Genomic DNA, 57671 nt, shown 5'->3' with positions numbered 1-57671 from the left:
GTAGGGTCCGCAGCAGATTCACCGCCACCGCTCACAAGCCGCTCAGGAGCCCGTCATGAAGAAGCTCTACATCCTCGCCGCATTGTTGATGGCCACCACCTCGGCGCATGCCGGCGGAATTACCTTTCAGATCAACGGCGAGCGCATTCGTGTTGAAGCGCCGCGCAACTGCAACGCCATTTCCTGCGTCAAGGTCACCGCGCCCGGCTATAACGGCACGCTCGGCAATGTCGATCTCAAGGGCATGGGCTCCAAGAGCAAGGGCGACGATGACGCCGTGACATCAGCGCCGCCGGCACCGCCTGCACCGGCTCCGGCCCAGGCCACCGCGCCGCAGCCCCCCGCTCCCGCTGCGACTGCGCCCGCGCCCGCTCAGACCGTTGCGGCCGTCACGCCGGCACGAACCGAAGCCGCACCGCCCGCTCCGCCTCCGCCCGCGCCGGTCGCCGCTGCGCCTGCGCCCGCGCCGCAACCGGCCCCGGTGGCCGCCGCCGCGTCCGATCCGAACTCGCCGATCGGCATCTGGTCGACGGAAGAGAACAAGGGCGACGTGCGCATCGAGGAATGCGGCGCCAATCTGTGCGGCTATTCCGTCAACACCGGTGCAAGGATCCTGATCAACATGAAGCCGCAGGGCAGCAAGTGGACCGGTCGCATTCATGATCCCGACAGCGGCCGCAATTACGACTCGACGATCGCGCTGAAGAGCACCAATACGCTCAAGGTCCAGGGCTGCGCCTTCGGCGGCATGTTCTGCGGCGGCCAGACCTGGAAGCGCGTGAGCTGATTTTTCTCCCGAGTTATTTCTATCCCGAGACCTGTTCTCCCCGAGATCTATTCTCCCCGAGACTTGGGCCCCGTGAAATTTCACGGGGCCTCTTTTCATGCGCGTCGTCAAATTGCGCCGAGCGGAGCCAGTCCCTCGATGCGACGCGCCGCATGCAGACCTCGTCCGATCATCCCCCGCCGTTCAGGACGCGCCGGTCGTCAACACGGCGAATGCCACGCGGCTTATTCGGCAGAAACGACCTGATGGCAGCCCATTCAAAGTCCGCCTTCAACCGGCAAAATAGGACAATCGGTATTTCCGAGATTACCTCGTAGCCGGACATATTCCGGACATGCCAAAATCGACGCGAGTGACCCAAAGCGACATCTGACGCCTTTAGAAAATCCACGCTTAGTCAACCGCGCAGACCACGCTCACGACCGATCTGGTTTAGGATTGCTGTAAGCTTCCGTTTGCGTCGCTTCATTGGATTTTACGCCCAGAGCCTCTTTGAGCTTCTCTAATTCCTTGTCGTTGTCGCACCTCTCAAATAGCTTCTCGAACTTATCCCGGGTTGCTTTGGAAAGCGCCCACCCGAGCGGCGGATTGATAGGCTTGCGCTTGTCATTAGTTGCAGCCTGGCACATGGCTAAATGAACGAACACGCGTTTCGTCGCTGCGGGAGCTGCTTTACCGCTCTCGATGCTAGCGGGGTGTGATGCCGCCGACGAATCTTCACAGCACAAATGGGCAAGGCTGGTGACGGCGGCGAAGCCGTGAGCTCCCCGCACCGACATGATCCCCTTCAGGGGAGCGCTCAGTTCGTTGACGAGCGACACGATTCTGCCTTCCTCGGGAGGCGCCGCGAGGAACTCGCCGTCTTCGCCGTTGCGCCTGCATCGCTGGCGGACCAGCGTGGACACTTCCATTGTTGGATCGCTGCTGATCTGCAGGATCACAGGTCTGATCTTGTCTTTGCCGATCGCCTCAATAGCCTTGCTGGCGAGCTCGAACGCCGTCTGCGCACCGTAGTTGTCGAAGTAACCGCCATCGATTACGAAACCGTGGGAGTTGCTGTTTGGCGTGAGCCAGTCATAAAGCTTGCGGGGGTAAGCGATTAGAGTGTCAACGAAAGACAGTTGCTTGCCGTCGGTAGGGTCTGGCTTGCCAGCGGGAGGGGTAGCAGGGATTAGATTGCCCGCGGGAGAAACGTAGGTAAAGCGAGCGCTGTTGTGGGCAGCCGTGCTGAGCCGCATGTCGGATCCGAGCAGGTTGAGAGCATCGTAGCTGTCGACAAAGGTGTCCCGATCAATCTTGAGATTGCTGGTAATGATGCGCCGCCCGGTCCCCTGATGGGTGGCATTGAACAGTACCGCTGGCCGCCATGTTACTTCTGCTTGCGGCGCCCCGAGTTTGGGGAAGAAGCTGAGAAAGGAACGAGACAACAGGCGGCCTGGATCATCCTTCCGAGTTCGCGCGCTTTCGAATCCGGTTTCGAGTGCATCACCGCGATCGATCTGTCCAAAGTCAGGCAGAAAGTTGGATGGAATGTCTATGAAGGCGAGGCTTGCGAGCCCTGGCGCCAGAAGATCAGCTTTGAGATATGAGGTCGGCTGGACCGGACGACTTTTATTCACAGCATGGTCGTCTACCTCTGCGATATACGCGGCCGATCCAACGCTACCACCGGAGACGCCGCTGATAGCGAACAAGAGATGCCGCATCAACCCATCGGCCGCAGCTTTGCCGGCATCGGGATACTGATGTTGGATGGCCTCAGGACCCAATTCTTTCTCAAGCGTCTCAAGAACGGTCGCCGTCCAATAGGCGGCCCGAATGCCGCCTCCCGCAGTCGCGATGATGAAAAGTGGAACGGGCTCTCCGGGTTTGATGGCATCGTAGACAGGTTTAGCCTGCCGGTACCACGCCAGAGCCGCCTCCGCTACCTTCGGCCGCTGATTGTGGTCAGTGGCGACGTTGCACTGCGGGACGCAGAGCCGAACACGATGATAGTTGCGAAACGACATCAATAGCCCGGGCAACACCAATAGCCCGAGGAAAGCACACCATACAGCCCGTCTGTGAACCGCCTTGAAGCCACGCCCCTTGCAATCCTGCGCCACGGCCTCTGCAATGAGATCCAACAGATTGGCCGCAACCAGGAATGAACCGAACGCGAAGAACGCAATGATCAGCGACCCAAAGAGTTGGCCAACTCCCACCGGCGTGAACCAGATAAAGACCGTGCCGGAGAACATGATTGCTGCGAGCGTCAAACCACATTTCCACGAGATCCTCGCTTCTGCCTGAGCATCAAGTCCGCGCGGCACCCTACGACGGAACCAGCTGATCAAAGTCAAAAAGACTATCGCTGAGATTGATATCGTCAATGTTCCGGGAAGGAGTCCCGTCGGAAGGGGTTCCGGCCACCATCGAAGGAAACTGAAGAACACAACTCCAAGGCCCACAACCACCCACATATTCCGACGGGCGCTCGCTCGCTGGGCGGCATGACTTCGGTTTCGGCGGGAAATCACCCCATGATCCAGGAACCATACAAACAGTATGGCGAGCAGAATGGCGCTTGGCGCAACCAATACAAGCAGAACATTCGGGACCGTATGGGTAAACTCACTATCTTTCAGCGCCGCGCAAGAGAGACTCCACGCAGCCAGAAAATGGGCAAGGACGCCGACAAGTCGGGGTCCCCAGAACAGGAGAACCTGATGCTTTTTGGGGTGCTCAAAAGTCCGACTGAGTCCAATCCTCGCTGACAACCATGCGCTCAGAGCCCAATAGAAAAGGACGAGACAGAGTGCACTGGTCCGGACCCGAGTGACCCAGGTGACTTCAGTGTCCATCAGACCGAGGCCAAGTTCCCGCCCCTGATCATTGACAAACAGAAGATAGGCCGCGAGAGCCATAACGGCGATTGGCAACCACATCGCAGCGACAGCCCGGCAAAAGTCTTTTAATTCTGCTGATTCTGCGATGCTGACAACGAACCTGAGGCCAAGAAGGGAAGCATAACCGGCGACCGCGAGAAGAGCGAGAGACTGAGCACAGCTCCAGTCGAGCCAGGTAAACTTAAACCAGACAAACAATGAGTCTAACCCGGCAAACAGCCCAAAAAAGGCGACTGCTATAAGCAACCGCGGCAGTAGCGCGCTATAATGCAAACCAAAGATGATCCAACCGTTCAGGCCTCCCTCCGACTTGCCACTCCAGCCGCCGATAAGAAGCCGCCAGATCTTCACCAACCGGTTCTGCGATGTGTTTTTGGGCCCCATCGCCGGGTCTTTGCTGCGCAACGTCAATGGAAAATCCTGTCTTCCACATGGATGCTCTCCGCTCTTGAGAGGGACCAGCTGTGTTTCACCACCAGGATATTTTGTTGTAAGAAACCCTTCCCCGACCTAGGCGGCCTTTGCTTACACTATCAATGGTTGCGTCCTGCCAATGTGAGCCAGCTCACAGCCCCGACGTCACTTCATGGCGATCGTTGGCTGGATCGAACGGCGGTCAGCCTCTTCAGCTTACGGTAGGACGGCTTCGCAGAGGTATAGAGCGGTGCAGACCATCGTTCGAACCAACGTTGCCAAGGAGGAAACTTGACGATCTGCCTTTGGACTACGCTCGCGAAGACAGCGGAGACTTGAGGTATTGATCTCCATGGCTCGCACCGCCTTCCGCTCAGCAAGCGACGCCGGACACGCAAGATGTGAATTTTTGCGCTCGCCACCTCGCCGAGGCTAGCTTGCCGCTCGAAACTGAACCTCACCGTTGTTCAGAAAACAGGTCTTGGTGAAAAGACTCAGATCCAGCGGATTGGGCAATCTGACATCTTCCAGATCGGGGCATGGTTTCTTCAGAGGATCGTACGAACGATCGATCTGGGAGATAAAGACGAAGATCAGCCCGCGATCGCGTGCGAACGACCGCAGCGTGCGAACCTGAACCATCAATTCCGGGTTCTCACGCTTCTGGTCGAGCAGTTGCAGATAGTCCACGACCACCAGGGTGCCGCGAGGCGCTGTGGCCAGCCGCTTGACGATGTAATCCGAACTTATTTCGTCGGAGCTGTCGAATTCAAACAGACCGGCAAAATCCTCCCGCTTCGCGCTGATGGCCTGGAAACGATCCCATGTCTTTTTCCGTATACTCCAGCGTGAAGAAAACGCCTCGACTGCCGGATTTCATGGCTTGCACGGCAAGTTCGAGACTCATCAGGGTTTTGCCCTGGCCCGGGCGCGCGCCCACCAGCACCAGGTCGCCGGGCGCCAGCCGCGCAAACAGTTTTTCAGCCGGCGCGGTGGCGGTCGCTTTGGCCGCGAGCAAACTCCAGGCGCCAAAACCCTCTTGCCTGGCAATGCGGTCGAGCGCCTCGTGCAGCGGGATATTTTCTGCACGGGATAGAAGTTTGGCCTTGCGCTTCAAGTGATAAAGGGGCGCAGACAGCTTCATCGAAGAACCTCCTATTGCGAGCAATGATCGCAACCCCTCCTTATGCTTGGTGCTCGAACAGTTGGTTCGATGATCGCAATGGCCCCGCATGAATGATGCTTTCCCGACGGAGGGGGGAGGCATGGGCCGCGCCAGAATCAGATTATAGCCGATCCCTGCTGAAGAGACATTGCCGACTTTGGGCGGCGACGTGGAAAAGCAGTGGAAACGGCCCGGTATCCGGCAGCCATGCGGGGGGACCGCGCTCCCGCGACGAAACAAATCTCCCTGCGACGAAACACCTTTGCGCTTGCGTGGCGCTTGCTCGTTTCGGCCTCCGGTGACAACGTGGTGTTCATCCCGCATTCAGGCTGACGGCGCTGAAATCAGGGCCCTGCCGTCTGCCCTCCCCGTGAACGGAAATCCCCGATGTCGCGCCAACTGTCCTTCGCGCTACTGCTGTTGGCCTGCAGCGCGACGATCGGCACGACGGAAGTTTTCGCAGGAGCCTCCGGGCTGACGCAACTGGCGCAGGCGCAGGCCGATCCCTCACAGCCCGCCGCACCGGCGGCGGCGCCCGATCCCGCCACGCCTGACGCGACCACCGCGGACGCGCCCGAGGAGCCGATCGGCAACGTCGCGACCGTGACCGGCAGCGCCAGCGTGATCCGAAACGACAAGACCACGCCGCTCAAGGTCAAGGACGACATCTATCTCAACGACGTGGTGCAGACGGCTGCGAATTCCACACTCGGCATCACGTTCATCGACGCCACCACGTTTAATCTCAAGGCGAGCACCAAGATCACCATCGACAATTACGTCTATGAGGACGGCGGCAAGAGCAACGCGGCGATCTTCGACGTCGCCAAGGGCACCGCCGCTTTCGTCGCCGCCGCGGTGGCCAAAACCGGCGACATGAAGATCACGACGCCGACGGCGACGCTCGGCATTCGCGGCACCACCGGCCTCGTCGAAGTGCCGGAGGGTGCCGCCGCCAACAATCCGAACAACGTCGCGGTCAAGCTCTATCCGGACGCGGACGGAAGGGTCGGCCGGATCGAGGTCAACGACCGCGCCGGCGCGCGGCTCGGCTTTCTCACGCAAGGCGCGAGCGGCTTCACCATCCGGCCAGGCAGCGGCGGCGCGCGCTTCGCCGCGGTGCCGCTGGTGATCCCGCAAGCGGTGATGCTGCGCGATCAGGGCTTTGTGCGCCAGCTTCACTCGACGCAGAATGTCGGCCGGCAGGTCGTGTCCCAGCAGCGCGAATTCCGCCGCGCCAATCCCGGCTTCGTCAATCCGAACCGTCCGATCCGGCAATTGCAGCCCGGCCAGCAACGGCCAAACGGTCTGCCTGGCCAGCGGCGGCCAAATGGTCTGCCCGGACAACCCGGTCAGCCGCCGCTGCCGAGCGTGCCGAATCGTCCCGGACAGCAGCAGCCCGGTCAGCTCAATCGTCCTGGACAGCAACAGCCCGGTCAGTTGAACCGGCCCGGTCAACAGCAACAACCGGCTGCGCCGAACCGCCAGGGTCAGCAGCAGCCGGCTTCGCCATCACGACCAGGCACGCCGCGCGCGGGGCAACCGCCGCAGCCCGGCGCACCGCTGGCACGGCCGGGACTGCCGAACAGGTACGGCGTTCCCGGGCCGCAGCGCGTGCCCGGACTGCAGCGCGCGCCCGGCGTTCAGGGAGCGCCTGCCGCGCAGCGTCCGGGATTGCCCGCCGCGCCGAGGCGGCCTGTGCCCGTGCCGCAACGCGGCAAGCCGCCGAAGGAGCAGCGGTAGAGCGTTTTCGAGCGAAGTGGGTACCGGTTCGCATGAAGAAAACGCGTCAAAACAAGAATCTAGAGCTTCGGTTCTGATTCAATCAGAACCGATAATGCTCTAGCCGGAAGATGGAGTCAGGTATCGCGCCGCAGCCAGTTGCGCAGCTTCTCGATGAAGCTTCGCGGCTGCTGCCGCGTTCGATTCACCGCCGTATCGACGGCCACCGGCTCTATCTCCAGCGCAAATGACGGCGGGCCGGCCGGCTGCGCTTCATCAACGGCTTGATCAACGGATGGGACGGCAGTCGCATCGATCACGACAGTCACATCGTCGTGCTGCGCAATCTCCGGCGAGGGTTGATCAGGCAGGGACGGAGCAGGCGTGGGAGTGACCGCAGGCGGCGCTGTCACGTCCGGCCGCCGTGTCCAGCGCTTCTCCGGCGGCTGCTTGGCGCGCGCTCTCCGGGTGGTCGCGGCATGCGCGGCGGCGGAGAGCGCGATCGGGCCGACATTTTCGAGAAACGCGCGCTCATAATCGCGCGAGAGCCGGTCGACGGCGTCCGCAAGCGGCAGCCAGTCTACGGCCTTCACGTCACGCATCAGTTCATGAACCGCGCCACCGCGGGCTTCCATGCGCCAGTAGTGCACGACCTTGGAACCGCCGCGGGACTCATAGACCAGCGTGCCCAGAAATTCATGCACGGCAACATCATGGCCGGTTTCTTCCACCACCTCGCGTTCGGCGGCGGCGCGCGGCGTCTCGCCGTCGTCGAGCTTGCCCTTGGGCAAAACCCATTCGTTGCGCTTGCGCAGGCGCACGACCGCGACCAGCGGCGTTTGCCCCTGCCGCAATACAATGCCTCCCGCCGCCAGAACGGGCGATCGCGCCATCTCTCTCTTCCCGCGTTATCGCAACTCACGAATCCAGTGCGAGCGCGAGCATATAGAGGGATGGGCGCGGAGAATCGAGCCTAAAGCTGCGGTTTCCGCAACAACGGCTCGCCGGCGCGAATGCGTGCGCCGTCGGCGACACCGTCAGCGAATTCGAAACTCTCCGGCGCCAGCACGATGATGGTCGAGCCGTGCTCGAACCAGCCGAGTTCGTCGCCTTTCTTGACCCGCGCAAAGCAGGCGAAGTCCACCGGCCCCCTGCTCTGCGCGTTGAGTGTGACATCGAGGAAATGCAGGCGGATGCTGGCAACAAGAATGGCGGCGACCGGCACCAGCGTCAGCGCCTCGCCGGTCGAAAGCCGCGTGCGCAGCACCGCGCGCTCGTTCTTGCAGAACAAGCGCTCCACTCGCTTCAGCGCGATCGGATTGACGTTCCAGACATCGCCATGGATGAACGTCACCCTCTTGATCGTGGCGTCATAGGGCGCGTGGAAACGATGATACATGCTCGACGTCAGCCGCAGCGTGAGGAAGCGGCCGTTGCGGTGCTGCTCCACCAGCGCGGGATCTCCGAGCAAATCCAGCAGCGAATAAGGCGCGCCCTTGATCTGGAACAGCTCGGTATCCGCGATTCTGCCGAAGGCGCCGATGATGCCGTCGGAGGGACTGACCACGACGGCGGGATCGGGATCGGCGGGGCGCAGCCCCGGGCGGAGTTCGCGCGTAAAACAGTCGTGCAGGCTTTTGAATTCGGTCTTTTTGGCTTCCGACAGATCGAGATCGGAAAACAGCCGCCAGCAGGCGATCGAGGCATCGCGCACCAACGGGTTCTCGATCTTGCTGAACCAGCCCATGAAGCGGGTCAGCGCCGCCCGCGGGATGCGGTTGGTCAACAGGAAGTTGAGGTCTTCCTGCTGGGTAAAGCGGGCGATCAGGCCCCGGATTGTCATCAATCTGTCAGCAGGATTGGCTAGCGCTTCAGGCATGGATTCGTCCCTTCCGATTCTTTCCCTGTCCGCCGCTGCGGTCGCTAGCGCCGCGGCAGTGTTCCCCAAATTGCAGGCGCGGCTGGCGCTGTCGCGCGCCAAGCACCGCTCGCTGACCGGACATTCCAAAATGTCCAAAATGGTCGCGCGGCTGCTGCCGCATTACGAATTCGATATCGACGGCTTCTTCTGCTCCGACGGCGCGCCCGGCAACGTCGCCATGCAGCGCCAGGACGCCTTCTTCCGCCTCGCCTGCCTCTATGAGGAGCGCTACGCCAAGGGCCGGAAGATGACGGCCGAGGCGGCTGCGCACATCTCCGACCTGCAGTTCACCGAAAGCTACCGGGTGCCGTTCCAGTACAGCCGGCTGGTGCGGGAAAATCTGGGCACCGGCGCCTTCATGCAGTCCTCCGCCGGCGTCACCGTGACCGACGTCGACGGCAACGTGTTCTACGACCTGACCGGCTCCTACGGAGTCAACATCTTTGGCAACGACTTCTACAAGGAGTGCATCACGGAAGCCGAAAAGCGCGCCCACGCGCTCGGCCCCGTGCTCGGCCCCTATCATCCCGTCATCACCGAGAACGTGCAGCGGCTGTGCACGATTTCGGGGCTCGACGAAGTCTCGTTCCACATGTCCGGCACCGAAGCGGTCATGCAGGCGGTGCGGCTGGCGCGCTACCACACCAGGCGCACGCATCTGGTTCGTTTCGCCGGCGCCTATCACGGCTGGTGGGGCGACGTGCAGCCCGGCGTCGGCAATCCCGTGTCGCCGCACGAAACCTATACGCTGGCCGACATGTCGGAGCGGACGCTGCATGTGCTGCGCACGCGCAAGGACATCGCCTGCGTGCTGATCAATCCGCTGCAGGCGCTGCACCCGAACGCCAACGCACCCGGTGATTCCGCGCTGGTGGACAGCTCGCGAAAAGGTGCCTTCGATCGCGCGGCCTACACCGAATGGCTGAAGAAACTGCGCGAGGTCTGCACCGAACGCGGCATCGTGCTGATCTTCGACGAAATCTTCGTCGGCTTTCGGCTGGCCGCCGGCGGTGCGCAGGAATATTTCGGCGTCCACGCCGACATGGTGACCTACGGCAAGAGCCTTGCCGGCGGCCTCCCCGTCGGTGTGGTCTGCGGTCGCAAGGATCTGATGCGCCGCTTCCGCGACGATCGTCCTGCCGACGTCTGCTTCGCCCGCGGCACTTTCAATTCGCATCCCTACGTCATGACGGCGATGGATGAATTCCTGTCGCGGCTCGCTAGCCCGAACTTCAACGGCGTCTACCAGGGGCTTGACGAGACCTGGAACGGCCGCGCCGAGACGCTGAACGCGCGGCTGGCGGCAAAGGATTTGCCCGTCCGCGTCAGCAATCTCTCCTCGATCTGGATGGTGCAATATACCGAACCGTCCCGCTACAACTGGATGCTTCAATATTATCTCCGCGCCGAAGGGCTGGCGCTGAGCTGGGTCGGCACGGGCCGGCTGATCTTCAGCCTCAACTACACGGACGCGGACTTCACCGAAGTTGCCGACCGCTTTGTCGCAGCGGCCGAGAAGATGAAGCGCGACGGCTGGTGGTGGCACGATGCTTCGATGACCAACAAGAACATCAAGCGGCAGATCCTGAAAGAGATGCTTGCCAAGCGGCTTGGACGCTGACGGCGAGTTCGAACCTATCCCCGCCATCCCCGGGATGATACGCAATCGCGTTCACCCGAGGGAGCGCGAAGCGCGTCTCGAAGGGCGACGGCCACCGGTGGGGCCGTGCATCCTTCGAGGCTCGCTCCACTCGCACCTCAGGATGACGGTTCACCATAGTGTGACGATTCAATTCAAAGCCATCTTGCTGCCAAGATGTGAATGGCCGGGACAAGCCCGGCCATGACGCCTTCTCTTTCAACCGCAACACTTACGCGTGCTTGACGTGCTTCTCGAGACCCGGATCGATCAGCTCGCCCTTCATCAGATACAGCGGCGCCTTGTAGTACAGCTTGAGATCGCTGAAGGGGTCGGTGAGGATCTTGGTCATCCAGACCAGACCGGTCTCGACGTCGCGGATGAAGAACAGGTGGACGGTGCGGAACAACAACCCGCCGGCTCCGACCACGAGCCAGATCTTGGCCACCTGGCGCATGAAGTCCGCCGGCGACGTCCAGGGCGTAAACAGACCGAACAGGGTCGGGTCGAAATACAGCACCAGCGGCGACAGCGCCCAGATCGCCATCAGCACGACCTTGCGCTGCAGGTTGTAGCCGACCTTGATTTCTTCCTTGTGCTCATGGGTGGCGTGGTTGACGTGGTCATATCCCCTCGGCTCGAAGAAGAAGTGACCGGCCTGCCGCGAGGTCATGGAGACCAGCCAGCCGACGAGCGCCGATACCATCGGATCGATGAACAGCATCGCGTAAGCGAACAGGAAGCTCGCGGCGCTGACGAAGTGCAGCGACTGGTTGATGCGGCTGTGGTGATAATAGCGATGGTCGTCCCAGCGCTGGGTTCGCAGTTCCTGCAGGAAATTCTTGATCATTCTCTACCCCCAAATTCTTTCGGGTTAACGTTTACTGAGATTCGATGTCCGGCATGTGACATCATCATGTTGACATGTGACGGCTTGCAGCGGCGCGATGACGCGGGCGGCAACGCCTGCGCGTCAGGCCGCCGCGGCGACGTCGCTTTTACGAAAACGCACCAGGGAGAAGTGCCCGAGCGGCGGCACCAGGCGGCGCTCGGCCAGTTCCATGCCGCGTGCGCCGGCCAGCCATTGCGCATAGCGCGACCAGGCGAACTCGGCGGTGCGGAAGCCGAGCGGACGCACCACCGGTTGCAGGCGCTGTTCGATGAAGCGGCGCATGCCGGCATCGGCGCTGACGCGGGTCAGGATGATAAGCTCGCCGCCCGGCCGCAGCACGCGGGCGAATTCGTCGAGCGCCTTTTCAGGGTTAGGCACCGCGGTGACGACATACTGCGCCATCACGACGTCGAAGGAATCGTCGGGGAATTCGAGATTTTCGGCATCTATCACCGCAAGGCCCTCGACGTTCTTCAGGCCGAGTTCGTCGACGCGCTTCTTCGCCTTCTCCAGCATCAACTCCGAAATGTCGGTGCCGAAGATGCGCAGATGCGGCGCGTATAGCGGCAGCGAAATGCCGGTGCCGACGCCGACTTCGAGCACGCGGCCGCCGATCTTGTTGGTCGCCTGGATCGCCGCCTTGCGCCCCTTGCTGAACACGCCTCCGAACACGAGGTCGTAAACCGGCGCCCAGCGATCATAGGCCTGCTCGACCGTTTCGCGGTCAAAATCCAGAGTCCTCGTACCGTCAAGCTTGATGATGTCTGCCATGGTTGCTTCTGCCTTCTCGTCTTACGCGTATGACTGGCTTGATGCTGTTAACTCTGGACGGCGCTCGCGGCGGGCGCCCGGCGCACCGGCCGCAGCGCGCGGCTCGGCTGCAGCGCCGTCAGATTGCCGATGAACTGCCGCGCGCTGTTTTCCCAGGAGCGCGAAAGCGCAAAATTCCGGCAGGCTTCGCGCGACATCGTCAGCGCGCGCAAGGACGCGCTGCGCAGATCGGTGTCGATCGCGCCGATCGGATGATCGGCAATGACATCCTTCGGCCCGGTGACCGGAAACGCCGCGACCGGCGTACCGCAGGCCAATGCCTCGAGCTGCACGACGCCGAAGGTGTCGGTGAGGCTCGGAAACACGAAGACGTCGGCGGCGGCGAGATGCGCGGTCAGGTCCGCCCCCTTCTTCTCGCCGAGGAAGATCGCACCAGGAAATTGCTTTGCGAGTTGCGCCTTCTGCGGGCCGTCGCCGACGACCACTTTGGAGCCCGGCAGGTCGAGCGACAGAAACGCTTCAAGATTCTTTTCCACCGCGACGCGGCCCATCGTCATGAAGATCGGCCGCGGCAGGTCGAGCACGGCCGGCGCATGCGGGTTGAACAGTTCGGTGTCGACGCCGCGCGTCCAGAAACCAAGCTTGCGGAATCCCCGCGCGGAAAGTTCCTGTCGCAGCGAATCGGTCGCGACCATGGTCGTGGAGGACGCGGCATGAAAGTGCCGCATCACCGCATAGCCGACGCCGAGCGGGAGCCCGGTGCGGACGGCGACATATTCGGGAAAGCGTGTCGTATAGGACGTGGTAAACGCGAGCTTACGGCGGCGGCAATAGGCGCGCACGGCCCAGCCGATCGGCCCCTCGGTCGCGATATGGAGGGCATCGGGGGCGGCCTTTTCGATCCGCCGCGCGATCTCGCGCCGGTTCGGCAGCGCGATGCGCAAGCCAGGATAGGTCGGCAAGGGCATCGACGGAAACCCGTCCGGGGTGAGGAAGCTGATATCGGCGCCCAGCGTTGAGGCGCTGCGCGCCAGCGACGTCAGTGTGCGGACCACGCCGTTCACCTGCGGATGCCACGCGTCGGTCGCGATCAATATCTTCATGTCCCGGACCCGAGATTAATGATTCTCAAATCCGACGTTGGGACATGGATATTTCAAGCGTATGACGTCATCGTTCTGTAAGGTTGTTTTTTAAGCCCCTCTCCATGCATTTTCGTGTAACGTGACAGAACGATGTCAGACTCGAACGACAATAATGCGCGATCCCGACGGCGGCGACAGCGGAGGAGCTATGCGCTCCTGATCCTCGCCGCCGGCATGCTCGCATTCGGCGTCGCCGCCGGCACGCTGTATTACGCGCTGCGGCCGACCACGCTGCGGATCGCGGTCGGACCTGCCGGCAGCGAAGATCAGAAACTGATCCAGCTCATGGCCCAGACGTTTGCGCGCGAAAACAGCGCGGTGCGGCTGTCGCTGGTCACGACGGAAGGGGCGGCGGAAAGCATCGCGTTGTTCACCGCCGGCAAGGCCGACCTCGCCGTGGCGCGGGGCGATCTGAACCTGCCTGAAAACGCCGAGTCGGTTGCCATCCTGCGCAAGAATGTCGTCGTGCTGTGGGCGCCGTCCGGCCTTCCCGCCAAAGGCTCGAAGAAGCAGCCCAGCCCCAAGATCAAGAGTCTCGATGAACTCGCCGGCCACCGCGTCGGCGTGATCGGGCGGACGCAGGCCAATGTCACGCTGCTGCGCGTGATCCTCAAAGAGTCCGGCATCAATCCCGACAAGGTCACGATTACCCAGTTCGGCACCAACCAGCTCGGCGAGATGGCGCGCGATCCGTCGATCGACGCCTTCATGGCGGTCGGCCCGCTCAAGAGCAAGATCACCGTGGACGCGATCGCAGCGACGGCAACCGCCCGCGGCGAGCCGAAATTCCTGCCGGTCGACGTTGCGGACGCGATCGCGAAGAAGAACCCGATCTACGAATCCGAGGAAATTCCCGCCAGCATCTTCGGCTCCTCGCCGCAGCGGCCGGAGGACAAGATCGATACGGTTGCCATCAATCACCTGATCATCGCGCCGAAATCGTTGTCGGACACGGCGGTCGCCGCCCTCGCCCGCCAGCTTTTCACCAACCGCCAGCAGCTGGCGCGCGAATTGCCGACCGCCTCACAGATCGAAAAGCCTGACACCGACAAAGACGCCGCGCTGCCGGCGCATGCGGGCGCGGCCGCCTATATCGACGGCAACGAACGAACCTTCCTGGAAAAATACACCGACTTCATCTGGTTCGCGGTCCTGATCGTCTCGGGCCTGGGATCGGCCGGCGCCTGGCTGAAGCACTACTGGAACAAGGACGAGCGCGAGCAGTACATTGCCCATCGCGATCATTTGCTCGAGCTGATTGCGAGGGTGAGGAAGGCGGAAACGCCGGAAGAACTCGCGGAAATGCAGGGCGCCGCCGACGTCATGCTGCGCGAGGCACTCGACTGCTATGATGACGGCACCATCGAGGAAGGTGACCTCTCGGTGATCGGGCTCGCGCTCGAACAGTTCCATCACGCTGTCGCCGACCGCCGGGTGGTGCTCGCCGCGCCGGCAGGTGCAGCCGACGCGCCGCGGATACGCGTCGGTTAGGCCTGATTGGTCTGGCCGATTTTTTCCTTGTACGACGGATTGACGTTCCCTTCTCCCCTTGTGGGAGAAGGCACCATTTATGACGCAACTCAGGACGTTCTTTCGCAGCGGTATTTCAAATCGCAGCTTCATGCCGAGCTGTTGCGCTTTTGCCACCTCATTCCGCGCACGCTGTGCCTATAACGAACTTGGAGGTGATCGGCATGTTCGACGTATACGTTCGAGGAAAGAGCCAGCTTCTGGTGATCCGACGGGGAGTGCCACTGCCTGCGGGAATAGTAGGCGGTTGGCGAAAAAAGCGAGCGGCTCGCACTGTTAGTGACGAGATAAGCAGCGCGGTTATGCGGGAAGGCTTCTACACACGCTCACAGATGCCGCTGATCGATAGTCCCGCGGATGTGCTGGCAAGTTAGGAACGTCCCGTTCCGACCTAACATTTGTCAGTTCGGTCTGCCTGTTCTCCGTGCCACCGTCATGGAAAATTAAGACAGGCAGGGGACGATCAAGGATTATCAAGCCCATCTGGAGAAGCTGCGTAAAGACGCGGCCGAATGTGCGCTCGTCCGGGACTTGGCTACCGACAAAGCGAAGCGCGAAATGTTCGATCGGCTGGCACGGCATCTGGATCAACTAGCCGACGAGGTTGAGCGGGCCATGAATGTTCGAAAGACCGGCTAAAGGTAGCGGTGCGAGTACGCGGGCAAAAGCGCTACTCGTTCTGCTGGGTGTCACGGCGTTAGGCGCTTACTATGTGGGCCGCCAGAGCATCAGCAATGCGCCAGTCGCGGCGTTCGCGCAGCCGCAGCAACCCGTAGCCAAACCCGTGGCCTTCGCAGCCTCTGTATCACCTCCCATTGCAGCGGCCGCGACCTCAAGCGTTAATAACAATCCGGCCCCCACCATCAGGGCCCAACCCGCAACCGTCCACGCCCCGAAAAACCTGCGCCGTCAGAGGTTCCCGCTGGGGGAGAGGGGAAGTAAGCGCGCCAGCCTCTCCCCGGCAACGAAACCTTAACGAAACAATTCCCTAACGCGACGAAACCATTTTGGCGATTTCGTGCAAATGTCCTGAAACGGTTCACCTGTAGATCTTTCCCCAACGACGCGCCGAATAACGGCGCGACTGGGCGTAGAACAGGGGACGACCAATGTTTAATTCATTGAAACTGAACACCCGTATTGCTGCCACAGCTTTTGGTGCGCTGGCGATCGGCGCGACCGCATTTTCCGCACCCGCCGCCGCAGCCCCGCTGCCGCTGTTTCCGTTTTTCCTGCCGCAGATCGAAGCCGCCCCGCCGCCGGTGCAGGCTGTGCCCCAGGATGAAGAAGACCGTTCGGTCGAGTTGCCGGCGCGCCTGCGCCGCCAGGTCGTGAGCTACCCGACCCGCGAGGCGCCGGGCACGATCATCATCGATACCCCGAACACCTATCTCTATCTCGTGCTCGGCAACGGCCAGGCGATGCGCTACGGCATCGGCATCGGCCGCGACGGCTTCACCTGGTCCGGCACGCAGACCATCACCCGCAAGGCCGAATGGCCGGCCTGGACCCCGCCCCCGGAAATGATCGCCCGCCAGCCCTATCTGCCGCGCCACATGGCCGGCGGCCCCGGCAACCCGCTGGGCGCCCGCGCGATGTATCTCGGCGGCACCATCTATCGCATCCACGGCACCAACGCGCCGGAGACAATCGGCACCCGCGTTTCCTCCGGCTGCCTCCGCCTCACCAACGAGGACGTCAGCGATCTCTATTCGCGGGTCAGCGTCGGAACCAAGGTGATCGTGCGGCCAATGACGGATCGCCGCGCCGACCTCGGCCGGACCATCCGCTGAACCATTAGCGTTTCTTGATGCGAATAGCGGCCCCGGCCTTCGCCGGGGTCGTTTTGTATTGATCTAAAACGTGTACTCATAAATTGCGTTTGTTCGACAATCGCTGGCGGATGTCCGCTTTACCCCCGAAAGCGGCCAAATAGCAGACATCTCGATCTGTCCGCTTAGTGCCAGGACCGGAAGTCGTCGCAGCGAGGCGGCGCGTCGTGCTCATTCCGGCATTCCGGCGAGGCGATAGGCTTCCTGTAACTTCGCAAGGTCTTGATCCCTCCTGAACGGAGCCCCCTTTCGCATCTTGGACACGCGATCAGATGGAGAGAGCAGAGCAGTTTGCTCCCAGAGCCGTCGGGCAGCTTCTATGTTGCCCGACAGTGCATGACAGGCCATTGTTATGCGAAGAGCTATCACATAGTCGGGATGATGACGCAACGCATCGGCTGCGCACTTGAGCCCCTGCTCATAGTTCCCAAGAAAGAAGTTGGCGAAAGCAAGCCCGCCATGTGCAAAGAAAATGCTGGGAGCCAGCGGGCTTAGCCTCAATGCGCGTTGAAAGTAGTCAATCGCTGCTCGGTGGTCGCCCAGGTACAATTTCGCCGATCCACCCCCCACCCATCCGAGCACTCCGTTTGGATTAAGGCGAATTGCTTCCTCCAAAAGACTGTCGGCCAATTCGACTTCATAGCCGATAGCGGCCAGAACTATCGCAGATTGCGCCAATACCCACGGGTCTTGTCTCCCTAGGCGTAAAGCGCTTTTCGCGCAGGCTATTGCTCGAGATGCGTCCGCTGCTGGATCGGTGCTCCACCGCCAAATTGTGCGCTGTTGGAAAGTCGCCGCCAATCCTGCGTAAGCCGGTGCAAACTGCGGGTCCAGCGCGATAGCCTGCTCGAAGAGACCAATTGCCTGCTCCGTGGCGTCCCTTGTACGTTCCCAATGTGCCGCCAGCGCGCGCAGATGATAATCGTACGCATCGAGACTGCTGGTAGGTTTCCGCTTGGCACGTTCGATTTCGGCTTGGGTCACGCTGGGAGCGATTGCGCCAACCACGCTGGCAGCTACCCGATCCTGCAGCTCAAACACGTCCTCGAGTGCTCCGTCATATCGGTCTGCCCACAGATGAGCGCCGGAAGCTGCATCGATCAACTGGCCCGCGATCCGGATGCGATTGCCGGATTTCCGGACGCTCCCCTCGAGAACATACCGGACCCCCAAATCTTGAGCCACTTGCTTGATATCGACAGCTCTGCCCTTGAACGTGAAACTGGAGTTGAGAGCGATTACGAAAAGCTGTTTGTTTCGAGAAAGGGCGGTAGTGATTTCTTCGACCATTCCATCGGCGAAGTATTCCTGCTCAGGATCACCGCTCATGTTCTGGAATGGCAGCACCGCGATGGAAGGTTTGTCGGGGAGCGCGAGGGCAAGTTTTTCCGGTTCTGTCTCGGGGGCTTCGGAGCTTTTGCCTCCTTCTTCCCGCACTGGCCCTATGAAACGGAAACCCTTCCGCGGCAACGTCTTGATGAAGCGCTGCTCCTCGCCGGTATCGCCGATCACGTTCCGGGCGGCATTCAGGCGGGTCGTCAGCGCGGCATCGGATACGATACGTCCGTTCCAGATGGCGTTAATAAGGTCGTCTTTGCTAACGACGTGCTCCCTGTTGCGGATCAGGTATTCGAGAAGGTCGAACGCCTGTGGCGCGACGGAAACGACGTCCGCTCCGCGATACAACTCGCGCCGGTCAGTGTCGAATGCGTACTCCTCGAAGAGATAGCGCAAGCTGCCAATTCCTCAGGCGGCCTCCGATCATCGGGGCTCCAGCACCAGTTGCAACGCAAAGAATAAGCCGCCGGTGAGGAAAATGTAAGCCGCCTGTGAAGCCGGCACGCTGGTGCATTGGCACTCTCCTCGGACTGGAAACGAGGAGATACCGTCATGTACACGGCTCTTGGTGCAGCAGAACTGAAGCAGGCGACCAGATCGACGCAGCGCGTATCAAACTTTCTTGGGAGTTGCTGGGGGGCATTTCAGGAATGGCGCAAACGCGAGAGATTACGCGCCGAATTGTACGGCCTGAATAACAGGGAGCTGATGGATATCGGTATCACGCGCGGCGAGATCGAGTACTTCGCCTCGAACGGGGGTATCGACCCGCGGGGCATCCGAACCGCCGAATGATCGTTCGATATCTGCCAAGTAAGGATGGACGGCCGGAATTGGGGACATGACTAGGCGCATCATTGCCCAGAGGCCGACTTCCGTTGTGGGTCATTCGCGTCGGTTTGGCCGGACCACGGTGAGTCCCGGTTTACCCCGGTGAACGGACATTCTCAGGATAGGCGGGCATGTCTCAAAGGTGCCACAAGCAGACATCAGCTCGATTTTGACGGTGAGGACTCTAGGACGTTGTAAGCCAGACTGAGGCGGCTGTGCCGGACGCCATTTAGTTCGTGCGGTGCGGAGGCTTCTTCTTTCGATGCTGTGTCGGCTGCGTTGCCTTTGGAGGCTGCGGAGGTTGCGGCCAGTAGGCACAGCCGAAGCTACAGCCACAGCCGGCACCGCATCCGGCGGCCAGCCTTAGTTTTTGGAAGAGCGGTGGTGGTCCAGCATTTTCCTTGTCGAAGACATAGAACGTCGCCAAACTAACGTCGGAGATTTCCTCCTCACCAAGAAAGATTTCGTGCTTCTGCGAGGGCGGTGATGTATTCGCCGACGCTTCGCTAGTTGAGGCGCACGCACCGCTTGCCATCGAGAGAGACATGCCTGCAAACCCTAAGACGGGTAAGGCTTTGCTCCGACGCTTGCCTATGGAAGAGCGCTTCGGCATGGCACAATTCCCCCACGTGCTTGGGCATACTAAACTAAACTGGCGGATGAAATCCGACCGAGCTAGTTCCAGTAAAGACCAATGATGGCAGTGGAGGTTATGCCGACCCCGGCGGCGGTCAAGCCTTTGGCCAAGCGGGAAGCCGACCCAAGTCCGGTTTGCCTTTGGGGGCCGACATGGCGGCTGCAGGCCCGGATGTCGGCTCGGGCCAGAAGCGAAATCGACAGCGTCCATCAGAGACAACAACTCCTCTCGCATCCGCGGCGTGCTCCATGATCCCGCCAATTTGATCGGTCGTGAAGCCGCTACACCTTGGGATCGTAGCCGCTTGTATGCACATGAACGGGGCTCGTTCGATAGGATTGACGAGGATGCGTTCCGCTTTGGCCTTCGGCCTGTTGATCACCCTGTGTGCTTCTGCCAACGCCGAAACGGTTCATCACTTCCGCACGAGCCACCATGTCACCATTCAGCCCAGCCAAGGTATGTGCGTCCCTCCGAGCTGCTACAAGTTTCCAGGCTATCCGCCCTTACCTCCGGAGGCGATTAGAACTCATGACCCGTCCACCTTCGGAGGCGGTTGACCTGACTCACCCTCATCTGCCCATGGACCACTCCTAGTACCGGCGAAAAGCTGTCCCTCTAACCAGCAAAGGTAGTAGAGGTTGATCCATGTCAGACCTTGGACAAACTCGACGTTCCACGCTTCTCGACGCTGCCTGGCGGACAGCATACCGCGTCGGCTTCCCACTTGCCCGCATCTGGTGGCGACTGCGTCACCAAGAGCATGAAGGGGCACTTGTGGCTGTCTACGTCGGTCAGGCGCTGCTGCTGGTGCGCTCGTCGTATAGGATCGAGTGGAACTTCCCCGGCGGCACTGTCCGGCAGGATGAGACGCCTGAAGTAGCGGCTCGCCGCGAACTGGCAGAAGAGATCGGCCTCGCCGGAGTATTCCCGCTGGTTGCCGTGGGCGACGCCCAGGGCCTCTGGGAAGGGCGAAAAGATAAAGTGCATTTCTTTGAATTACGACTGGATCGGCTGCCCGAGTTGCAGCTCGACAACCGCGAGATCATCGGCGCACGGCTGATATCGCCGAGCGAGTTGCGCGGCATGGCGCTGACCGGGCCGGTCGCCGTCTATCTTGGCAGGACGATTGCGCCGGGCTGCCATTCAGAGTGACCGCGCAACGCTGCTGCAATGTTCACGATACTTGAAGGCTGAAAGCTTCCGACCGACGCGAGCGGATGGCGACCGATGGTGCGAATGTCAATGGCACGGCTTGGGAGCGACAACCATACCCTACCACATCATTTGCATGAGGGGCTGTGTTGTGCGTCACAGCAAAGATTGGCCGCCCATGTCTGAATCGGGTCATTCGCGTCGGTTTGACCGGATCACGGCGACTTCCGGTCTACCCCGGTGAACGGACATTCTCAGGATAGGCGGGCATGTCTCAAAGGTGCCAAACTCAGAACGAAAGGGTTGGGAGACGGGCGCGAATTTTGCGGTCTGCGGCTACTACTCGCACAGCCGCGACTGCGCCGTAGTGCTATTTTTCAGAACTGGCCCGGTTGAGCAGGTGGACTGGGCCAATCCGATCGCAGGTTGTTCGGGTTATTCCGATCGAATAAGTCCTGCCTAATAAGGCCGCTCGTGCGAGCATCAATTGAAGGTGGGGTTCTGCGAGGCTCATGGCTTGGTGCGACTACGACTCCGCGCCGTACGACGCAATTGACAGGATAGCCAGCGTATTGGCAGTAAACTACGGCACTCCCCGTTCCAGTGCTTCCAGCTAAGAAACCAATTATTAGCGACGCCCACAACGCGATTGATCGCTTCATTTTAGCCTCCCGGGGCAAACCACTCTCGTAGCCATTCCACGATACAGCATGATCGCAAAAGCAGTGTCGGGCTATGCAAAACAGTCAAGATCACTGCAGTTTTCTTCGGCTTTGCGCGTCGCGGTCCCCGTCATTTCGACGGCCTCCGCTCGACTGTCGAGGGTTGCTACGAACCGTTGCCGCAATCGCGGATCAGCCGCAGACTCGCACTCGGCGGACCCGCCAGCCATGGCCGTCCCAGAAACGCTGTGTCACCCATTCGCAACTGCCAAAATCGTCGTATGGCCCGCGACCTGCTCCGTAAGGGGCGGGCTCATAATAGCGGCCCGGAGCGGCGACGCCGCGCTGTGCGCTTGCGGGCGTCGCGGCGAGCGAACCGGCAATCGTTGCGACCGCGACAAAAGCAGCAAATGTCTTCTTCATTCCAGGCCCTCCTGTGCGTGCATGACGTGCGGCCACGCGGCCGCCGCACCATCAACGACGCCAAGAAAATTCCCGCCGTTGCATGTCCCCCCAGCGGCCATTGTATCAGGTCAACTGAACGCATTGATAGGGGCTGGCTTCGAGTTGCTTGCTGCAAAGTCCTGATGTCCGTTGTAGATCCAAAAGCGGAAATACTCACACTGAGCAGATGTTGTCGCTTTACCCTTAAAAGCTGACATCCGATCTGCGCATTTATGAGTACACGCCCTGATGCAGCCTTATTGCGCAGTGGCGTGGCCCTCGCCGCCGCTGTAGAACGTTGTGGGGCGATTCATTGGGATCCGGGGGGACGATGCGTCTGCCGATGCATCTGAAGACAGTTTCGATTGCACTCGCGGTCGTCATTGTCTCGTTTGTAGCCAGCCTGAAGGTCATGGACTTCGTCGCGCCGCGCGTCACGAACCGACCACCCGCGCTCGCCGAATTGCCGCCGCTGCCGCCGGCGCCACGCGCATCCACCGTGATGGCGCCGATTGCGGTGACGCTGTCGGCGATCCGCGACGCCGCCGATCGCGGCGCGCCGCGATCCTTCACGGGCAAGGCCGACAATCCGATCTCGCAGATCCTGCAGAACGCCGATATCGGCTGGACCGCTTCGCGTGGGCCGATCGTTGCTACCGGCGCGCAGGACATGCTGTCGTTGACGACACCGCTGACCGGCACATTGAACGTCACCGGCTCGCTGTCGGCAAAGGCGACGGGTGCGGTCGGCGAGGCCCTCGGCGGCCTGCTCGGCGGCAACGTCGCCAAGCAGATCGGCAGCGTGAACATCAAGAACCTCAACGCCAGCGCCGAGATCAAGGGCAACGTCATGATATCGGCGCGGCCGAGGATCGCGGAGAACTGGCGCATCGAGCCGAATTTGACCGCACAGGTCAATCTCGGCGACTCGAGCCTCAGCGTGGCCGGCGCGCGCGTCAGCGTACCCGCGCAGGTGAAGCCATTGATCGACAAGAACGTCGCCGAGCAGATCGCGCTGGTGCAGGCGCGCATGCGCAACGATCCGACCTTCGAACAGAACGCGCGGGTGCAGTGGGCCAAGGCCTGCCGCTCGATCCCGCTGCAGGGCACGACGGCCGGCTCGACGATGCCGACGCTGTGGCTGGAATTGCGGCCCATACGCGCAATTGCCGCGCAGCCGCGCATCGACGCTTCGAACCTTACGCTGACGCTCGGCATCGAGGCGGAGACCCGCATCACGCCGGCCGAGACCAAGCCCTCCTGCCCGTTCCCCGCCACGATCGACATCGTGCCGCCAACGCCGGGACGGGTCGCGATCGGCGTGCCCATCGACATGCCCTTCACCGAGATCAACAGAATCGTGGAAGCGCAGTTCGCCGGAAAGACTTTTCCGGAAGATGGCTCCGGCTCGGTCGACGTCACTGTCAAACGCGCCAGCGTCGCGGCGTCGGGCAACCGCCTCTTGATTTCGCTGCTGGTCAGCGCCAAGGAAAAAAAGAGTTTTCTCGGCCTCGGCGGCGAGGCCAATGTGCATATCTGGGGAAGGCCGGTGCTCGATCAGGCCGAGCAGACGCTGCGGCTGACCGATATCGAGCTCGCCGTCGAATCGGAGGCCGCCTTTGGACTGCTGGGCGCCGCGGCCCGCGCGGCCATCCCGCATTTGCAGAAGACGCTGGCGGAAAAGGCCACCGTTGACCTCAAGCCGTTCGCCGCCAACGCCCAGAAGAAGATTGCGGCCGTGATCGCCGATTTCCAGAAGAACGAGGAAGGCCTGCGGGTTTCGGCCGAGATCAGCAAGCTGCGGCTCGCCGGCATCGCCTTCGATTCCAAAACGCTACGCGTGATCGCGGAAGCCGAAGGCGCGATCAACGTCTATGTCAGCGCGCTGCCGGCGCTGTGACGCCGAGCAGCGCGCCAATCTCCCGCCATTGCGAGCGCAGCGGCGTAATCCGTAGGGTGGGTGGCCAAAGCGAAGCGTGCCCACCATTCGCGTTGCGATCCGTTGATGGAATGGTGGGCACGAGGAGCCTGTCATCGGGCGCGCATTCGCGCGACCCGTTGGCTTTGCCCACCCCACACATGCCTCGCTTACGATCCCTCGAACTTGAACGAGACGTTCACCTTGGCGCGGTAGGCTTCGACCTTGCCACTGGCGTCCAGTTGCAGATCCAGCTTCACGACCTCGGCGACGCGCAGATCGCGCAGCGAAGCTCCAGCGCGACTCACCGCCGCGGCAGCCGCTTTTTCCCAGGATTCTGTGCTGGTGCCGATCAGCTCGATGACCTTGTAGACGCTATCAGCCATGTCGTCCTCCCGTTGGTGCAAGGGTCTGCACAAGGCAGGACGCAGGTGCTCCTGCCGTCACACAGCCTAACATCGAGACATGCGACCCGATAGGATGCGCTGCACCATTGCAGCGAACGGGTGTTGCAAAAAGCAAATGGCCGGGCGGCATCATGCCGTCCGGCCATTTGGGGGAAGCTGGTTGTTGAGACCGCTGCCTTATTCAGTCGAATACTTGAACTCCGGCATCGCCTTCAACTGGTCCTTGGTCGCGCTGAACACGGCGTGATCCGGGTACCAGGGATTCTTCTTCACCGCGGCAGGCGCGGTCGTCGCAGCACCCGTCGTCGTGGTGTTCGTTGAAGGCCTTGCGCCACCGGTCGTGGGCGCGCTCGAGGCGCCGGTATAAGCAATCGGATCATCGACGAACTTCACCTTGTCGAGGGGCACCGCGACCAGATGCTCGCCGACGCCGAGGAAGCCGCCGACGCCGATCACGACGCCTTTGATGTCGCCGCTCTTGTCGGTCAGCAGATCGTTGATCGATCCAAGGCTCTCGTTGGAGTCGTTGTACACATTCAGGCCGACGAGCTTGGAAGCGCGCCAGTTGCCCTTGAACGACGTAGTGTCGGACGCCGTTGCGGGCGCGGCCTTGGTGGCGCTATCGGTGTTTGCACTGTTTGTGCTCGGACTTTGCGCGAACGCGACACTGGCCAGTAACGCGGAACCCGCGACGCCGGCGATGGCATATCTGGTTAACATATCGGTTCTCCCTCAGTTCAGAAATCGATGCTGGGAAAACCCGACACTCCAACAAGTGTTCCGCACATTTCGCACGGAACCGTGGAGAGGCGACACTTGAACGCAGGAACAATCTGCTGACATCACGCACGATCAGAAGCCGCCCCAGTACGGCGGCATGCCGTAATAGCGATGCAGCTCTGCTTCCTTGTCCCGATCGCCCCAGTCGAAATCCTTGTCGGCACGGAACGACGGCGCGCGCTTCAGCTCTTCATCGTCGATGTCGAGTTCGTAGGCTTCGAACCTGGTGTTGTAGCGAAGCCGTCCCCACGGCAACGGAATCAGGTTGGCGCCGATGCCCAGAAACCCGCCGAAACTCAGGATTGCATAGGATACTTTACCGGTGACCTTGTCGATCATCAGCCGCTCGATGTGGCCGATCATGTCTCCGTTCGGCCGGCGCACCGCGGTCCCCTCGACACGGTCGCTCGCGATCAACTGATGCGGCTTGGTCATGACGTCGCTTGCCATTGCACCCTCCACACGTGAATGGGAACCAACGTTGCACTGCGTGACAGGTTCCGTCTCCGGAAAACAAGACAACCATCCTTTCCTATCTGGAAAGGATGGTTGCAAGGCGCAGCTTTGGGGAAGCGGCCTCGGGAAAATGTCAGCTTTGGTAGTCGATCAACAGCGCCGAGAACGAGGCGCTGCTGCTGCTCGAAGTCGTGCCGGTCGCGCCGTAGGACGTCGACGACGAGGCCGACAGCGACTCCTGCAATGATTCCAGGAACTGCTTCAGGATGTCGTCGATCGATGTCGAGGACGAGGAAGACGAGGAGGTGTCGTCGCCGGAGGACGCATCGCCTGAAGGCGGCGGGCCTCCCGGAGGCGGGCCGCCGGCTCCACCAAGACCGCCCGGGCCACCCGGACCGCCAGCCCCGCCGGGTCCGTTGGCAAAGGCGGCCTTGAAGACGCCCTGCAGTTCGGTGGCCTGGTCGCTGGTCAGCTTGCCGCTGGAAACTTCGCCGGCGATCAGGTCGTCGATCTTCGATTTGAGCTGGTCGGGCGACGGCCGCGTTCCGGCGGCCTGGTTGCTGGCGCGGCTCGCCTGCATCGCGGAATCGATATCGGTCAAGGCCGACGACAATGCGTCCTTGTCCGATGAACTGATGGCGCCGGAATTGACTTCGGAGAGCAACTCGTCCTGCAACTTCTGCAGTGGCGATTGGTAGGTGTTGGTGGAGGCCGCCGAGATCGAGGTCATGATAGCTCCAAGGGGATGGTCAAGGGGTGGTCAGGTGATTCGTCGAGGTACCCGGTACTCGTGGACGCATCGACCGTAGGGCTGCGGGTCTTAACGAGGTCTTTTCGGCCGCCTCCGGGGCTGTTGCCCGGTGTTGCCCGGAGTCATCCAGAAACATCTGGAAACAAAAATCCTTCGCGCGTGCGCCCGAATCACCGACAAAAGGTCAGCATGGCCCAGGCAATACCCAACATCCTTGTCGTTGAGGACGACCGCGAGACGCGGTCGCTGATCGCAAAATACCTGCGCAACAACGCCTGCAACGTGGCGACCGCGGCCGACGGCCGCGAGATGGTCCGCGCCATGACCGACCGCCGCGTCGATCTCCTGATCCTCGACGTCATGCTGCCCGGCGAGGACGGCCTCACGCTGTGCCGCAAGGTGCGCGCGCAATCGCAGACCCCGATCATCATGCTGACCGCGCGCGGCGAGGACATCGATCGCATCCTCGGCCTGGAGATGGGCGCCGACGATTATCTCGCCAAGCCGTTCAACCCGCGCGAATTGCTGGCGCGGATCAACGCCGTGCTGCGCCGGCAGGCCGCCGCCTACACCGCCAGCGCCGTCGAAGGCGCAACCGTGCTGGCGTTTGCCGGCTGGCGGATCGATGTCCGGCTGCGCGAGTTGCGCAATCCCGAGGGCGCGCACGTGGCGATGACCAGCGCCGAGTTCGACCTGCTGCGAACCTTCTGCGAGCGGCCCGGCCGCGTGCTGTCGCGCGACAGCCTGCTCGACCTCACGCAAGGGCGCAACGCCGGCTCGTTCGAGCGCTCGATCGACGTGCTGGTCAGCCGCATCCGCCGCAAGATCGAACCCGATCCGCAAGCCGCCACCCTGATCAAGACGGTGCGCTCCGGCGGCTACATGTTCACCCCGCGAGTTGAACCAGTCAGCGTCGAGGCGGTGACCGCCGCCGGCCACTGATCATGAAGGGCCTCCTGAACCTGCGCGGCATCAGCGGCCAGATCGCAGCCCTCGTCGTCGTCTCGATCGCAGCGCTCCATCTGATCATCACCGCGAGTTTCCTGCTGCACCGGCCCGACCAGGCGGAGCCGTCGTCCGACCGCGGCCACGGCCAGCTTGCAGCAGTCGTGCAGTTGCTCGGCGCAGCGCCCGCCTCGGAACGGCCGCGGCTGAGCGCCGACATCGCGCGCGCCTTTCCGCAGCTCGGCATCGAAATCTTGCCGTCCGGGCAAATGCCTGCGGCTGATGATGCCGACAGGTTCAACCCGCACGGCCTGCAGCGGCGCCTCGGCCATGACTATCGCATCTTCCCGCTCGCGAGCGACGGCGGCACCCGCAAGGTCGGCATCGGCTTGCCTGATGGCATGATGATTTCGGCCAACGTCCTGCCGGACCGGCCGCGGCCGCCGTTTCTCGGCGGACCGTGGATGATGACGCTGCTGTTTGCCGTCATCAGCGTCACCTTGCTGGGCCTGTGGGCGGCCCGCGCGTTGACCGCGCCCTTGTCGTCCTTCGCCAAGGCCGCCGAGAGTTTCAGCCTGAACGGCGCCGCGGCGCCGCTGCCGGAACGCGGGCCGGCGGAAATCCGCTCGGTCGCGCGCGCGCTCAATCGGATGCGCGAGCGCATCACCGGCCTGATCGACGACCGCACCAAAATGCTCGCCGCGATCAGTCATGATCTGCGCACGCCGATTACAAGAATGCGTCTTCGCTCCGAATTCATCGAGGACGAAACCTATCGCAGCCGCATGCTCGACGATCTCGACCAGATGCGCGCGATGCTGGAATCGGTGCTGTCGTTCCTGCGCAACGGCCGCAGGCCCGAGGCCATGACGCTGGCCGACATCGCAAGCACCCTGCAGCTCATCACCGACCAGTTCGCCGACATGGGACACAAGGTCGCCTATGACGGCCCCGCGCATGCCATGGCCACGGTGCGGCCGGACGATCTGCATCGCGCCGTCACCAACCTGGTGGAGAATGCCGTGCGGTTCGGCGCCGAAGCGGTGATCCGCCTTCACGTCTCACCGGATCAGCTCACCATCGACGTCGAGGACGACGGCCCCGGCATTTCGGATGCGCTGAAGCAGAACATGCTGGAGCCGTTCGTGCGCGGCGACGAGGCCCGCAACATGGATGAAGCGGCGGGCTTCGGCCTTGGTCTTTCGATCACGAATGCGATCGTACTCGCGCACGGCGGCGCGCTGTCGCTGCACGACCGGCGGCCGCATGGACTCGTGGTTCGGATGCGATTGCCGGTTCGCCAGCAGAGCGAGCGCTCCGCGGCCTAGATGATGGCGTCAGGCAGCCAGTGCGTCAGGCAGCGAGTGCGTCCGGATCCGCCTCTTCATAGATCGCGATCGCTTCAAAGCGATAATCGCAGGCGCGGCAGAACCAGAGGAACGACGTGCGGCCTGGACTGCTCTCGACCCAATCCGGTCTCGCGATCGGCTTGCCGCACTGGGCACAGGGATTTCCGCGGGGCAAATAGCTGGAATCGGCTCGAGCCATGGCGCATCTCCCTCAACTTCGGACGTCATAATGACGCCTCGCTTTTTTAAAAATGTCGTTGAATGCGACAGGTTTGCTGTCGAAAAGAATGGGTTTTATCGCGCGTCTTCTTTACACCTTGACTGCGACTTTTGCACGACATTCTTGCGCGTCCGCATGACGCAGATTCGCGTCGACAGAAGCGATGCATCGCACACATAACGTTAGGATCGCGCTGGCTGCATATGTTGACACATGCATGAGCCGCAGACAACTCGCCGCGATCTCGTCCGTTTTTCGCCACATCTTGGCCCGCTGATGGAACTAACCGGAGGAACCATTCGTTCCTGCGTCCATCCGCCGAGATCGTTTTTATGAAAAGTTTTCCGAAATTCGTCTGGCTCGCCGCTACCGCCGCGCTATTCGTTTCATCAGGTGCAAGCGCGCAGAGTCGCGCGCAATATGAAAGCATGGTCGCAACCCACGCCGCCGCCAACAACGTGCCGGAAGCGCTGGTGCACCGCGTGATCGTGCGCGAGAGCAAATATCACGCAAACCTCGTCGGTCGCGGCGGCACCATCGGGCTGATGCAGATCAAGCTGCCGACCGCGCGCGGCCTCGGCTACACCGGCGACGCCGCGGGCCTGCGCGATCCCGATACCAATCTCGCCTGGGGCATCAAATATCTGGCGGGCGCCTACCGCGCCGCCAACGGCGATCACAACCGAGCCGTGCGTTATTATGCGGGCGGCTATTACCACGCTGCAAAGCGCCAGCGACCCATGCAGATCGCGCCCGTGCTCGCGAGTGGCGGGCCGCCGAAAATCATCGCCAGGCCGGTCGAAACAGCGAAAACGCCCTCCGAGGCGAACGCAATGCAGACCGCCAAATAGCCTGATCTCGTGCCCCGGGGCAGCGCGCTGCGCTGCGTCACGGCATCCCAGCGGTGCAGTTCCCGCAAAGTCGCGTTGACACGTCAGCCCAACTGCCTACATTAGCCCTGTTCCGAGGGGTGCTCCGATGAGGAGCTGAGATACCGCAAGCTTGGGCCGAAAGGCGCTGGACCGCGGTGACCCTTTGAACCTGATCCGGGTCATGCCGGCGAAGGGACAGGGATGTACCAGAAGTCAGATCCGCGGGGGGATTCCCCCGTTTCCATCATCGGCGCGGGCATTGCCGGCGCATGGCAGGCGCTGCTGTTCGCACAGGCCGGCCATGCCGTTACCCTGTATGAGCGCAGTGACGCCGATATGACGCTCTCCACCAGCCACTGGGCCGGCGGCATGCTGGCGCCCTGGTGCGAGGCCGAGACCTCCGAACCCCTGATCGGCCGGCTCGGCATCCGCTCGCTCGACCTGTGGCGCGCGCATTTTCCCAAAACCCCGTTCAACGGATCGCTGGTGGTGGCGCATGCGCGCGACCGCGCCGATTTCGAACGTTTTGCGAAACTGACCACCGGCCATACCAGGCTCGACGCGCGGGGATTGAGCGAGCTCGAACCATCGCTGGATGGCCGTTTCCGCGATGGCCTGTTCTATGCCAACGAGGGCCATGTCGAGCCGCGCCGCGTGCTCCCCGAACTGCATGCCCGCATCGAAGCCGCCGGCGGCACCATCAAGTTCGACTGCGATGCTGATGGCGAGGACCTCGACGGTATCGTGATCGACTGCCGTGGACTGTCCGCGCGCGACAAGCAGCCGGAGCTGCGTGGCGTCAAGGGCGAGATGATCATCGTCGAGACATCGGAGGTCGAGCTGTCGCGCCCGGTGCGGCTGATCCATCCGCGCTGGCCGCTCTACGTGATCCCGCGCGGCGACAACAAATTCATGCTGGGCGCGACCTCGATCGAGGCCGAGGACACCGGCGTCAGCGTGCGCTCGGCACTGGAGCTGCTCGGCGCCGCCTATGCCGTGCATCCGGCCTTTGCCGAAGCGCGCATCGTCGAGTTCGGCTCGGGCCTCCGTCCCGCCTACCCGGATAATCTGCCGCGCATCACGGTCGACAAGAAGATCGCGGTGAACGGCCTTTACCGCCACGGTTTTCTGCTGGCCCCCGCGCTGGCCGAGCTGACGCTTGGCTACGTGCAACGCGGCGCGATCGACAATGAGGTGATGCGATGCGTGTGACCGTCAACGGGGAGCAGCGGGAGATCACCTCTTCCCGCGTCGACGCGCTGCTCAGCGAGCTCGAATACGAAGGCACGCATTTCGCGATTGCGCTGAATTACGACGTGCTGCCGAAAAGCCGCTGGGCGGAGACCGCGCTGAAGAGCGGCGACGAGATCGAGATCATCACGCCACGGCAGGGAGGGTGATGTGATGAACACGCGCACTCTCCCCACGTCGTCCCTGCGAACGCAGGGACCCATAACCACCGGCGTCCGTGATGACGAAAGGTCTCTGCCACCGTGCCCACAACTGAGATCACGCGGTATGGGTCCCTGCGTTCGCAGGGACGACAAAGTTGGTTGCGAGCGCTCACAACAAACTCCGCTGTCATCGCCCGGCTTGACCGGGCGACCCAGTACGCCGCGGCTTTTCGGTTCGATCGCTGGCTTCCCGGCGTACTGGATCCCCGCCTTCGCGGGGATGACGAGCGGTAGATGCGAGAACGAGTTGCGGGACAGGACCCTGACACCATGCTGAACTTCTACGGCAAAACCTTCTCCTCCCGCCTCCTGATCGGCAGCGCGCTCTACCCCTCGCCGGCGATCATGCAGGACGCGATCCGCGCGTCGGGGGCCAACATCGTCACGGTGTCGCTGCGGCGCGAGGCCGCCGGCGGCAAGACGGGCGATGCGTTCTGGTCGCTGATCCGCGAGCTTGACGTGACGGTGCTGCCGAACACCGCCGGCTGCCGCAGCGTGCGCGAGGCGGTGACGACGGCAAAGCTGGCGCGTGAATTGTTCGGCACGCCCTGGATCAAGCTGGAGGTGATCGCCGACAACGACACGCTGCAGCCCGACGTGGTCGGCCTGGTCGAAGCCGCCGCCATCCTGATCAAGGACGGGTTTGAGGTGTTCCCCTATTGCACCGAAGACCTTTCGGTCGCGATGCGGCTGGTCGATACAGGGTGCAAGGTCGTGATGCCATGGGCCGCGCCGATCGGCAGCGCCAAGGGGATCACCAACCGTGACGCGCTGAAATTGATGCGCGAGCGCCTGCCCGATATCACGCTCGTGGTCGACGCCGGCTTAGGGGCGCCCTCGCATGCGGCGCACGCCCTCGAACTCGGCTACGACGCCGTGCTGCTCAACACGGCGATCGCAAAGGCCGCCGATCCTGTCGTGATGGCCAATGCGTTTCGATCAGGCGTCGAAGCCGGCCGCACCGCCTACGAGGCCGGGCTGATGGAAGCCCGCGACTTCGCCTCGCCTTCAACCCCTGTGATCGGGACACCGTTCTGGCATGCCGTATCCTGATAAATTCTATCCTGTCGTTCACAACGTCGCCTGGGTGACGCGGCTGGCGCTGCTCGGCGCCGGCACCATCCAGTTGCGCGCCAAGGACCTCAATGAATCAGAGGCGCTGCAGATCGTGACCGACGCGCTGGAGGCCATCAAGGGCACTGACGCAAAACTCGTGGTCAACGATTACTGGCGCGCCGCGATCGTCGCCGGCGCAAAACACCTGCATCTCGGCCAGGAAGACCTTGTCGACGCCGACCTCGGCGAAATCCGCAAAGCGGGATTGACGCTCGGTATCTCCACCCATGACGACGAGGAACTGGCGACCGCGCTGGCAGCGAAGCCGGACTATATCGCGCTCGGCCCGATCTTTCCGACCACGCTGAAATCCATGCGCTTCGCGCCGCAAGGCATTGCAAAGATCACCGAGTGGAAGAAGCGCGCAGGCCCCATCCCGCTGGTCGCGATCGGCGGCATCAAGTTCGAACAGTCGGCCGAGATTTTTGCAGCCGGTGCGGACTCCATCGCTGTCGTCAGCGACGTCACCCAGAACGCCGACCCGGATGCACGGGTGCGGCAATGGCTGGGCCAGAGCGCGGAGGCCGCGTGAGATGAGAACACCAGTTATCCGTCACCCCCGCGCAACGGCTTTGCCGTTGTCGCTGGAGGTGGCCGCTTCTTCAGCGGCCCTCGAAGGGCGACGGCCCAGCTCCATCCTTCGAGGCTCGCAAGCGCTCGCACCTCAGGATGACGAACAACACGCGATGACGCGATAACAAATTCAACGGAGGATAACCTAATGAACATCCGCTCCAATCCCGACACCACCCTTCCCGCCGTCACCACCGGCCCCCTTCCCTCGTCCCGCAAGATCTTCGCCACCCCCGAAGCCGCGCCCGACCTGCGCGTGCCCTTGCGCGAGATCATCCTCTCCGAAGGCGCCGGCGAGCCGAACCTTCCCGTTTACGACACCTCGGGCCCCTACACCGACCCGACCGTGACCATCGACGTCAACGCCGGCCTGTCGCGCAACCGTCTCGCCTGGGTCAAGGAACGCGGCGGCGTCGAGGAGTATCAGGGCCGCGAGATCAAGCCGGAGGACAACGGCAATGTCGGCGCCTCGCACGCCGCAAAGGCCTTCACCGCGCACCACAAGCCGTTGCGCGGCACAGGCGACCACAAGATCACGCAGCTCGAATTTGCCCGCGCCGGCATCATCACGAAAGAGATGATCTACGTCGCCGAACGCGAAAACCTCGGCCGCAAGCAGCAGCTCGAACGCGCAGAAGCAGCGCTGGCCGATGGCGAGAGCTTCGGCGCCGAGGTGCCCGCCTTCATCACGCCGGAATTCGTCCGCTCCGAGATCGCGCGTGGACGCGCCATCATCCCCTGCAACATCAACCATGCCGAACTCGAGCCGATGATCATCGGCCGCAATTTCCTGACCAAGATCAACGCCAATATCGGCAACTCCGCCGTGACGTCATCGGTGGAGGAAGAGGTCGACAAGATGGTGTGGGCGATCCGCTGGGGCGCCGACACCGTGATGGACCTCTCGACGGGCCGCAACATCCACACCACGCGCGAATGGATTCTTCGAAATGCGCCGATCCCGATCGGCACCGTTCCGATCTATCAGGCGCTGGAGAAGTGCGAAGGCGATCCGGTCAAACTGACCTGGGAGCTCTACAAGGACACGCTGATCGAGCAGTGCGAACAGGGCGTCGACTATTTTACGATCCACGCCGGCGTGCGCCTGCCCTACATCCACCTGACCGCCAACCGCGTCACCGGCATCGTGTCGCGCGGCGGCTCGATCATGGCGAAGTGGTGCCTGGCGCATCACAAGGAAAGCTTCCTCTATACGCATTTCGACGAGATCTGCGACCTCATGCGCAAGTACGACGTCTCGTTCTCGCTCGGCGACGGCCTGCGCCCCGGCTCGATTGCGGATGCCAACGACCGCGCGCAGTTCGCCGAACTGGAGACGCTTGGCGAGCTGACAAAGATCGCGTGGGAAAAGGGCTGCCAGGTGATGATCGAAGGCCCCGGCCACGTGCCGATGCACAAGATCAAGATCAACATGGACAAGCAGCTCAAGGAATGCGGCGAAGCCCCGTTCTACACGCTTGGGCCGCTGACGACGGACATCGCGCCGGGCTACGACCACATCACCTCAGGCATCGGCGCCGCCATGATCGGCTGGTTCGGCTGCGCCATGCTCTGCTACGTCACGCCGAAGGAGCATCTGGGTCTCCCCGACCGCAACGACGTCAAGGTCGGCGTCATCACCTACAAGATCGCCGCCCACGCCTCAGATCTCGCCAAGGGCCACCCCGCCGCGCAACTCCGCGACGACGCCCTCTCGCGTGCGAGGTTCGACTTCCGCTGGACCGACCAGTTCAACCTCGGCCTCGATCCGGACACCGCAAAGAGCTTCCACGACGAAACCCTGCCGAAGGAAGCCCACAAGGTCGCCCACTTCTGCTCGATGTGCGGCCCGAAATTCTGCTCGATGAAGATTACGCAGGATGTGCGGGACTACGCGGCGACGCTGAACGATCCGGCGAGTGTGGGGATGTCGGTGACCGGGACCATCGAGGATGGCATGGCGGCGATGAGCCAGAAGTTCAAGGAGATGGGAAGCAGCGTGTATCTCGATGCGGAGAAGGTGAAGGAGAGTAATCGGGTGTTGTGAGGAGACTACCCATCCTAGCGAGCTACAGGAGGATGACGGGGTCCACTAGCTTCAAAGCGGAATTCCGTCGTCCTCTGCCAAATTCGGCTCTTCCTCAGCAATCAGCTTGACCAGTTTAGAGGCGACACCAGCCTGTATCTTGTCGCCGTAGTTATCGAGGAGCGATTTGTAAAAATTTCGCAAGTCATCGTCGCCCACAATCCAACCGACCTGATGGTTGGATTGTGGGATTTCGGCTAACTGCTCGACCTGCGTCGGCGAGAACTCTGACTGCTTGGACAATCTCCCAATTAGAAGATGCGTATTTGCAAATGAACCGCTAACCGACAATTTCTGGATGAGCAGATCCCGTTCTAGTTCACTAGCTATCTTAATGTCGGGAAAATCGTCTTTGAAATAGTCTGAAATCTTCGAGTAAAAGAACAGCTCCGATTTTTTCTTTTCTGCCCATTCAGTATCAAGGTACTCGTTGGCCTCGTTGTGGGATATCCAGTCCGAAAACTACCGGTGCCCCCATCCACCACGTCCCATTGGCATCAAAGCCAGCCGCTCTCTTTCCCACCCGCGCCGGCGACTTCTCTTCGTCTCCGGCGTCCCAGCTTCGAAGCCAACGGCGCGCTCCCCGACGGCTTCGAGGTGCAGCAAGCGTGGTCCGGATCGCAGCGACATCCGGGGTTCAGGGCGTCGTGTATATCGCTACGCTCATGCGAACTACGAATGGCTGAGATGGTCACGAGCCAGTTGTCGGTAACCAGCACGTAGCGCGGATAGCGAAGCGTAATCCGCCATCTTCGCAACGAGAGCAAGCGGTTCTGGCACGAACAGCGATGGGTTTCGCTGCGCTCTACCCATCCTGCGCTGCTGACATGTCTATCTGCCTGCCGTTGAACATATACGCCAGGGTGTAGCAAAGCGACGTCAAAACCTCTCCGTGCTTCTTAACCTTTCATTAACCAAACGCGCCCACTCTCCCTCTACGGCTAGGGGGCCGTTGATTCCTGATGTTTCTGCTCCGCGTTTCGGAGCAAGCGTTGTTCGGGAGGTGTTGATGCCCCAGGAGTATCTTGGTGACGTGTACCTTGGCGCGGACTGTGTGCCCGTGCCCGAGATTCCGCTGTCGGATTCTCAGACCCTTTCACCCCATCAAATCGTGCCGATGCTGATCGGCTCCACAATCGAGGCGATCGAGCGTGAACTCGTGCTGCAGACGCTGGCGCGCTGCCACGGCAATCGCACCCACGCCGCCCGCGTGCTCGGCCTTTCGGTGCGCACGATGCGGAACAAGATCCGGCAGTATGCGACTGACGGCATCGACATTCCCGCGCACAGCTAGGTCGGGCAGGTTTCGCCGTCATTGCGGTGCGCGCTCGCGCGGGCCCCATCGGCTTTGCTTGCTCTGGCGAGGGCTCAACCAAGCCAGCTCACGCGCGAGGTTTTCGCGGCCTGCCGGTCGTATGGCACGGCAAAGCTGCCATCAGGAAAGATGACCGCCCGGGCGGCAAACTGGCTGCGCACCCTGGCACGATAGCAAGCGTAGCCCGGGTGAACGCTGCGACATCCGGGACTATATCGAGAAATCTCCTATAGCTATCCTGCAAATTCCAGCGCTTGAGCAAAGCGCGTTTCCGCGTCTATTCTCTCTGGCGTTGCTGCAGGCGCAAATGAGGTTCGAGATGGCGGACACCTTCATCTTTCGGGCGGCGCTCCAGGGCAGCGCGGCGGTCTATCGGGACATAGAGCTCGACCCTGCAAAGTCGTTGTACGTGCTGGCCGAAGCCGTTGTCTCCTCGTTCAATTTCGATTTCGATCACGCCTTCGGCTTCTATACCGGGCTCACTCCCGCCAAGATCTACAAGACATTCCCAAAATACGAGCTGTTCGCGGATATGGGCGATGCCGATCCACGGGTGCTCGGCGTCAAGAAGACCAGAATGTCGCAGGCTTTTCCCGAAGTTGGGCACACAATGCTATTTCTGTTCGACTATGGCGACGACTGGCTCTTCCGGATCACCCTGCGCGCAGAGGGAAAGAAGAGCGCCAAGACCCGGTATCCGCGCATCGTCGCAACGCGTGGCGAGGCTCCTGTGCAATACGCCGAGGATGATGAGGACGCTGACGACCGACCGGGCTTTGGAATCAATCCCCTCACCGGCGAAAAAATAGAGTTTGATAAATAGCAGAAATCGTAGAGTGAGTTATCGACCCGTCCACCGTGGCTCGAAGCGCGAAGGCGCAAACGTAACTTACCGCTTCGCGATCGGAAAGACGGTGGGTTTCGCTGCGCTCTACCATCCTACGCCGCGCTGCCCTACTCCTCGAACATCTCCTCAAACAGCTTCTTCGCCCGCTCCAGCCCCTCGTCGGTGAAAACCACCGACTTCACCTTGCCGACGGGATCGTCGATCATTCCCTTTTCGTGCAGGCGGCCGAGCACGCTCCAAGCAAAGCCTTTCCATGCCCTGTAATCGTCATGCAGGGTCAGATAGAGCAGCGCCAGCGCCGTATCGTCGATCTTGTCCTTGTTGATGGCCATTGCGGGGACTCCCATCACCCATGTTCGCGTTATCCTATTCCGGAATGCGCGAGGCGCAATGATGATGGCGCCCGTCATTGGCTCAAGCAGGCGTGAGCCGACGGTCGCGCGTGTAGGGTGGGCAAAACGAACTTGTCTCACTGTCGCTCGAAGAGCGAAGGCGGAAGCGTGCCCACCACCATGAGCGCGGCGTGAGCTGGTGGGTACGGCGCTTCCGCGCCTTTGCCCACCCTACGGCTGCGGGGTGATTTGCCTTATCGTGCAAGCAAAATCTGCTCGCGCGTGTGCGGCATTTCAACACGACGGGCAAATCACCCAAAACCTGTCCAGCCCTTCGGGCAAAAATATTCCGCTTTCGTTCTCACCCAAATCAACCGCATAACTCCGCCCGTCTCACCCGATGAGAGGGCGCTCGCGAACGTCACGAACGCGCGGTGGGATGCGGTGGACGCGAGAGCTGCGACTGACGTGTGTGGCTCGAGCGTACGGCGAAGTCGTGTGGTCCTGATGTCGCGGTGCTGGCATTAAGTCCGAGAGAAGCGAAGCTTCTCGGAGGCGACGGTGGCAAAAGAGCCGTTCGCCGGGGAGAGCACGAAGTAAGCCGTAAAGCCACTGCGCAGGGAAGGCCGGGATGCTCCGCCTGTACCTGTATGCTCGTGTGCGCATCTTCTGTGCGCAATTGCACACGAGACCGCGGGTGCAGCGTGCACCCGGTCTTCCCTGCGCCCTCATCTCTTCGAGGGCGGCAAGCGACGCAAAGCCCGGACGCCATCTGCGCCGCGGGAATGCGGGCGCGCATCCTCGCCGCTATCTGACACTTGAATCGGAAATCTACGACCCATGACCACGAAGGCCGATTGGGAGACGAAGCCGGGGCCGCTATCCCACCAGCAACTAAAAGTTGTGGATATGGGTTCCTGCTTTCGCAAGGACAATTTGGCAAGCACGCGTGGCCCGGCTGAGCGGAAACGATACCGGGATCGTCCCGGACGAACAGGCCATCCGAGGAGCGGATTGCCCGCCTGGCAACGCCAAAAGCGACGGCAACGGCGTGCTCAATCGGGCATCACAATGACTTTATTCAAAATGCAAATCGTCGGGCGAGGGCCGATTATTTTTTTGTTTACGCGCTGTGATTGAAAATGCGGATGACTTAATTTCGACGTATGAAAAGCCAAGAAAAAAGCAAAGCGAAGACCAGAGTGAAGAGCCGGCATCGCAGGGTCGCCAACCAGATAAAAAACATGGCAGGGGAAGGAAAAGCGTGGGTGAACTTCTGGGGTCGATAGCATTTTCCCTGATCGTCATCGCCGCGATCGCCAGCGCGTGGGCCTGGATTTCGACGCTGTTCAGGAAGGGCATCATGGCGCTGCTCGGCTTCGAGCGGGTCTGCGTGCAGCAGTTTGAAACCGTGCTGCTCTACCGGAACGGCCGTTTTGAAAGGGCGCTGCCCCCCGGCCGGCATCGGATCAGCGCCGGCAGCCGCCAACTGGCGCGGATCGACAGGCGCCCCGAGGTGTTTCGGTGCACACAAGGCGCCGTTTCCGCCGACCGCTTTGCAATCAACCTCGTCTATGTCGCACGGACTCAGATCGTCGATCCCAGGGCCTCCTTCGAAAGCACCCAGAACTACCGGGACGAGGTCTTCATCCGGCTGCAGTCGGTCGTGAAGGCGGTATGCAGCCGCAAGCCTCGCCTCGAAATTCAGATGGATCACCAGAACTTCAACAACAGCGTACACAAAGCCGCCAACCAGGTGCTGCGCGCCATCGGTTGCGAATGCCTGACCTTCGAACTGCTGCAGGTGGATTCCGCAGGGCCGATTGTGGAATTTGACCACAGGCGAATGGGATATGCGGCGGAATAGCTTGTGGCGCATCGACAGGCGCGGCGGTGAATAAAAAGGCATTCGCGGCAATGTGATCGCGTCGAGCCTGATCGGCAGCCCGATCGGCCGCAACGCCTGTCGGCGGCAACCCGATCGTTGCGCTGACGGTGCCGTTCGGCCGCCGGGGCGCCGGCCGGGAGACCGCTTTTGCCACGCGGCGCCTGATTTCGAATGAATCATCCTGCGTCCACACGCCTGCGCCATGGCTCGAACCCGCCCACACGGCCGGGATCCGGCGCAGCTACTCTGCGCAAGCCGAATGGCTCGGGGATTGCGCAATTGGCCCCAATGCCCAACTGTTCCCTATCATCATCCAGTGCGGACATCCCTGACATGAGCCAGACCAAACTATTCGAGCCCTTCAAGCTTGGCCCGATCACGCTTCCGAACCGCCTCGTGATGGCGCCGCTGACCCGCAACCGCGCGGTGCCGCCCGGCATGGTGCCGAGCCCGCTGGCGATCGACTATTATGGGCAGCGCGCCTCCGCAGGCCTCCTGATCACCGAGGCGAGCCAGGTCTCGCAGCAGGGCCAGGGCTATCAGGATACGCCCGGCATCTATTCGAAGGAGCAGGTCGAAGGCTGGCGCAAGGTCACCGACCGCGTGCACGAAAAAGGCGGGCGCATCTTCATCCAGATCTGGCATGTCGGCCGCGTCTCGCACGACTCACTGCAACCGGGCGGCGGCAAGCCGGTGGCGCCATCGGCGATCCGCGCCAAGGGCAAGACCTTTGTCAACGGCACCTTCACCGAGATCTCCGAGCCCCGCGCGCTGGAGCTCTCGGAGATTCCAGGGATCATCGAGGATTTCAAGCGCGGCACTGAAAACGCACTGGCCGCCGGTTTCGACGGCGTCGAGATCCACGGCGCCAACGGCTACCTGCTCGACCAGTTCGCCAGGGACGGCACCAACAAGCGCACCGATGCTTACGGTGGATCGATCGAGAACCGCGCCAGGCTGATGCTGGAAGTATCGAAGGCGGTGGCTGCGGTCGCCGGCGCCGAACGCACCGGGATCCGCATTTCACCGGTGACGCCGGCCAACGACGCATCCGACAGCAATCCGCAGCCGCTGTTCGATCACATCGTCGACGGGCTCAACGCGCTGAAGCTGACCTATATCCACGTCATCGAAGGCGCGACCGGCGGCCCGCGTGACATCGCGCCGTTCGATTATGCGTCCTTGCGCAAGCGCTTCAAGCAGGCTTATGTCGCCAACAACGGCTATGATTTCGACCTTGCGAACAAGGTGCTCGAAGCCAGCGCGGCCGATTTGATCGCATTCGGAAAACCCTTCATCTCGAACCCCGACCTGGTCGAACGCCTGAAGAAGGGCGCGCCGCTGAACGAGTGGGACAAGAATACGTTCTACGGCGGCGGCGCCAAGGGCTACACGGATTACCCGGCGCTCGGCGCGGCGCAGGCGGCGGAGTAAGGGCCCTCGCGTCATTTCCGGGAAGAAAAAAGGCCGGGATTGCTCTCGGCCTTTGGTTTTCTCCGCTCGTCACGCCCCGCGAAGAAGCGAGGCATCCGGTAACTGCGGCCGTCAGAAGCGAAAGACCGGACCGTCCGGATCAAGCCGGACGATGACGCCGGGGGATCACTTCGCCTCGGCGCGCTTGGGCGGGGTGGCCGGCCACGACTTCACCAAAGTGTCGTAGTCGACGGTTTCACCTTTCGGCTTTTCGTTCGCCAGCTTGCGCTGCGGAGCGATGTTGCCGTCCTTCGCCGACTTGGCGAACCAGAACTCGGCCGTCTCCTTCTTGTTCAGCTTCGGCCCGCAGGCGCCCTGCACGCCGGACTTCTCGAGGCGTTCGAGCACCGAGTCCTGGGCTGCTGCCAGCGAATCCATCGCCGCCTGCGGGGTCTTCGCACCGGACGACGCATCGCCGATGTTCTGCCACCACAATTGAGCAAGCTTCGGATAGTCAGGCACGTTGTTACCGGTCGGGGTCCACTGCACGCGTGCGGGCGAGCGGTAGAACTCGATCAGGCCGCCGAGTTTCGGCGCACGTTCAGTAAAGGACTTGTCCCAGATGTCGGATTCACGAATGAAGGTGAGACCGACATGGCTCTTCTTCAGGCTCACCGACTTGGAGACGATGAACTGCAGATAGAGCCAGGCCGCCTTGCGGCGATCCGGCGGAGTCGACTTCAGGAGCGTCGCGGAACCGGCGTCCTGGTAGCCGAGCTTCATGCCTTCCTTCCAGTACGAGCCGTGCGGCGACGGGGCCATGCGCCATTTCGGTGTGCCATCGGCATTCATCACCGGGATGCCCGGTTTCACCATGTCGGCGGTGAAGGCCGTGTACCAGAAGATCTGCTGCGCGATCGCACCTTGTGCCGGCACCGGCCCCGATTCGGAGAAGGTCATGCCCTGCGCCTGCGGCGGAGCATACTTCTTCATCCAGTCGAGGTATTTGACGATCGAATAGACCGCCGCCGGACCGTTGGTGTCGCCGCCGCGCTCGACGCTTGAGCCCACCGGACGGCAGCCTTCCATGCGGATGCCCCATTCGTCGACCGGCAGGCCGTTCGGGATGCCCTTGTCGCCGTTGCCGGCCATCGACAGCCAGGCGTCGGTGAACCGCCAGCCGAGCGAGGGATCCTTCTTGCCGTAGTCCATGTGGCCATAGACTCGGACGCCGTTGATCTCCTTGATGTCGTTGGTGAAGAACTCGGCGATGTCTTCATAGGCCGACCAGTTCACGGGAACGCCGAGATCGTAGCCGTACTTGGCCTTGAACTTGGCTTTGTACTCCGGATTGGAGAACCAGTCGTAGCGGAACCAATAGAGGTTCGCGAACTGCTGATCGGGAAGCTGATAAAGCTTCTTGTCCGGACCCGTGGTGAAGGACTTGCCGATGAAGTCGTTGACGTCGAGCTGCGGATTGGTGACGTCCTTGCCTTCGCCGGTCATGTAATCCGACAGGATCACGGTCTGATTGTAGCGGAAGTGCGTGCCGATCAGATCGCTATCGTTGATCCAGCCGTCATAGACGTTCTTGCCGGACTGCATCTGGGTCTGCAGCTTCTCAACCACGTCACCTTCCTGGATGATGTCGTGCTTGACCTTGATGCCAGTGATCTCGGTGAAGGCTTTCGCCAGCGTCCGCGATTCATACTCATGCGTCGGGATGGTTTCCGAGACGACGCTGATTTCCATGCCCTTGAACGGCTGGGCGGCCTTTTCGAACCACTGCAGCTCCTTCAACTGATCGGCCTTCGACAGCGTCGAGGGCTGGAATTCGCTGTCAATCCATCGTTGATTGACCGCGTCGTCCGCACGAGCGGGTGCGGCAATCGTAACGGAAGCTGCGATCAGCGCAGCCGCGCTGGTCATCGTCAGAAAGTTCTCCTTGGTCAAGGGACCGTTTCTTCCTCTCAAGCGTCGCATGTTGGATCCTCCGGTTGCAGCGACAAAATAAACTCAGGCCCGGGTTGATCCCGGATCTGCTCTTTTTCGCTTCCTAGACGGTGCGGAAAATCGCAACGGCCGATAGAAGCGAAATCACGGTTGCGAGCCACAGGCTCGAAATCTCAACGCCCTCCCCGATCGGCAGAGTGGCGATCGGATCGGTGCCGAAAAAGGCGATCCACAGCAGATGGATGACGGCGGCGAGCACCAGCGAAATGAACAGCCGGTCGCCGCGCGTGGTCGGAATGCGCAGCACGCCGACCCGCTCGGCTTCGGGATAAGCGACCGCAAGCCAGGTCATCGCCCCCAATGTCAGCGCCAGCATCACGAAGAAAATCGCGGTCGGGAGCGTCCAGGCCATCCATGCGATGTGTTCCATATGCGCCTCCTACACCCGACCGAGCGCGAAGCCGCGCGCGATGTAGTTGCGGACGAACCAGATCACTAAGGCACCGGGAATGATGGTGAGCACGCCGGCCGCAGCCAGCAGCCCCCAATCCATGCCGGAGGCGGACACCGTGCGGGTCATGATCGCCGAGATTGGCTTGGCGTTGACCGACGTCAGCGTGCGCGCCAGCAGCAACTCGACCCAGGAGAACATGAAGCAGAAGAACGCGGCGACGCCGATGCCGCTCGCGATCAGCGGCACCAGGATCTTGATGAAGAAGCGCGGGAACGAATAGCCGTCGAGGAACGCGGTCTCGTCGATCTCGCGCGGCACGCCGGAGACGAAACCTTCGAGAATCCAGACCGCCAGCGGCACATTGAAGATGCAATGCGCGAGCGCGACCGCCCATGGCGTATCGAACAGATTGATCGCCGAATAGAGATTGAAGAACGGCAGCGCATAGACCGCCGCCGGCGCCATCCGGTTCGACAGCAGCCAGAAGAACAAATGCTTGTCGCCGAGGAAGCGGTAGCGCGAGAAGCCGTAAGCCGCCGGCAGCGCCACCGCAATCGATATCACGGTATTGATCAGCACATAGGTCAGCGAGTTGATGTAGCCGGAATACCAGCTCTCGTCGGTGAAGATGCGCTTGTAGTTTTCCAGCGTGGGCTGGTGCGGCCACAGCGTCATGGTGGTGACGATCTCGGTATTGTTCTTGAAGCTCATGTTGACGAGCCAGTAGATCGGCAACAACAGGAAGATCAGGAACACCACCATGATGATGCGGCGGCCGGGAATCGTGTTCATCACGCGACTCCCTGCTTTTCGGGGCGCTCGGCCCCGGCGTTGGTCATCACGGTGTAGAAGATCCAGCACACGATCAGGATGATCAGATTATAGACCAGCGAAAGTGCCGCGGCCTTGCCGAGGTCGAACTGCCCGAGCGCGATCTTGACCAGTTCGATCGAAACGAAGGTGGTCGAGTTGCCCGGCCCGCCGCCGGTCACCACGAACGGCTCGGTGTAGATCATGAAACTGTCCATGAAGCGCAGCAGCACCGCGATCAGGAGCACGCGATTCATCTTCGGCAATTGGATCGCCTTGAACACCGCCCAGCGCGAGGCGCCGTCGATCTGCGCCGCCTGGTAATAGGCGTCGGGGATCGACTTCAGGCCGGCGTAGCACAACAGCGCGACGAGGCTGGTCCAGTGCCAGACGTCCATCACGATGACGGTGGCCCATGCATCGAACTCGTTGGAGACGTAATTGTAGTCGATGCCGAGGCTGTTGAGCGTATAGCCAAGCAGGCCGATGTCGGGTCGACCGAAAATCTGCCAGATCGTTCCGACCACGTTCCAAGGAATCAGCAGCGGCAGCGCCAGGATCACGAGGCATACGGCAACGGTCCAGCCCTCGCGCGGCATCGACAGCGCCACCACGATGCCGAGCGGCACCTCGATCGCAAGGATGATGGCGGAGAACAGCAGGTTGCGGCCGAGCGAGGCCAGGAAACGCCCGCCGAGATCGGTCGAGGGATCGAGCAGTTCCTTGAACCAGCCGACGCCGTTCCAGAAGAACTGGTTGTTGCCGAACGTGTCCTGCATCGAATAGTTCACGACCGTCATCAGCGGCAGCACCGCGGAGAACGCGACCACCAGGAATACCGGCAGCACCAGGAACCAGGCTTTCTGGTTGATGGTCTTGTCCATCAGGCAACCCCCTCGACCAGATGGCTATCGGCATAGACGTGAACATGGGCGGGATCGAACACGAGCCCGACCGAGTTGTCGGGCACGGAAAATCCCGGCGGTACGCGGGCGGCGAATTTTGCATCGCCGATGCGCACGCGGGCGAAGCGGACGCGGCCGAGATCGTCGATGCGCTCGACCGTGGCCGACAGCAGGCCGGACGCGGGAGCGGCGACGTTGACGAATTCCGGCCGTACGCCGATTTCGATTCTGGCGCCCGCCGGCAGCACGCCGTAATTGCGATGCAGGCCGATGACGTGACCGTCGATGCGCGCCTCGTGCCCGCTCACGTCAGCCGGGACGATGTTCATGCCGGGCGAGCCGATGAAGTAGCCGACAAAAGTGTGCTCGGGCTTGTCGAACAGCTCCGCCGGCGTACCGCTCTGCACCACGCGGCCGTCATGCATGACGACGACGGTGTCCGCGAAGGTCAGCGCCTCGGTCTGGTCATGGGTCACGTAGATCATCGTGAGGTCGAGCTCGCGATGCAGCGCCTTGAGTTTTGAGCGCAGCTGCCATTTCAGCTCGGGATCGATCACCGTAAGCGGCTCGTCGAACAGCACCGCGGCGACATCGGAACGGACGAGGCCGCGGCCGAGCGAGATCTTCTGCTTGGCGTCGGCAGTCAGGCGCGTTGCCTTACGATCGAGATAGAACGTGAGGTCGAGCAGGTCGGCGATCTGCCTCACCCGCGCCTCGACCTCGGCCTTCGGCACGCCGCGGTTCTGCAGCGGGAATGCGAGGTTCTGCCCAACCGTCATGGTGTCGTAGATCACCGGAAACTGGAACACCTGCGCGATGTTGCGCTTCTGGGTTGACAGCGGTGTGATGTCGGCGCCGTCGAACAGGATTTTTCCGCGCGACGGCGTGACGATGCCGGAGATCAGGTTGAGCAGCGTGGTCTTGCCGCAGCCGGACGGGCCGAGCAGCGCATAGGCGCCGCCCTGACGCCAGGTCATCGTCACCGGCTTCAGCGCAAACGATTCCACCGGCGCGTCATTGCCGCCGTAGGAATGCGCGAGATCGACGAGGTCAATGCGGGCCATGCTGCATCTTCCTCATGCTTTGCCCGGTGCCGCGACCAGGCGGTCGGCGCCGTCGAACACGAAGACATTGTCGGGATCGAGCACGGCATCGAGCACATGGCCGGGCTCGTATTCATGTACGCCCGGCAGCACCGCAACCCAGTTGGACGCACCACGGTTGAGATGCACGAAACTTTCCGAACCGGTGATCTCGGTCACGGTGACGGTGGCGTGGAACGCGTGGCGGCCAGCGACGCCGTTCGCCACCTCGAGCTGATGGGCGCGGAAGCCGACGCGATAGGGTCCGTCGGAAAGCTGCGCATAGAGGCCGGAGGCCGGCGCCTGGATGCCACCGGCATATTGCACCGAACCGTTCTTCTTTTCGATACCGACGATGTTGAGCGGCGGATCGGAGAACACCTGCGCCACCCGCAGCGTATCGGGCTGGCGATAGACTTTTGAGGTGTCGCCGGCCTGCAGGACCTGGCCTTCCCACATGCAGACGGTGTTGCCGCCGAGCAGGAGCGCTTCCGAAGGCTCGGTCGTCGCATAGACGAAGATCGCGCCCGACGCTTCGAAAATGCGCGGCAGTTCGGTGCGCAACTCCTCACGCAGCTTGTAATCGAGGTTGGCGAGCGGTTCGTCCAGGAGCACGAGGTCGGCGCCCTTGACCAGCGCCCGCGCGATCGCGGTGCGCTGCTGCTGGCCGCCGGAAAGCTGCAGGGGGGTGCGCTTCAGATAGGGCTCGAGCCGCAGCAGCCTTGCGGCTTCCTGAACGCGCCGATCGATCTCCTCGCGCGGCCTGCCCTGCACCCGCAACGGCGAGGCAATGTTCTCATAGACCGTCAGCGAGGGATAATTGATGAATTGCTGATAGACCATCGCGACCGAGCGCTGCCGCACGTCGGCGCCGGTGACGTCCTTGCCGTCGACCAGCACGCGGCCGGTCGCAGGTTTGTCGAGACCGGCGAGGAGGCGCATGATCGAGGTCTTGCCGGACAGCGTCGGTCCAAGCAGCACGCTCAGCGTGCCGCGCTCAAGCGTCAGCGAGACATCGCGAATGGTCGGGATGCCGTCCACAGATCGCGTGACGTGTTCGAGCGTGACGCTCACGGTCGCCCTCCCGCTTCGCGCAAGGGACGTTCGCCGGGGGCGCGGTGGGCTTTGATCCACTCATCGAGCGCGGCAATTTCATCTGGCGACAGCCGCAAACCGAGCTTGGATCTTCGCCACACCACATCATCGGCGGTGCAGGCCCATTCGTTCGACATCAGGTACCTGACTTCGCTCTCCGTCAAGGTGGCGCCGAACGACTGGCCAAGATCGGCGAATGATTTGGCGTTGCCGAGCAATTTTGTCGCGCGCGTGCCATAGGCATGGGCGAGCCGGTTGGCATGCGCCGGGGTGAGGAACGGATATTTCCGCGTCAGTTCCGCCGTCAGCGCGGCGACCGCCGAAACATCCATGTCACCGCCGGGCAGCGGCGACTTGCCGGTCCAACCTTCCTTCGCTTTGGCGCTACGCAAGTATGGTTCGAGCCGTTCCAGCGCTTCTTCCGCCAGGCGCCGATAGGTCGTGATCTTGCCGCCATAGATCGACAGCAATGGCGCGCCACCGGGCGTATCGAGTTCGAACACGTAATCGCGGGTCGCGGCTTTTGCTTCGCTGGCGCCGTCGTCATAGAGCGGCCGCACGCCGGAATAGGTCCAGACGACATCCGCAGGCAGCACCGGCCTTTTCAGGTATTCGCTGGCGGAGGCGCAGAGATATTGAATTTCCTCAGGGCTGGCTTTCACCTTGGCCGGGTCGCCGTCGTAGTCGCGATCAGTGGTGCCGATCAGCGTAAAATCGTCCTGATAGGGAATGACGAAGATGATGCGGCCGTCGGCGTTCTGGAACATGTAGGCGCGATCGTGGTCATAGAGCTTGCGCACCACGATGTGCGAGCCCTGCACCAGCCGCACCTTTGCACGCGCGTTGACGCCTGAGCCCGACGAAAGCACTTGCTCGACCCACGGGCCGCCGGCATTGACCAGCGCGCGGGCCTGAACGGTGGTGCGCGTACCGGTGATCGTGTTTTCGACAGTGACGTGCCAGATGCCATCGACCTGACTGATCTCGACCGCGCGCGAGCGGGTATGAATTTCGGCGCCGCGATCGGCCGCGTCCCGCGCGGTCAGCACGACAAGGCGCGCGTCATCGACGAAGCAGTCGGAATATTCGAAACCGCGCTTGTAACGGTTGGCGATCAAGGGCTTGCCCACCTCGTCATGGACGAGATCGACCGAGCGCGTCGGCGGCAGCAGATGCCGGCCGCCGATATGGTCGTACAGGAACAATCCGAGCATGAGCAGCCAGGCCGGACGCAGTCCTGCGTGGTGCGGCAAAACGAAACGCAACGGCCGGATGATGTGGGGCGCGATCTGCCAAAGGATTTCGCGCTCGATCAGCGCTTCGCGGACCAGGCGGAACTCATAATATTCAAGATAACGCAGCCCGCCGTGCACCAATTTGGTCGACCAGGACGACGTCCCACTCGCCAAGTCATTCATTTCACACAGGAATACGGAATTACCCCGGCCCACCGCATCGCGCGCAATGCCGCAGCCGTTGATGCCGCCTCCGATGATGGCGAGATCGAATACCCTGTCCAACGAAACGCTTCCCCGGCGATCGCCTCTTCACTTCGGCGATTTTGCTTTCGGATGGGAGTTAATCACAAAGAAAAACGAAAGCAAGATGAAAGCGCGGAACTTGAGGGAGAAGTCTACAAATTGATCGGCGCGGTCAGCTTCGCCGTCTCGGCAGCGGACCTCCGCTCACGACGTAAACGCCGGCGGAAATGCTGGCGATCGCCATCCAGTCGATCGCCGCGGGCCACTCACCCAGAATCGGGATTGCCATGACGGCTGTCATCGCGGGCGACAGTGCGGCGAACGCGGCACCGCTCGAGGCGCCGAGGATGCTGACTGCGCGCCCGTAGAAGACGAGGGACGCAATCGCGGTCAGAAGCCCCTGCACGAACGCCTGAAGCGCCAGATCGCTCCATGGGGCTTTCGCGAAGCTCAGGCCTTCCACGAACAAATAGACGGGCATGTAAAGAAACAAGGCGCCGACGGCAGCAATACCCGCGGCATGTAACCCATCCAGCCTTGCGCGGCGCATCGCGATCGTGTAGCAGGCCCACGCCAGGGCGGAGCCCAGGAACAATGCGTGCCCGATGGTCTGTCCGAAACCGATCGCGCCGCCGGCACCCCAAACGACCCCCAGGACGCCGAGCAGGATCAGCACAAAGCCGATCTTTTTCGCATCGGTGAACGGTTGGTGCAGGATGACCGTTGCAAGCAGAGCGACCGCTAGCGGCATCACTCCGGGAAACAGCGCGCCCGCATGCGCTGCAGGCGCGAACAGCAGACCTGTATTCGCGAGCAGGACGGGAGCGCCGCCGCCGAGCACAATCGCTGCCAGCCCGAGCCAGCCGAGGCGTTCGAGAGCAAGGCCCTTACTCACGACGTACGGCAACAAGAGCAAACCGGCCACGCCGAAACGAAGCGCAGCGATGTCCCATGGCGTGAGGCTGGTCTTGAGGCCCAGGCGAGCTACCACGATCCATCCGGACCAGATGCTGACGGCGGCGAGGCCATAGAGTGCGCCGCGGATATATTCTGCAGTGGTACGTCCAGCGACGGCAAAATCCGTCATCATCGACTCCCGACAAAGAATGGACGGCTCATAACCCTTTTGATATATTTTACAGGTTATGATGGGAGCATGACGTGAGGCAAGCAGAACGCGCCAATCCGTTCGAATGGAGCGGCGGGCACCCGGCTCTGGACCTCGTGAACACGCTCGATGAGCGGCCCTCGCCCACGCCGATCGAGAACCTGGCAACGTATCAAGACCTGACACGCTTCGCGGCGCTGGCCGGACTGATCGATCGTCGAACCGCCGCACGTCTGCAACGGCCCGATAGCCGCTCCGGCTCGCATGTCGTGAAACGCGCGCGCAAGCTTCGCGAACACCTTCATGATGTGCTGGCTGCTGCAAATTCAGGGCGGCCCGCGCGGCAGCCCGATCTCGATGCGCTATCCGCCGCGATCCAGGCGGCACATGCGGCCCAGACCCTGGTCTCCTCGCCCTCGACCGGATTGGCCAATCGCCGCTGGTCTCCTGCGTTGACGCGCGAAATTCCCCTGCATGCCTGTTCGCTTGCTATCGAATGTCTGCTCGTGGACGAGGATCGCAAAAGAATTCGTAAATGCAGCGCCACAGACTGCGATGTCTATTACCTCGACACCAGCAAGGGCCGGCGCCGGCAATGGTGCAGCATGAAAGGCTGCGGAAATCGCGAAAAACAAAGGCGATGGCGTTCCGCGACGCGATAGGGCCGAAGCGCTACCGCAGTCGAACCGCGGCGGGAGGAGGAACCGGCTCGCCCGGCTCGTCGATATCAGCCGCCGGCTTGTCCATCGCCTCGACCACTTCGATGCCCCGATGGTGGCAGATGCTGGCGAGGCTCGCCGGCAGCGGCGCATCGGTCACAAATGTCTGGATCTGGCTGAGATGGGCGATGCGCACCGGCGCGCTGCGCCGGAGTTTTGTCGAATCCGCCACCAGCATGACGCTGCGCGCATTGGCGATGATCGCCTGCGCCGCCTGCACTTCGCGATAGTCGAAGTCGAGCAGCGCGCCCTCCTCGTCGATCGCGGACGCGCCGATGATGGCGTAATCGACCTTGAACTGGCCGATCAGGCTGATCGCGGTCGAGCCGATCACCGCGCCGTCGGCGCGACGCACCGCGCCACCGGCCACGATCACCTCGATGCGCGGATGACGATAGAGCAGCATCGCGACGTTGAGGTTGTTGGTGATGACGAGCAGGTCCTCATGCGAGGTCAGCGCGCTCGCGACCTCTTCCGTGGTGGTGCCGATGTTGATGAACAGCGAGCAGCCGTTCGGAATCCGCGACGCCGCCGCAATGCCGATCGCCCGCTTCTCCTCCGCCGCCACAAACCGCCGCGCCTCATAGGCGAGGTTTTCGACGCCGGAGGCGATGATGGCGCCGCCGTGGATGCGGGTCAGCGAGCGCTGGTCGCAGAGGTCGTTGAGGTCCTTGCGGATGGTCTGCGCCGAAACCTCGAAACGCTTGGCGAGGTCTTCCACCATCACCCGGCCAAAGGCGCGGGCGATATTGAGGATTTCAGTCTGACGATGGGACAGTCCGGCCATGGCGGCGCCCTTGAGATTTGGACTTGAGATATAGGCCTGGGGCACAAAGTTGCCGTTATGGTGCGGCTGATTTGGGCCGCGGTCAACGACGGAGAGCGGCCGCACAGGCATTTGGCCGGGCGAAACAACGAATCCTGGTTAAGGCGACCGCGCCGGTAGTCATGCGGGCCGCACCATCAGCGGCGCTCGACAAAGCAATTTGTGGCTGCAACACTGTGATCACAACCAGAAACGACTGGAGGAAACCATGAACATCGATCGTCGCCAGCTTGCCTTGCCCGTACTCGCACTTGGGCTCATGAGCGTCGTCCCCGCTTTTGCCGGCGCGGACGAAGATGCCGTCGCGAAGAACGTCGAAGCCTTCCGTGTGGCGCAGGCCGCTGGCAATGCCGAGGGGCTCGCCTCACTATGCGCGGAAGAGCTGAGCTACAGCCACTCGAACGCCAAGGTCGACACCAAGGCGTCGCTTCTCGACGGCACCGCCAAGGCCAACTACAAATGGACGTCGCTCGAATACAAGGATCCCACGGTCCGCGTCGTCGGCCCGACCGCCATCGTGCGCTTCACCTTCGTCGGCGAGCAGGAGTTCACCGACGGCAAGAAGACGCCGCAGAACCTGCACATCCTGATGAATTGGCAGAAACAGGGCAGCGACTGGAAGCTGCTGTCCCGGGCGGCCACCAAGCTCTGACCACCCGGGCGACCGGCGCTGGCGGGTTATGCCGCCAGCGTCATCCCGCTGGCGAGCTGCCGGGCGGCGCGCTCGGCCTCGCGTGCGTTGCGGAATATCTGCCCTTCCAGCCGGTTGAAGCGGTGCGAGGCGGCAAAGAAGCGATAGCCGCCGGGAGCGCGCACGATAATCCCTGCCGGCTGCGAGCCGACTTCAATGATATAGGTGTCCGACATGGGCCCAGCCTGTGATTTCTTCCGGGCTTACAACAAGTTGCAGGGCAAATTGTTCCTGCTTCCGCCGTTGCGCCGCAAGGCCGATTTGTGTCAAAGCTGGTCGCGGAATAGCTAGCGAATCGTTCAAATGGCCGGAGAACTGACATGATGCCGAAATTCGCGCTCTCGATGCTGGTTGCCCTTGCGGTTTGCGCGCCGCTCCAGGAGGCGGCGGCGCAGGAAAGCACGCTCGGCGGCGCCCTGTTCGGCGGTGCTGCAGGCGCCATTGTCGGCGGCGCACTTGGTGGCGGCCGCGGGGCCGCGATCGGCGCCATCGTCGGCGCAGGCACCGGTGCGGCCATCGGCGCCCAGGGCGAGCCGCGGCCGGGCGGCTACCGCTGGTATCAGGGCGGCTGCTACGTGGAGCAGCCCGGCGGCTGGCAGGAAGTTTCGCCGCGCTATTGCGGTGTCCAGGCGCAATACGCACCGCCGCCGCGGGTCTATGACGACACGCCGCGCTGCATGCGCTCGGCGAGCTATAATCCGCGCCGTGGCACGTTCATTGGCCGTGACGGCTACGAGCGTCCCTGCCCGTAAGGATCAGGTCGCGATCACGCCGTCCGGGCTAGAGTCCCGTTTCGATGAATCGAAACAGGACTCTAGATTCTCTATTTGACGCGTTTTCTTAACGCGAACCGGTTTCCACTTCGCTCGAAAACGCTTTAACCGGCTGTGGACGGCCGTTGTCGTCGATCGAAACGTAGGTGAAGTTGCCGTCGGTCACCAGGATCGACTGCAACTCCTTGCGTCGCACGACCCAGGCTTCGAGATGGACCGTGATCGACGTGCGTCCGACCCGCACCAGATTGGCGTAAACCGAAACGAGATCGCCGACATAGACGGCTTTGCGAAAGTTCATCGCCTCGATCGCGACGGTCACGGTGCGGGACTTCGCGATTTTGGAAGCGAACACCCCGCCGCCGATATCCATCTGGCTCAACAGCCAGCCGCCAAAGATATCGCCATTGGCGTTGGTGTCGGCCGGCATCGCCAGCGTGCGGATGCAGAGATCACCTTGCGGTTCGGTCTCGGTCGTGGGCGGCGCGTGCACATGCGTCTCCGTCACTTGAAATTCTCCCAGCCGGCATCGGGCGCAAACCTGCCGCCGAACTTGTCGGTCAGGGCATCCAGCGTCGAAACGACATTGTCCACACCACGGGTTCGCGCGTAGTTCAAGGGGCCGCCGCGGAACGGCGCGTAGCCGGTGCCGAAGATGACGGCGCCGTCGACGACATCTGCATTGTCGACGATGCCCTCGCGCAAACAGGCGACGCAGACATTCGACATCGGCAGGATCAGCCGGTCGATCATCTCCGCCGATGGTTCCGAGATCGCGGTCATGCCGCCGGTGTCGGCCTTGCCGTCCTTCCAGGTGTAAAAGCCCTTGCCGGTCTTGCGGCCAAGTTCGCCCTTGGCGACCTTTTCCCGCAGCCAGGCCGGCGTCGGCGGCAGCATGTCGCCGAACTTCGAGCGCAGCATGTCGCCGACATCGAGGCAGATATCGAGGCCGACCTGGTCGGCCAATTCAATGGGTCCCATTGGCATGCCGAACTTTTTCGCAGCGGCGTCGATGACTGATTTGTCGATCTTCTCGTCCAGCATCACCATCGCTTCCAGCATGTACGGCGTCAGCGCGCGGTTGACGAGGAAGCCGGGCGACGATTTTACGGGCAGCGGCAGGCGGTCGATGGCGCCGACGAACGCCAGCGCCTCCTTCAGGAGTTGTGCATCCGTGCCGTCATGGCTGACGACTTCGACGAGTTGCAGCCGCGACACCGGATTGAAGAAGTGCAGCCCCAATAGCCGCTCGGGCTGCTGCAGGGTAGTACGCAGATCCTGCAGCGGAATGCTCGACGTGTTGGTGGCAAGGATCGCGCCCGGCTTCATTTTCGGCTCGAGGCCGGCATAGACCTTCTGCTTCAGCTCCAGCTTTTCCGGCACCGCCTCGATGATGAGATCGGCGTTGCGGACGCCCTCGGCCTGCATGTCCGGCATCAGCCGGTCGAGCGCATCCCGCACGGCTGTGCGTTTGCGCAAAATCTTGCCGTAGAGATCGGCGGCCCGCTTGATTGCGCCTGCGATCGGCTCCGGCTTCATGTCGGCGAGCGTCACCCGAAAATCCTGGCCGGCGCACCAGGCAGCGATGTCGCCGCCCATCGCGCCCGCACCGATGACGTGAACGTGCTCGATCTTGTTGCCGCTGCCGGCGAGCTTCTTCATCTGCTCGCGCAGGAAGAAGACGCGGATCAGGTTCTGCGCGGTCGGCGTCACCATCAGCCTGGCAAAGGACGCCTTCTCCGCGCTCAGCATCGCTCGGCGGTCGCCGCCATGCTTTTCCCAGAGATCGATCAGCGCGTAGGGCGCGGGGTAATGCGCTTCCGGCGCGGCCTTGGCGGCCTCGCTGCGCATGCGCCCGGCGAGGAAGCCTCTCACCGGACCGAGGCTGAGAAAATTATGGAGCAGCCCGGGCCGCGCACGGTTGAGGCGGCCGGTCACGGCGTCCTTCACGGCATTGCGAACATGCCGCTCCTGCGTCACGGCGTCGACCAGCCCAAGCGATTTCGCCCTGCGTGCATCGATGGTCTTGCCGGTCAGCATCAACGGCATCGACTGCATCGGATTGACGAGTTGCGTGAACCGCACGGTGCCGCCGAGGCCGGGATGCAGGCCGAGCATCACCTCGGGGAAACCAAACCGCGCGTCCTCGATCGCAATCCGCATCTGGCAGGCCAGCGCCACTTCGAGACCGCCGCCGAGGCAGAAGCCGTGGATCACGGCCACGCTCGGAACCCGCAGGGCCTCGAGCCGGTCGATCACCGCATGCGCGCGGCCGATTTCGGTCTCGACGGCGCCGATATCGGTCGCGCCGCGAAACGCATTGACGTCGGCGCCCGCGATGAAGCCGGACTTCTTGGCGGAACGGATGACGAGGCCGGTGGGGCGCTGGCTTTCCAACTCCGCCAGCACCTTGTCGAGTTCCTCGATCAGATCCGCCGAGAGCGTATTGGCGCTGGTGCCTTCGCGGTCGAACAACAGCCAGGCGACGCCGTCGGCATCACGCGTCAGCTTGAAGTTCTGGTACGGTCCACTGGCGTCGGGCTTCGGCCCGAGTTCGAGCACGCGATCGCCGAGAACGTTCATGATCTGGCTATCCATGCTCACACCATCTCTATCAGCATCGCACCGCCCTGCCCGCCGCCGATACATTCGGTAGCGATGCCGCGCCTGGTACCCAACCGCTTCATGGTGTTGACGAGGTGCAGCACGATACGGTTGCCGCTGCAGCCCACCGGATGGCCGAGGCTGATCGCGCCGCCATCGACGTTCAATTTGGTCTGATCGAGCTCGCCGGCTGCGCCGTCGAGGCCGAGAATCTCCTTGCAGAATTTTTCGTCGTTCCAGGCGGCAAGGCAGCCCAGCACCTGCGTCGCAAACGCCTCGTTCAACTCCCAGGTCTCGATATCGGAAAGCGTCAGCTCGTTGCGCTTCAACAATTCCGTCGCTGACAGCACCGGGCCCAGGCCCATGATGCCGGGATCGAGCGCCGACCACTGACTGTCGAGAATGGCCGCCTTCGGCGTCAGCCCATGCTTCGCCACGGCCTCTTCCGAGGCGAGGATCACCCAGGACGCGCCGTCGGTGATCTGCGAGGAATTGCCGGCGGTAACCTTGCCCCAGGGACGTTCGAACACTGGCTTCAGTTTCGCCAGGCTCTCCGGCGTCGAGTCCGGCCGCACGCCGTCATCGTGATCGTAGAATTTTCCGTCGCGCGCAAACGCCGTCCCGACCTCGCCCTTGAGCCAGCCTTCCGATTGCGCTTTCGCCAGCCGCTTGTGGCTTTCGGCGGCATAGGCGTCCGACTGCGCGCGGGTGACGCCGAAGAGATGCCCGACCACTTCGGCAGTCTGGCCCATATTGAGTTCGGTGATGGGATCGGTGAGGCCGCGCTCGAGCCCGATGATCGGCTTGAGATAGCTCGGCTTCACCTTCAGCGCGGCCATGATTTTTGCGCCGATGCCCTTCGCACCGGCAAGACCCGCGAACCAGCGCACCCCCTGCTGCGGCCACACCAGCGGCGCGTGGCTCAGCGCTTCGGCGCCCCCGGCCAGGATCAGGTCGGAAACGCCTTCGCGGATGTAGCGGTAAGCCGTGTCGATCGACTGCATGCCGGAGCCGCAATTGATCTGCACCGTGAAGGCGACCATCTTCTCGCCCATGCCGAGCCGCAGCGCCGCGACGCGTGCCGGGTTCATCTCGTCGGCGATGACGTTGACGCAGCCGAGAATGACCTGGTCGAAAGCCGTGGGCGCAAAGGGCTGCCGCGCCAGGAGCGGCCGGCCGCACTGCACGGCGAGATCGACCGGGGTGAACGGGCCGGGACCGGAGCGCGCCTTCAGGAACGGCGTCCGGCTGCCGTCGACGATAAAGACCGGTCTTGCCATCAACTTGCCGCCCTCTGTTCACCCAGCTCCTGGAAGAACTGATGCACGTCGGCAGCCTTCCTGTAAATCGGCGACAACGCTTCGGATGCGAAATCGTCGACCTCGATCACCTTCGCAACGGCTTCATGCGCAGCGGCAAGTTTTTCGCCGTGGGCCTGCGTGATGATGCCCTTCTTCACCGCTTCCTTCCAGTCATGCAGGCGCGCGGCGCGCATGGTCTTCGAAATCTCCTCCGCCGCCGTCACCAGCAGGAAGGCCTTTTCGAGCCGGGCGACGCCGCCGTCGTCGTCAACATGCGACAGATCCGCCGTCAGGCGATCGCGTGCGGCCGAAGGCTCCAGCACAAGCTGTGCGCATTGATGCACAACGCTATCGGATGGACCAACCACCCTTGCGCCGAACGGCTGGATCAGGAATTTGAGGATCACCGCCACGAACCGGTTCGGCAGGTTGGCAAGGATTTCGGCAAAGCGATTCTCGATGGTGCGGAAGCCGCTGGCCATGCACCATTCGAGCGCAGCGAAATCGGCTTCCTGCCGTCCCTCATCCTGCCAGCGTTTCAGCGCCGCCGACAACAGATAGAGTTCGGAAAGAATGTCGCCGAACCGGGCCGAGAGCATTTCCTTGCGCTTGAGCGCGCCGCCCAGCGTCAACAGCGCCATGTCGGCGCATAGTGCAAACGCCGAAGAGTAACGCGACAGCTGGCGATAGAACTGTGTCGCCTCTCCCGCATCGGGCGCGGGTGCAAACAGCCCGCCGCTCCAGCTTCGGCCCCAGGCACGGAACATGGTCTTGAAACTGTGGCCGACATGTTTCCAGAGCGCCTTGTCGAAGGCGTCGAGGCCCCTGGCGCGGTCGGCTTCACCCAGTGCATTCATTTCCTCAAGCAGGAATGGATGCGCGCGGATAGCACCTTGGCCAAACACGATGAGATTTCGCGTGAGTATGTTGGCACCCTCGACGGTGATGCCGACCGGCACCGACCGGTAGAGATTTCCGAGATAGTTTTGCGGGCCGTCGATCACGGCCTTGCCGCCATGGATGTCCATGGCGTCATCAATCGCGATCCGCATCCGCTCGGTGGCGTGCAGCTTCATGATGCCGGAGATGACGGCGGGATGATGCCCCTGGTTGAGCGCGGCACAGGTCAGCCGCCGCGCGGCATCGAGCAGATAGGCGGTGCCGGCAATGCGAGCGAGCGGCTCCTCGATGCCTTCGAACTTGCCGATGGAAATGCCGAACTGTTCGCGAATGCGGGCATAAGCACCGGTGGTGCGCGCCGCATAGGCCGCGCCCGCAGCGGAAAGTGACGGCAGCGAGATACCGCGGCCGGCGGCGAGCGCCGTCATCAGCATCTTCCAGCCCTGCCCGAGCCGCTCTTGTCCGCCGATGATG

The 57671-nt window shown here is 62.2% G+C and carries 52 protein-coding genes, 1 pseudogene and 1 riboswitch (1 of these 54 cut by a window edge); of the genes and pseudogenes, 23 read left to right on the top strand and 30 right to left on the bottom strand.

Annotated elements, in window-relative coordinates; genetic code table 11:
• Window positions 1-55 precede the first annotated feature (55 nt).
• Window positions 56-787: a DUF2147 domain-containing protein gene (locus V1283_RS02410; RefSeq protein ID WP_334384846.1), complete on the top strand. Its 732-nt coding sequence runs from the start codon at window positions 56-58 to the stop codon at window positions 785-787.
• A gap of 416 nt (window positions 788-1203) precedes the next feature.
• Here V1283_RS02410 and V1283_RS02405 read toward each other — a convergent pair whose 3' ends face one another.
• Window positions 1204-4086 carry a hypothetical protein gene (locus V1283_RS02405; RefSeq protein WP_334384845.1) on the bottom strand — a complete coding sequence of 961 codons (2883 nt, stop codon included), beginning with the start codon at window positions 4084-4086 and terminating at the stop codon, window positions 1204-1206.
• A gap of 435 nt (window positions 4087-4521) precedes the next feature.
• Window positions 4522-5233 (bottom strand): annotated as a pseudogene (locus V1283_RS02400) (DNA helicase).
• Between the two features lie 408 nt (window positions 5234-5641).
• Here V1283_RS02400 and V1283_RS02395 point away from each other — a divergent pair.
• Window positions 5642-6997 carry a FecR family protein gene (locus V1283_RS02395; RefSeq protein WP_334384844.1) on the top strand — a complete coding sequence of 452 codons (1356 nt, stop codon included), beginning with the start codon at window positions 5642-5644 and terminating at the stop codon, window positions 6995-6997.
• 116 nt (window positions 6998-7113) lie between these two features.
• On the opposite strand, the gene V1283_RS44545 is transcribed toward V1283_RS02395, so the two are convergent.
• Both V1283_RS44545 and asd read right to left on the bottom strand, forming a co-directional pair.
• Window positions 7114-7869: an NUDIX hydrolase gene (locus V1283_RS44545; RefSeq protein ID WP_442895692.1), complete on the bottom strand. Its 756-nt coding sequence runs from the start codon at window positions 7867-7869 to the stop codon at window positions 7114-7116.
• Window positions 7870-7949: 80 nt separating this feature from the next.
• Window positions 7950-8819, bottom strand: a complete 870-nt coding sequence (gene asd, locus V1283_RS02385) for an archaetidylserine decarboxylase (protein WP_334392935.1) — start codon at window positions 8817-8819, stop codon at window positions 7950-7952.
• 34 nt (window positions 8820-8853) lie between these two features.
• On the opposite strand from asd, the gene V1283_RS02380 reads away from it, so the two are divergent.
• Window positions 8854-10518 (top strand): aminotransferase class III-fold pyridoxal phosphate-dependent enzyme, encoded by a 1665-nt coding sequence (locus V1283_RS02380; protein WP_334384843.1) that lies wholly within the window; start codon window positions 8854-8856, stop codon window positions 10516-10518.
• Window positions 10519-10768: 250 nt separating this feature from the next.
• On the opposite strand, the gene V1283_RS02375 is transcribed toward V1283_RS02380, so the two are convergent.
• From V1283_RS02375 to V1283_RS02365, 3 genes are all read right to left on the bottom strand, one after another.
• A complete protein-coding gene (locus V1283_RS02375) occupies window positions 10769-11386 on the bottom strand; it encodes a hypothetical protein (RefSeq protein ID WP_334384842.1) in 618 nt (205 codons plus the stop codon).
• Between the two features lie 123 nt (window positions 11387-11509).
• Window positions 11510-12199, bottom strand: a complete 690-nt coding sequence (locus tag V1283_RS02370) for a class I SAM-dependent methyltransferase (protein ID WP_334384841.1) — start codon at window positions 12197-12199, stop codon at window positions 11510-11512.
• Window positions 12200-12246: 47 nt separating this feature from the next.
• Complete coding sequence (locus tag V1283_RS02365) at window positions 12247-13302, bottom strand: glycosyltransferase family 4 protein (protein ID WP_334384840.1); 1056 nt, start codon at window positions 13300-13302, stop codon at window positions 12247-12249.
• A 132-nt stretch (window positions 13303-13434) separates the two neighbouring features.
• On the opposite strand from V1283_RS02365, the gene V1283_RS02360 reads away from it, so the two are divergent.
• Both V1283_RS02360 and V1283_RS02355 read left to right on the top strand, forming a co-directional pair.
• Entirely contained in the window at window positions 13435-14835 is a 1401-nt protein-coding gene (locus tag V1283_RS02360) for a TAXI family TRAP transporter solute-binding subunit (protein ID WP_334384839.1), read from the top strand.
• 1148 nt (window positions 14836-15983) lie between these two features.
• The gene (locus tag V1283_RS02355) at window positions 15984-16667 is read left to right on the top strand and encodes a L,D-transpeptidase (protein WP_334384838.1); all 684 of its coding nucleotides are present in this window, start codon (window positions 15984-15986) and stop codon (window positions 16665-16667) included.
• Window positions 16668-16877: 210 nt separating this feature from the next.
• Here the strand turns inward: V1283_RS02355 and V1283_RS02350 are convergent, their stop codons facing one another.
• Window positions 16878-18440, bottom strand: a complete 1563-nt coding sequence (locus V1283_RS02350) for a winged helix-turn-helix domain-containing tetratricopeptide repeat protein (protein ID WP_334384837.1) — start codon at window positions 18438-18440, stop codon at window positions 16878-16880.
• Window positions 18441-18596: 156 nt separating this feature from the next.
• On the opposite strand from V1283_RS02350, the gene V1283_RS02345 reads away from it, so the two are divergent.
• Together V1283_RS02345 and V1283_RS02340 are read left to right on the top strand one after the other, a co-directional pair.
• Window positions 18597-18839: a DUF1127 domain-containing protein gene (locus tag V1283_RS02345; protein WP_334384836.1), complete on the top strand. Its 243-nt coding sequence runs from the start codon at window positions 18597-18599 to the stop codon at window positions 18837-18839.
• Between the two features lie 1321 nt (window positions 18840-20160).
• The gene (locus tag V1283_RS02340; RefSeq protein WP_334384835.1) at window positions 20161-20667 is read left to right on the top strand and encodes an NUDIX hydrolase; all 507 of its coding nucleotides are present in this window, start codon (window positions 20161-20163) and stop codon (window positions 20665-20667) included.
• 854 nt (window positions 20668-21521) lie between these two features.
• Here V1283_RS02340 and V1283_RS02335 read toward each other — a convergent pair.
• The gene (locus tag V1283_RS02335) at window positions 21522-21752 is read right to left on the bottom strand and encodes a hypothetical protein (RefSeq protein ID WP_334384834.1); all 231 of its coding nucleotides are present in this window, start codon (window positions 21750-21752) and stop codon (window positions 21522-21524) included.
• Window positions 21753-22104: 352 nt separating this feature from the next.
• Here V1283_RS02335 and V1283_RS02330 point away from each other — a divergent pair, with 352 nt between their 5' ends.
• Window positions 22105-23673, top strand: coding sequence for a DUF4403 family protein (locus V1283_RS02330; RefSeq protein WP_334384833.1), 1569 nt, complete (start codon window positions 22105-22107; stop codon window positions 23671-23673).
• 188 nt (window positions 23674-23861) lie between these two features.
• Here the strand turns inward: V1283_RS02330 and V1283_RS02325 are convergent, their stop codons facing one another.
• The 4 genes from V1283_RS02325 to V1283_RS02310 all read right to left on the bottom strand — a co-directional run bounded on the left by V1283_RS02325 (window position 23862) and on the right by V1283_RS02310 (window position 26064).
• Window positions 23862-24077 (bottom strand): dodecin family protein, encoded by a 216-nt coding sequence (locus V1283_RS02325; protein WP_334384832.1) that lies wholly within the window; start codon window positions 24075-24077, stop codon window positions 23862-23864.
• A gap of 198 nt (window positions 24078-24275) precedes the next feature.
• Window positions 24276-24818, bottom strand: a complete 543-nt coding sequence (locus V1283_RS02320) for a PRC-barrel domain-containing protein (RefSeq protein WP_334384831.1) — start codon at window positions 24816-24818, stop codon at window positions 24276-24278.
• Window positions 24819-24950: 132 nt separating this feature from the next.
• On the bottom strand, window positions 24951-25328 hold the full coding sequence (locus V1283_RS02315; protein WP_334384830.1) for a PRC-barrel domain-containing protein: 378 nt from the start codon (window positions 25326-25328) through the stop codon (window positions 24951-24953).
• A gap of 139 nt (window positions 25329-25467) precedes the next feature.
• Window positions 25468-26064, bottom strand: a complete 597-nt coding sequence (locus tag V1283_RS02310) for a hypothetical protein (protein WP_334384829.1) — start codon at window positions 26062-26064, stop codon at window positions 25468-25470.
• Window positions 26065-26274: 210 nt separating this feature from the next.
• Here V1283_RS02310 and V1283_RS02305 point away from each other — a divergent pair, with 210 nt between their 5' ends.
• Window positions 26275-27027 carry a response regulator gene (locus tag V1283_RS02305; protein WP_334384828.1) on the top strand — a complete coding sequence of 251 codons (753 nt, stop codon included), beginning with the start codon at window positions 26275-26277 and terminating at the stop codon, window positions 27025-27027.
• A gap of 2 nt (window positions 27028-27029) precedes the next feature.
• Window positions 27030-28358, top strand: a complete 1329-nt coding sequence (locus tag V1283_RS02300) for an ATP-binding protein (RefSeq protein WP_334384827.1) — start codon at window positions 27030-27032, stop codon at window positions 28356-28358.
• 25 nt (window positions 28359-28383) lie between these two features.
• On the opposite strand, the gene V1283_RS02295 is transcribed toward V1283_RS02300, so the two are convergent.
• On the bottom strand, window positions 28384-28578 hold the full coding sequence (locus V1283_RS02295) for a hypothetical protein (RefSeq protein ID WP_334384826.1): 195 nt from the start codon (window positions 28576-28578) through the stop codon (window positions 28384-28386).
• Window positions 28579-28931: 353 nt separating this feature from the next.
• On the opposite strand from V1283_RS02295, the gene V1283_RS02290 reads away from it, so the two are divergent.
• From V1283_RS02290 to thiC, 6 genes are all read left to right on the top strand, one after another.
• Window positions 28932-29450 (top strand): lytic transglycosylase domain-containing protein, encoded by a 519-nt coding sequence (locus tag V1283_RS02290; protein WP_334384825.1) that lies wholly within the window; start codon window positions 28932-28934, stop codon window positions 29448-29450.
• A gap of 105 nt (window positions 29451-29555) precedes the next feature.
• Window positions 29556-29685: riboswitch (TPP riboswitch) on the top strand.
• Window positions 29673-30683, top strand: coding sequence for an FAD-dependent oxidoreductase (locus tag V1283_RS02285; protein ID WP_334384824.1), 1011 nt, complete (start codon window positions 29673-29675; stop codon window positions 30681-30683). Its footprint overlaps the riboswitch before it by 13 nt.
• Window positions 30674-30871: a sulfur carrier protein ThiS gene (thiS, locus tag V1283_RS02280; protein ID WP_334384823.1), complete on the top strand. Its 198-nt coding sequence runs from the start codon at window positions 30674-30676 to the stop codon at window positions 30869-30871. The genes V1283_RS02285 and thiS overlap by 10 nt, the downstream gene beginning before the upstream one ends.
• Window positions 30872-31195: 324 nt before the next feature.
• On the top strand, window positions 31196-31978 hold the full coding sequence (locus V1283_RS02275; RefSeq protein ID WP_334392934.1) for a thiazole synthase: 783 nt from the start codon (window positions 31196-31198) through the stop codon (window positions 31976-31978).
• Window positions 31965-32573 carry a thiamine phosphate synthase gene (gene thiE / locus V1283_RS02270; protein WP_334384822.1) on the top strand — a complete coding sequence of 203 codons (609 nt, stop codon included), beginning with the start codon at window positions 31965-31967 and terminating at the stop codon, window positions 32571-32573. Before V1283_RS02275 ends, thiE begins: the two co-directional genes overlap by 14 nt.
• 189 nt (window positions 32574-32762) lie before the next feature.
• Window positions 32763-34661: a phosphomethylpyrimidine synthase ThiC gene (gene thiC, locus V1283_RS02265; RefSeq protein WP_334384821.1), complete on the top strand. Its 1899-nt coding sequence runs from the start codon at window positions 32763-32765 to the stop codon at window positions 34659-34661.
• A 51-nt stretch (window positions 34662-34712) separates the two neighbouring features.
• Here the strand turns inward: thiC and V1283_RS02260 are convergent, their stop codons facing one another.
• Window positions 34713-34943, bottom strand: coding sequence for a hypothetical protein (locus tag V1283_RS02260; protein WP_334384820.1), 231 nt, complete (start codon window positions 34941-34943; stop codon window positions 34713-34715).
• 766 nt (window positions 34944-35709) lie between these two features.
• Between V1283_RS02260 and V1283_RS02255 the strand changes: the two genes are divergently transcribed.
• Window positions 35710-35994 (top strand): helix-turn-helix domain-containing protein, encoded by a 285-nt coding sequence (locus V1283_RS02255; RefSeq protein ID WP_334384819.1) that lies wholly within the window; start codon window positions 35710-35712, stop codon window positions 35992-35994.
• A 340-nt stretch (window positions 35995-36334) separates the two neighbouring features.
• On the top strand, window positions 36335-36838 hold the full coding sequence (locus V1283_RS02250) for an IS1096 element passenger TnpR family protein (protein ID WP_334384818.1): 504 nt from the start codon (window positions 36335-36337) through the stop codon (window positions 36836-36838).
• Between the two features lie 131 nt (window positions 36839-36969).
• Here V1283_RS02250 and V1283_RS02245 read toward each other — a convergent pair whose 3' ends face one another.
• Complete coding sequence (locus V1283_RS02245; RefSeq protein WP_334384817.1) at window positions 36970-37194, bottom strand: DUF6429 family protein; 225 nt, start codon at window positions 37192-37194, stop codon at window positions 36970-36972.
• 1132 nt (window positions 37195-38326) lie between these two features.
• Here V1283_RS02245 and V1283_RS02240 point away from each other — a divergent pair.
• Window positions 38327-39061 (top strand): SPFH domain-containing protein, encoded by a 735-nt coding sequence (locus V1283_RS02240; RefSeq protein WP_334384816.1) that lies wholly within the window; start codon window positions 38327-38329, stop codon window positions 39059-39061.
• Between the two features lie 354 nt (window positions 39062-39415).
• Complete coding sequence (locus V1283_RS02235) at window positions 39416-40516, top strand: alkene reductase (protein ID WP_334384815.1); 1101 nt, start codon at window positions 39416-39418, stop codon at window positions 40514-40516.
• 165 nt (window positions 40517-40681) lie between these two features.
• On the opposite strand, the gene V1283_RS02230 is transcribed toward V1283_RS02235, so the two are convergent.
• The 8 genes from V1283_RS02230 to V1283_RS02195 all read right to left on the bottom strand — a co-directional run bounded on the left by V1283_RS02230 (window position 40682) and on the right by V1283_RS02195 (window position 49362).
• Window positions 40682-42478 (bottom strand): ABC transporter substrate-binding protein, encoded by a 1797-nt coding sequence (locus tag V1283_RS02230; RefSeq protein WP_334384814.1) that lies wholly within the window; start codon window positions 42476-42478, stop codon window positions 40682-40684.
• 73 nt (window positions 42479-42551) lie between these two features.
• Window positions 42552-42878, bottom strand: a complete 327-nt coding sequence (locus V1283_RS02225) for a DUF2160 domain-containing protein (protein WP_334384813.1) — start codon at window positions 42876-42878, stop codon at window positions 42552-42554.
• A gap of 9 nt (window positions 42879-42887) precedes the next feature.
• Window positions 42888-43694, bottom strand: coding sequence for a carbohydrate ABC transporter permease (locus V1283_RS02220; protein WP_334384812.1), 807 nt, complete (start codon window positions 43692-43694; stop codon window positions 42888-42890).
• A complete protein-coding gene (locus V1283_RS02215) occupies window positions 43694-44596 on the bottom strand; it encodes a carbohydrate ABC transporter permease (protein ID WP_334384811.1) in 903 nt (300 codons plus the stop codon). Before V1283_RS02215 ends, V1283_RS02220 begins: the two co-directional genes overlap by 1 nt.
• Window positions 44596-45681, bottom strand: coding sequence for an ABC transporter ATP-binding protein (locus tag V1283_RS02210; RefSeq protein ID WP_334384810.1), 1086 nt, complete (start codon window positions 45679-45681; stop codon window positions 44596-44598). The genes V1283_RS02215 and V1283_RS02210 overlap by 1 nt, the downstream gene beginning before the upstream one ends.
• A 12-nt stretch (window positions 45682-45693) precedes the next feature.
• Window positions 45694-46773 carry an ABC transporter ATP-binding protein gene (locus V1283_RS02205; RefSeq protein WP_334384809.1) on the bottom strand — a complete coding sequence of 360 codons (1080 nt, stop codon included), beginning with the start codon at window positions 46771-46773 and terminating at the stop codon, window positions 45694-45696.
• Window positions 46770-48314, bottom strand: a complete 1545-nt coding sequence (glpD, locus tag V1283_RS02200; RefSeq protein WP_334384808.1) for a glycerol-3-phosphate dehydrogenase — start codon at window positions 48312-48314, stop codon at window positions 46770-46772. Before glpD ends, V1283_RS02205 begins: the two co-directional genes overlap by 4 nt.
• A gap of 133 nt (window positions 48315-48447) precedes the next feature.
• Window positions 48448-49362: a DMT family transporter gene (locus tag V1283_RS02195; protein ID WP_334384807.1), complete on the bottom strand. Its 915-nt coding sequence runs from the start codon at window positions 49360-49362 to the stop codon at window positions 48448-48450.
• Window positions 49363-49436: 74 nt separating this feature from the next.
• Between V1283_RS02195 and V1283_RS02190 the strand changes: the two genes are divergently transcribed.
• A complete protein-coding gene (locus V1283_RS02190; protein WP_334384806.1) occupies window positions 49437-50045 on the top strand; it encodes a CGNR zinc finger domain-containing protein in 609 nt (202 codons plus the stop codon).
• Between the two features lie 10 nt (window positions 50046-50055).
• On the opposite strand, the gene V1283_RS02185 is transcribed toward V1283_RS02190, so the two are convergent.
• A complete protein-coding gene (locus tag V1283_RS02185) occupies window positions 50056-50889 on the bottom strand; it encodes a DeoR/GlpR family DNA-binding transcription regulator (RefSeq protein WP_334384805.1) in 834 nt (277 codons plus the stop codon).
• Window positions 50890-51136: 247 nt separating this feature from the next.
• On the opposite strand from V1283_RS02185, the gene V1283_RS02180 reads away from it, so the two are divergent.
• Window positions 51137-51580: a nuclear transport factor 2 family protein gene (locus tag V1283_RS02180; protein ID WP_334384804.1), complete on the top strand. Its 444-nt coding sequence runs from the start codon at window positions 51137-51139 to the stop codon at window positions 51578-51580.
• A 26-nt stretch (window positions 51581-51606) separates the two neighbouring features.
• On the opposite strand, the gene V1283_RS02175 is transcribed toward V1283_RS02180, so the two are convergent.
• Window positions 51607-51795, bottom strand: coding sequence for a hypothetical protein (locus tag V1283_RS02175; RefSeq protein WP_334384803.1), 189 nt, complete (start codon window positions 51793-51795; stop codon window positions 51607-51609).
• Window positions 51796-51939: 144 nt separating this feature from the next.
• On the opposite strand from V1283_RS02175, the gene V1283_RS02170 reads away from it, so the two are divergent.
• Window positions 51940-52371 (top strand): glycine zipper domain-containing protein, encoded by a 432-nt coding sequence (locus V1283_RS02170; RefSeq protein ID WP_334384802.1) that lies wholly within the window; start codon window positions 51940-51942, stop codon window positions 52369-52371.
• 88 nt (window positions 52372-52459) lie between these two features.
• Here the strand turns inward: V1283_RS02170 and V1283_RS02165 are convergent, their stop codons facing one another.
• The 4 genes in view from V1283_RS02165 to V1283_RS02150 are tightly spaced (at most 2 nt apart) and all read right to left on the bottom strand, a layout consistent with a single transcriptional unit that may run on beyond the window.
• Complete coding sequence (locus V1283_RS02165; RefSeq protein WP_334384801.1) at window positions 52460-52900, bottom strand: acyl-CoA thioesterase; 441 nt, start codon at window positions 52898-52900, stop codon at window positions 52460-52462.
• Window positions 52897-54990: a 3-hydroxyacyl-CoA dehydrogenase NAD-binding domain-containing protein gene (locus V1283_RS02160; protein WP_334384800.1), complete on the bottom strand. Its 2094-nt coding sequence runs from the start codon at window positions 54988-54990 to the stop codon at window positions 52897-52899. Before V1283_RS02160 ends, V1283_RS02165 begins: the two co-directional genes overlap by 4 nt.
• Window positions 54991-54992: 2 nt before the next feature.
• A complete protein-coding gene (locus tag V1283_RS02155; protein WP_334384799.1) occupies window positions 54993-56276 on the bottom strand; it encodes an acetyl-CoA C-acetyltransferase in 1284 nt (427 codons plus the stop codon).
• Window positions 56276-57671, bottom strand: partial view of an acyl-CoA dehydrogenase gene (locus tag V1283_RS02150; protein WP_334384798.1) — the 3' portion only. Its footprint extends 872 nt past the window's final position; only the last 1396 of its 2268 coding nucleotides appear in the window; its start codon lies beyond the right edge, outside the window; the stop codon is at window positions 56276-56278. The genes V1283_RS02155 and V1283_RS02150 overlap by 1 nt, the downstream gene beginning before the upstream one ends.

This window comes from Bradyrhizobium sp. AZCC 2262 (assembly GCF_036924535.1).
Classification (GTDB): Bacteria; Pseudomonadota; Alphaproteobacteria; order Rhizobiales; family Xanthobacteraceae; genus Bradyrhizobium.
The sequence above is the reverse complement of the archived record's forward strand: the minus strand, read 5'-3'. Positions and strand labels throughout refer to the sequence as shown.

Bases quoted from the DNA above. Each gene is read 5' to 3' on its own strand.
- V1283_RS02375 (WP_334384842.1), bottom strand. From the start codon at position 11,386: ATGATCAAGAATTTCCTGCAGGAACTGCGAACCCAGCGCTGGGACGAC.
- V1283_RS02180 (WP_334384804.1), top strand. From the start codon at position 51,137: ATGAACATCGATCGTCGCCAGCTTGCCTTGCCCGTACTCGCACTTGGG.
- V1283_RS02155 (WP_334384799.1), bottom strand. From the start codon at position 56,276: ATGGCAAGACCGGTCTTTATCGTCGACGGCAGCCGGACGCCGTTCCTG.
- thiS (WP_334384823.1), top strand. From the start codon at position 30,674: ATGCGTGTGACCGTCAACGGGGAGCAGCGGGAGATCACCTCTTCCCGC.
- V1283_RS02315 (WP_334384830.1), bottom strand. From the start codon at position 25,328: ATGGCAAGCGACGTCATGACCAAGCCGCATCAGTTGATCGCGAGCGAC.
- V1283_RS02290 (WP_334384825.1), top strand. From the start codon at position 28,932: ATGAAAAGTTTTCCGAAATTCGTCTGGCTCGCCGCTACCGCCGCGCTA.
- V1283_RS02230 (WP_334384814.1), bottom strand. From the start codon at position 42,478: ATGCGACGCTTGAGAGGAAGAAACGGTCCCTTGACCAAGGAGAACTTT.
- V1283_RS02330 (WP_334384833.1), top strand. From the start codon at position 22,105: ATGCGTCTGCCGATGCATCTGAAGACAGTTTCGATTGCACTCGCGGTC.
- V1283_RS02295 (WP_334384826.1), bottom strand. From the start codon at position 28,578: ATGGCTCGAGCCGATTCCAGCTATTTGCCCCGCGGAAATCCCTGTGCC.
- V1283_RS02365 (WP_334384840.1), bottom strand. From the start codon at position 13,302: ATGAAGATATTGATCGCGACCGACGCGTGGCATCCGCAGGTGAACGGC.
- V1283_RS02395 (WP_334384844.1), top strand. From the start codon at position 5,642: ATGTCGCGCCAACTGTCCTTCGCGCTACTGCTGTTGGCCTGCAGCGCG.
- V1283_RS02335 (WP_334384834.1), bottom strand. From the start codon at position 21,752: ATGAAGAAGACATTTGCTGCTTTTGTCGCGGTCGCAACGATTGCCGGT.
- V1283_RS02345 (WP_334384836.1), top strand. From the start codon at position 18,597: ATGTACACGGCTCTTGGTGCAGCAGAACTGAAGCAGGCGACCAGATCG.
- V1283_RS02225 (WP_334384813.1), bottom strand. From the start codon at position 42,878: ATGGAACACATCGCATGGATGGCCTGGACGCTCCCGACCGCGATTTTC.
- V1283_RS02285 (WP_334384824.1), top strand. From the start codon at position 29,673: ATGTACCAGAAGTCAGATCCGCGGGGGGATTCCCCCGTTTCCATCATC.
- V1283_RS02320 (WP_334384831.1), bottom strand. From the start codon at position 24,818: ATGTTAACCAGATATGCCATCGCCGGCGTCGCGGGTTCCGCGTTACTG.
- V1283_RS02340 (WP_334384835.1), top strand. From the start codon at position 20,161: ATGTCAGACCTTGGACAAACTCGACGTTCCACGCTTCTCGACGCTGCC.
- asd (WP_334392935.1), bottom strand. From the start codon at position 8,819: ATGACAATCCGGGGCCTGATCGCCCGCTTTACCCAGCAGGAAGACCTC.
- V1283_RS02160 (WP_334384800.1), bottom strand. From the start codon at position 54,990: ATGGATAGCCAGATCATGAACGTTCTCGGCGATCGCGTGCTCGAACTC.
- V1283_RS02170 (WP_334384802.1), top strand. From the start codon at position 51,940: ATGATGCCGAAATTCGCGCTCTCGATGCTGGTTGCCCTTGCGGTTTGC.
- V1283_RS02370 (WP_334384841.1), bottom strand. From the start codon at position 12,199: ATGGCAGACATCATCAAGCTTGACGGTACGAGGACTCTGGATTTTGAC.
- V1283_RS44545 (WP_442895692.1), bottom strand. From the start codon at position 7,869: ATGGCGCGATCGCCCGTTCTGGCGGCGGGAGGCATTGTATTGCGGCAG.
- thiC (WP_334384821.1), top strand. From the start codon at position 32,763: ATGAACATCCGCTCCAATCCCGACACCACCCTTCCCGCCGTCACCACC.
- V1283_RS02245 (WP_334384817.1), bottom strand. From the start codon at position 37,194: ATGGCCATCAACAAGGACAAGATCGACGATACGGCGCTGGCGCTGCTC.
- V1283_RS02410 (WP_334384846.1), top strand. From the start codon at position 56: ATGAAGAAGCTCTACATCCTCGCCGCATTGTTGATGGCCACCACCTCG.
- V1283_RS02185 (WP_334384805.1), bottom strand. From the start codon at position 50,889: ATGGCCGGACTGTCCCATCGTCAGACTGAAATCCTCAATATCGCCCGC.
- V1283_RS02235 (WP_334384815.1), top strand. From the start codon at position 39,416: ATGAGCCAGACCAAACTATTCGAGCCCTTCAAGCTTGGCCCGATCACG.
- V1283_RS02380 (WP_334384843.1), top strand. From the start codon at position 8,854: ATGGATTCGTCCCTTCCGATTCTTTCCCTGTCCGCCGCTGCGGTCGCT.
- V1283_RS02215 (WP_334384811.1), bottom strand. From the start codon at position 44,596: ATGGACAAGACCATCAACCAGAAAGCCTGGTTCCTGGTGCTGCCGGTA.
- V1283_RS02255 (WP_334384819.1), top strand. From the start codon at position 35,710: ATGCCCCAGGAGTATCTTGGTGACGTGTACCTTGGCGCGGACTGTGTG.
- V1283_RS02300 (WP_334384827.1), top strand. From the start codon at position 27,030: ATGAAGGGCCTCCTGAACCTGCGCGGCATCAGCGGCCAGATCGCAGCC.
- V1283_RS02355 (WP_334384838.1), top strand. From the start codon at position 15,984: ATGTTTAATTCATTGAAACTGAACACCCGTATTGCTGCCACAGCTTTT.
- V1283_RS02305 (WP_334384828.1), top strand. From the start codon at position 26,275: ATGGCCCAGGCAATACCCAACATCCTTGTCGTTGAGGACGACCGCGAG.
- V1283_RS02175 (WP_334384803.1), bottom strand. From the start codon at position 51,795: ATGTCGGACACCTATATCATTGAAGTCGGCTCGCAGCCGGCAGGGATT.
- V1283_RS02275 (WP_334392934.1), top strand. From the start codon at position 31,196: ATGCTGAACTTCTACGGCAAAACCTTCTCCTCCCGCCTCCTGATCGGC.
- V1283_RS02250 (WP_334384818.1), top strand. From the start codon at position 36,335: ATGGCGGACACCTTCATCTTTCGGGCGGCGCTCCAGGGCAGCGCGGCG.
- V1283_RS02310 (WP_334384829.1), bottom strand. From the start codon at position 26,064: ATGACCTCGATCTCGGCGGCCTCCACCAACACCTACCAATCGCCACTG.
- V1283_RS02325 (WP_334384832.1), bottom strand. From the start codon at position 24,077: ATGGCTGATAGCGTCTACAAGGTCATCGAGCTGATCGGCACCAGCACA.
- thiE (WP_334384822.1), top strand. From the start codon at position 31,965: ATGCCGTATCCTGATAAATTCTATCCTGTCGTTCACAACGTCGCCTGG.
- V1283_RS02220 (WP_334384812.1), bottom strand. From the start codon at position 43,694: ATGAACACGATTCCCGGCCGCCGCATCATCATGGTGGTGTTCCTGATC.
- V1283_RS02195 (WP_334384807.1), bottom strand. From the start codon at position 49,362: ATGACGGATTTTGCCGTCGCTGGACGTACCACTGCAGAATATATCCGC.
- V1283_RS02360 (WP_334384839.1), top strand. From the start codon at position 13,435: ATGTCAGACTCGAACGACAATAATGCGCGATCCCGACGGCGGCGACAG.
- V1283_RS02210 (WP_334384810.1), bottom strand. From the start codon at position 45,681: ATGGCCCGCATTGACCTCGTCGATCTCGCGCATTCCTACGGCGGCAAT.